Origin of the sequence: Umezawaea tangerina, from assembly GCF_003002815.1 — a bacterium.
Taxonomy (GTDB): Bacteria; Actinomycetota; Actinomycetes; order Mycobacteriales; family Pseudonocardiaceae; genus Umezawaea; species Umezawaea tangerina.
Genome location: NZ_PVTF01000023.1, coordinates 56,546 through 112,983 on the forward strand (window position 1 = coordinate 56,546; position 56,438 = coordinate 112,983).

Consider the following 56,438-nt stretch of genomic DNA (forward strand, 5'->3'; position numbering starts at 1 on the left):
GTGAACTCCTCCAACGCCCTCTGCAGCGCCTCGGCCGAGTTGAGGTCGAGGTTGTCGGTGGGTTCGTCGAGCAGCAGCAGGGTCGATCCCGACAGCTCCAGCAGGAGGACCTGGAACCGCGCCTGCTGCCCGCCCGACAGCGACTCGAACTTCTGGTCGCCGCTCGGTCCGAGGCCGTAGCGGGTGAGGATCGCCATGGCGGCGCCGCGGTCCTTGCCGGTGCGGGTGCCCTCGCCGTGCCAGAGGATGTCGACCAGCGTGCGGCCGATCCACTCCGGGTGCTGGTGGGTCTGGGCGAACAGGCCCGGTACGACCCGTGAGCCGGTCTTGCACACGCCGGTGTGGGCCACCTCGCCGCCGCCGAGCAGCCGCAGGAAGTGGCTCTTGCCGGACCCGTTGGACCCGAGCACCGCGACCCGGTCCCCGAAGAAGATCTCCGTGTCGAACGGCTTCATCAGGCCGGTCAGCTCCAGCTTCTCGCACGTCACCGCGCGGACGGCCGTGCGACCGCCCCTCAGCCTGGGCGTCACCTTCTCGTCGGTGGGCAGCTCGGGCGGTGGGCCCGCGTCCTCGTACTTCTTGAGCTTGGCCGACATGACCCGGTACTTGGCGGCCATGACCTCGGAGATGGTGGCCTGGATCTGCAGGGTGCGCACGAGCTCCTTGAGGCGTTCGTGCTCCTCGTCCCAGCGGCGGTGCAGCTCCTTGAGCCGTTCGATGCGGGCGGTGCGGGCGGCGTGCCAGGTGCCGAACGAGCCGCTGTGCGTCCACGCGCTGTGCGCTTCGACGGTGACGACCTGGGTCGCCGCGATGGACAGCAGCTCGCGGTCGTGGCTGACCAGCAGCACGGCCTTGTCCGTCTCGGACAGCCGCTGCTCCAGCCAGCGCTTGCCGGGCACGTCGAGGTAGTTGTCCGGCTCGTCGAGCAGCAGCACCTGTTCGTGACCCCGAAGCAACGCCTCCAGCACCAACCGCTTCTGCTCGCCGCCGGACAGCGTGCGCACGTCGCGGAAGCGGGCGCGGTCGTAGGGGACGCCGAGCGCGGCGACGGTGACGGTGTCCCAGAGGACCTCGATGTCGTAGCCGCCGTGCTCGCCCCAGGTGGTGATGGCGTTGGCGTACCTCATCTGGGTCGGCTCGTCGTCGACGTCCATCAGCGCCAGCTCGGCGGCGTCCAGGTCGAGCGCGGCCTTGCGCAGGCCAGGTGGGGCGACGGCGAGCAGCAGGTCCCGGACGGTGCTGTCGTCGCGGACCGAACCGACGAACTGCGGCATCACCCCCAGGCCGCCCTGCACGCGAACGCTGCCGGTCGTCGGGGTCAGCTCACCCGAGAGGATCCGCAGCAACGTGGTCTTGCCGACCCCGTTCGCACCCACCAGCGCGACCACGGAACCGGTACCGACCTTGAACGACACATCGCGAAACAGCTCGCGCCCATCCGGCAGGCGGAAGGCGAGACCGTTCGCATCGAGGAACCCCACGGTGGGCCATCGTCGTCTGACATGTGCCGCGCGACCAAATCATTTGGTATCAGGCCGCGCGGTCGCGACTCCAACAGGAGAGGCGCATCACAGGGAAGGAGCTCGATGACCCGCATCGAGTCGGCTCGGTTGGTCGCGGCGCAGCTGGGCGTGCTGGCGACGCTCGGGGCGCTGCCCGATCTGCCGGACGGGCCCCGCCTCGACCGCTCGCCCACGCCGGTGCACGACGTCAACGGCGAGCTGCTGCTGTGGCGGATCGGCACGTGCGGTGGTCGCGGCTACGTCGACGTGGCCGCGCACCCGATGCTGGGCGCGCCGCTGGTGGCGGTCGCGCCGGAGGCGGTCTGGGAACCGGAGGCGCTGCTCGCCGAGGCGCGGGCCAGGGGCGTGGAGCACGACGAGCTGCAGTTCGTGGCCTACAGCTTCCCGAAGCTGGCCGTGCGGTACCTGCTCGACGGGGTCGAGGTGGCGCTGCTGGAGCTGCACACGTGGGAGCGGGTGCCGCCGGTGCGCGCGGACCTGTCCGAGCCGCCCGGCGAGTTCGAGCGGTGGTCGTTCCTGGACGAGCTGTCCCCGCAGGCCCGGCACACCCACGACGAGCGGTACCGGCAGCGCAGGGAGGCGCTGACGCACCTGGCGAACGTGCTGCACGTCGACGACCCGGTGGTGCGGAGGTTCGACCGCAAGATCGTGGAGCAGGTGCTCAAGCCCAGGGTGGACGCGCTGGAGCTGCAGTACTCGCACCGGTTCTCCGACCAGTCGAGCTGCCTCGGCCTGCTCGGGCAGGAGACCAACCGGTGGAGCTCGGCGGCGAGCGCGCAGATGGTGCTGGACTTCTACCGGTACCGCTACGACCAGGAGCGGCTGGCCGACGAGCTGGGGCTGGGCACCGAGGAGCACCCCAGCGGGCTGCCCGCGAGCCGCGACTTCGACGTGGTCAGGGCGTTGGAGAACCTCACCGGCAAGTCGCTGTCGGCGGCCATGTCGACCACGCCGACGTTCGCCGAGTACCGCTCCGAGATCCGCGCGAACCGACCGGTCATCAGCTTCGTCCCCGGTCACTGCCGCGTGGTCACCGGCTACACCCGCACCAGCTCGCTGCTGCTCATCGGCGCCAGCTTCGCCGCCCTCCGCGTCGCCGACCCGTGGCCGCCCAAGGCCGGGGTGGTGACCCGCTGGGAGAACGTGGACACGATCGTCTGCCGGAACACGGTGACGGCGCGGGTGACCCTGGTGCCGTAGCGGGCGGCTGGTCCGACGGGGTGGTGTTCGACCGCCGACCGTACGCGGAGGCGGGGTGGGGCGACTTCTCCCGTGACGGTCGAAGCCCGGACGGGCACCGGTTCCCGAGCACGGAGGAAGCAGTGATCGAGGCAAGCAGCCAGAACGACGCCAAGATCGGCGTCAAGGGGTTCTCGTCGGCGTTCACCCTGGTGGTGATGAGTGCGAAGGGTGCGACGGATTTCCTCACCTGGATCGTGCAGGACCCGACGGTCCTGGTCCACGTGGGTTCCGCCGACCTGGGGGACATCGCGGCGAGCACCGACTACATGGTCAAGGGCAGCGGGAACTGGGTGCGGACCGGCACCAGCCTCAAGGCGGCCCGCGCCGCCACGGGAGAGCCGGTGAACCGGGTCGGCGCGTCGATCGAGCTGAACAACCGCTCAGGGGTCCTGACGCGCGGCTACCTCGAGGTCGCCCGCGTGCTGGCCCACGAGCTCACCCTGCACGCGATGGCCGTGGAGGTCTTCCGGGAGAGGATCCTAGAGCGGGACGCCGAGGTCGAAGAGGAGTGGCGCGACCTCGTCTCGCCCGGTGGTCAGCTCAGCCAGCGGAACCAGCACGACGGCGCGGCGTTCGACCTCAACGCCCACTACGAGCCCCTGATCACCAGGATGTCCGGGAACCTCAAGGAGCAGGGGTACGCGGGCGACGCCGCGACCCTGCGCAAGTACTACGAGGAGGACGTCGTGCACCTGAAGGTGGAGTACGCCAAGCGCGATCTGGGTGCCGAGTACCTCAAGCACCACCTCCTGGAGGGCGTCGTGTTCTGACGCCCCCGGAGGCCCGGTGGTCTAGCGCCAGGTCGTCCCGCGCAGGAGCAGCGACACCGACACCATGCCGAAGCTGAGCAGGGCCGCGCCGATCACCCCCATGCACAGCAGGAACACGCCGAGAGCGCCGAAGAGCACGGCGAGGACCGTGGTGGGTTTGGGGTGGGACCGGCCCACTGCCAGCCGGTTGTCGAGGTGGGGGTCGTCGAGGCGGAACTGGTGCTCGATCTCGTCCAGCGAACGGCGCTCGGATTCACTCAGCATCGGGGGCTCCTCCACATGCTCCAGGCTTGGTGGGAGTACCCCGATCCGGGTCGGCTAATCCCGACTATCCGCGGGAAAGCGCGACGAGCCGCGAGACGGCCCGCAGGTACTTCTTCCGGTACCCGCCGCGCAGCATCTCCTCGGTGAACAGCTCCGAGAGCGGCAGCCCGGACACGGCGACCGGGACGTCGCGGTCGTAGAGCCGGTCCCCCAGCGCGACCAGGCGCAACGCGACGGACTGGTCGGCGGCCGGGTGCACGCCGCGCAGGTGCACGGCGGCGACCCCGTCGACCAGGCGGCCGTAGCGGGACGGGTGCAGCCTGGCCAGCCGGGCGCACAGCTCGTCGAAGTCGTCGAGGGTCGAGCCGGGGGTGGCGTCGGCGCTGGCGGTCAGCTCGGCGTCGGACATCGGCGCGGGAGCGTCGGGCAGGCCGCGGTGCCGGTAGTCGGGGCCGTCGACCCGGACGACCTCGAACCGGGCCGCCATCGCCTGGATCTCGCGCAGGAAGTCCTGGGCGGCGAACCGGCCCTCGCCGAGCTTGTCGGGCAGCGTGTTGGAGGTCGCCGCGACGAACACGCCCGCCTCGGTCAGCTCCTTGATGATCCGCCCGACCAGGGTCGTGTCGCCGGGGTCGTCCAGCTCGAACTCGTCGATCGCGAGCAGCCGGTGGTCCGACAGCCGCCGCACGGCCTCGCCGAACCCGAGCGCGCCGACCAGGTTCGTCAGCTCGACGAACGTGCCGTACGCCTTCGGGCCGGGCACGGTGTGCCAGATCGAGGCGAGCAGGTGGGTCTTGCCGACGCCGAACCCGCCGTCGAGGTAGAGGCCGCGCTTGCCCTCGGGGGCGGACTTGCGGAACAGCGACGTGAGCCAGCCGCCGTCGGAGCCCGCGCCGACCCGCTTGGCGAACGCGGCGCACGCCGTGACGGCCGCGGCCTGGCTGGGCTCGTCCGGGTTGGGGACGTAGGTGTCGAACCGGACACCGTCGAACCGGGGCGGCGGGACCAGGGAGCTCACCAGTTCGTCCGCCTCGATCCGGGGATCTCGGTCGGCCAGGCGCGGGGCGGACATGGGTGGAGGGTATCGGCGTGCTGGGATGGCCGTGTGCAGATGTTGTGGCCACCACAGGCCGGGGAGATCGGCGACGCGGAGCTGGAGCGGGTCTACGACTACCCGCCCGCCCTGGACCGCCCGTGGGTGCAGGTCAACTTCGTGTCCAGCGTCGACGGGGCGGTGTCGGTCGACGGCAAGTCCGGCGCGCTCGGCAACGCGGCCGACAAGAAGGTGTTCGCGCTCGGCCGCGACCTCGCCGACGTGGTGCTGGTCGGCGCGGGCACGGCCGAGGCCGAGGGCTACCGCGGCATCAGGGCGGGCGAGGTGCGCGCGGAACGCCGGGCCCGGCTGGGGCTGGCCCCCGTGCCGCCGATCGCCGTGGTGACCGCCCGCGCGTCCGTTCCGCCGACCTCTCCCCTGCTGACCGACACGTCCGTGCCACCGATCGTGCTGACCACGTCGTCCGCGCAGGCCGAACGCCGGAACGCGCTGGTCGAGGCCGGTGCGGACGTGGTGGTCGTCGGCGAGGACGAGGTGGACCTGGTCGCGGCGCTGCGGGAGCTGGAGCGGCGCGGGCTGCGCCGGGTGGACTGCGAGGGCGGGCCGACGCTGTTCGGGGCGCTGATCGCCGCGGACCTGGTGGACGAGCTGTGCGTCACGGTCGCGCCCGCGCTGGTGGGCGGTGACGCGGGCCGGATCGCGCACGGGGCGACGCCCGAGGTGCCGCGCGGGATGGAGCTCACCTCGGTGCTGCACTCGGAGTCGGCGCTGCTGCTGCGCTACCAACGCGTGCGCTGACCTGCCGCAAGAGGCAGGATGGCCCCGTGCCGCTACCCCTGACCTCACCGCTGCAGCCGATGCTCGCGACCGCGGTCGACGCGATCCCGTCCGGCAAGGACCTGCTGTTCGAGCCGAAGTGGGACGGGTTCCGCTGCCTGGTGTTCCGCGACGGCGACGAGGTGGTGCTCCAGTCGCGCAGCGGGAAGCCGTTGAACCGGTACTTCCCCGAGGTGGTCGCCGCGATGCTCCGGACGCTGCCCGACCGGGTGGTGCTCGACGGCGAGCTGGTGGTCGCGAAGGACGACAGGCTGGACTTCGACGCGCTGTCGGAGCGCATCCACCCGGCCGCCAGCCGGATCGCGCTGCTGTCCGAGCAGATCCCCGCGGCCTACGTGGCGTTCGACCTGCTCGCGCTCGGCGACGAGGTGCTGCTGGAGAAGCCGTGCACCGAACGCCGGGACGCGCTGGTGGCGCTGGTGAAGCCGGGTGACGGGCTCTACCTGACGCCCGCGACCACCGACGCGGGGCTGGCGGCGCAGTGGTTCGAGCTGTTCGAGGGCGCCGGGCTGGACGGCGTGATCGGCAAGCCCGCGGGCTCGGAGTACACGCCGGGCAAGCGGTCGATGATCAAGGTCAAGCACGCCCGCTCGGCGGACTGCGTGGTCGCGGGGCTGCGCTGGCACAAGGACACCGACCCCGGCACGGCCGTCGGGTCGCTGCTGCTGGGCCTGCACGACGACCAGGGCGTGCTGCACCACGTCGGCGTGGTCGGGTCGTTCAAGGCCGACCGCCGCCGGGAGCTGGCCGACGAGCTGCGCGAGCTGATCACCGAAGCCGGGGACCACCCGTGGCTCGGCCCGGACGCCGAGGACGGCCGCAGGCTGCCCGGCGCGATCAACCGGTGGCGCGGCGAGCACGCGTCGTGGGTCCCGCTGCGGCCCGAGCGCGTGCTGGAGATCTCCTACACCCAGACCGAGGGCGGGCACCCGGCCCGGCTGCGGCACAACGGCCAGTTCACCCGGTGGCGGCCGGACCGCGAGGCGGACTCGTGCCGCTACGACCAGCTCGACCAGCCCGCGCGCTACGACGTGGAGTCGGTGCTGCGCGGCGAGGTCAAACCGGCTTAGCGGTCCGGGTGGCGCCCGCGGAGGCGAGCACCACGCAGCACACCGCGACCCACTGCACGGGCCGCAGGGCCTCGCCGAGCACGACCAGGCCGACGAGCGCGGCCATCGCGGGCTCCAGGCTCATCAGGATGCCGAACACCCGCGGCGGGATGCGGCGCAGCGCCTCCAGCTCCAACGAGTGCGGCACCACCGTGGACAGCAGCGCCACGCCGAGGCCGGAGAGCAGCACCAGCGGGTCGAGCAGCACCTGGCTGACGTCGCCGACGCCGAACGGGAGCACCACCAGCGCGGCGAACACCATCGCCAGCGCGAGCCCCCGCCCGTCCGGGGACTGGCTGCCCAACGAGGCCGCGAGCAGGATGTAGGTCCCCCAGCACACGCCCGCGAGCAGCGCGAACACCACACCGGTCCACACCAGGCCGCCGTCGGCGCGGGTCAGCAGCAGCACGCCGCCCGCCGCCAGCAGCGCCCACAGGCCGTCGACCCACCGCCGCGACCCGACCACGGCGACGGCCAGCGGGCCGAGGAACTCGATGGTCACCGCCGCGCCCAGCGGGATCCGTTCGATCGCCTGGTAGAAGAGCAGGTTCATCGCCCCGAGCACCGCGCCGTAGCCGACGACGGTGAGCAGCATCCGCCTGCCGATCCGCACCGAGGGCCGCCACAGGACCACCAGCACCACGGCCGCGAACGCGAGCCGCAACGCCACCGTGCCCGACGTGCCCGCGATGGCGAACAGCTGCTTCGCCAGCGCCGCGCCGACCTGGATGCTGACGATCCCCAGCAGCACCAGCGCGGGCGGAGGGACCGCGCCGAGCACGCGGGCGGCGGTCGGGAGACCACCCACCCCGTCGAACGGACGCTCCGACGCCGGTCCCGCCTGTGCCATCGCCACCAGGCCATCCTGCCCGTCCGAAGAGGATCGGCGCACCCCGATACCCACAGGTCGGGCGCGCTCCGCTCACCGAAGTCTCACCTGGACCGTGCGACCCTTTCGCCCTGTCCGGTCGCATTTTCCGCCGAGAGCGAGGAACACCCGTGCCGCGTCGGCACCACGCCGCCCTGCTGCTGCCGCTGGTCATGATCACCGCGTTGGGCGCGTGCAGCGCCGGACCGTCGATCCGCCCGGTGATCGCCGTGCGCGGCGACAGCGGGACACCCACCGAGGCCGCCCCGTCGGGCCAGCAGCCCGTGCCGGACCTCGAGGACGGCAAGGACAGCGGCCTGAACTGGCAGGAGTGCACGGACTCCACGCTGCTCCGGCTCGGCCCGACCGCGCCGCAGGGCGGCTCGTTCCAGTGCGCGCGCATGTCGTCCACCCTGGACGCGCCGAGCAGGCCCGGCCGCGGCAGCCTCAGCGTCTCGGTGCTCAAGGCGGGCACCGGCAAGAGCCCGCTGGTCGTCGTCAGCGACGCCGACGGCGAGCCCGGCACCCTCAAGGCCGCCCGGCTCGCGTCGTCGCTGCCGCCGGAGGTGCTCAGCAGGTTCAGCCTCATCGGCGTCGACCGCCGCGGCACCGGCAAGTCCGACGGCGTCACCTGCGTCCCCGAGTCGGCCCGGCTCGACATCGTCGAGTTCGACCCGGCGAGCACCGACAACACCGAGCTGCGCGGCGCGATCACCACGGCCAGCCAGGAGTGCGTGCTCGACCTGGAGAACCGGCTGACCGCGATGGACTCGTGGCGCGCGGCCGCCGACCTGGAGAAGCTGCGCGAGGCGCTCGGCGTCGGCAGGCTCAACGCGGTCGGCGTCGGCGACGGCTCCAGGGTCCTCAGCCTCTACGCGAGCCGGTTCCCGAACCGCATCGGCCGGATGGTGTTCGACGGCGCCCCCGACCCCACGCTGGACGCGATCGGCGCCGCGGAGGCCAGGGCCGTCGCCGCCGAGGCCACGTTCGACGCGTTCGCCAAGGACTGCGCCGTGCGCGGCTGCGCGTTGGGCGCGAACGCGAAGCAGGAGTTCACCGCGCTGCTCGACCAGCTCCGTACCACCCCGCTGCGGGTCCTGGGCATCGCCCTGACCCCCGGCACCGCGTCGCAGGCCGTCCTGGTCGGCCTGGCCGACCGCGCCCGCTGGCCCGCGCTGGCCGACGCCATCTCCGCCGCCAAGGCGGGTGACGGCAACGGCCTCGTCGGGTTGGTCGAACCGCTGGTCGCCGACGTCGACGAGAACCCGCCGCGCCTGGACGCCGCCCTCGTGACCGGCTGCAACGACACGTCGACCCGCATCCCGCCGGACCGCGTGACGGTGCTGACCACCGACTGGCGCGAGAAGCACCCCCTGTTCGGCGCCCTGTACGCGCAGCGCCTGCTCCTGTGCGCGTCCTTCCCGGTCCCGTCCCCGCTCAAGGTGCCCGCCCTCAACGGCGCCCCGCCGATCCTGGTCGTCAGCACCGCCACGGACCCCGTCACCCCGCAGCAGGGCACCGAACGCGCGGCCGGTCAGCTGCCCGCGGGGGTCGTGGTCGGGTGGCAGGGCGGCGGACACGGCGCGCTCGGGCTCTCGCAGTGCGCCACCACCGCCGCGAAGGACTTCCTGCTCGACGCCAAGGTCCCCGCCAACGGCACCGTCTGCCCGCCGTGACGGTGGTCGGGCGGGTCTCGCGGCGCCGTCAGCAGCAGTGGTCGCCGCGCCAGGCCTCGCGGCCCTCCCGCACCGCGACGGCGGCGATCGCCAAGGCGACGACCGGGTCCGCCCACCACCAGCCGAGCAGCGAGTTCAGCAGCAGGCCGACGAGGAGCACACCGGACAGGTACGTGCACAGCATCGTCTGCTTCGAGTCCGCGACCGCGCTGGCCGACCCCAGCTCACGCCCGGCGCGGCGTTGCGCGGTGGACAGGAACGGCATGACCAGCAGCGAGACGGCGGCCAGCGCGACACCGACCGGCGAGTGCCCGGCGGCCTCCACGCCCGCCAACGAGCGGATGGCCTCGACGCCGACGTAGGCGGCCAGGGCGAAGAACGAGATCGCGATGACCTTGAGCGCGGCCCGTTCCCTTGACTTCGGATCCTGTCCGGAGAACTGCCACGCCACGGCGCAAGCCGACGCGACCTCGATCACCGAGTCCAGGCCGAACCCGACCAGGGCGGTGGACGAGGCGGCGGTGCCCGCCGAGATCGCGATGACCGCCTCGACGACGTTGTAGGAGATGGTCGCGGCGACGAGGAGCCGCACCCGGCGCGTCAGGGCGGCGCGGCGTCCCGGCTCGACGAGCGGGGGCCGTGGGGCGCAGCACCCGTCGTGCTCCTGCGGCACCGCGACCAGCCGCAGGTCCAAGCGGCCGTCCTCGTTCACCGCTCGGCTCCGCGCGCTGCCGCGGCCGGTTCCTGGTCGTCCGCGCACGGTCGCGCGGTGTCCACGGCCAGCACGACCTGCACCAGCTCGCCCAACGCTCGCGCCAGGTGCGCGTCGGCCAGGTCGTAGCGGACCTGGCGCCCCTCGTAGGTCGCCACGACCAGACCGCACCCGCGCAGGCAGGACAGGTGGTTGGACACGTTGGAGCGGGTCAGGTCGAGCCGGGTCGCGAGCTGACCGGGGTAGCGCACCCCGTCCAGCAGCGCGACCAGGATCCGGCAGCGGGTCGGGTCGGCCAGCGCCCGGCCGAGACGGGCCAGCGCCGACTCCCGCGTCTCACAGGTCAGCATCCACGAAACAGTACAGTCAACGCTGACGTATCACCACGGCTCAGCGGCCGGCGTTCGAGGAGCCGGTGGGGAACTCCTGGGTGCCCAGGACGTGCAGCAGGGCGAGGCGTTCGCGGGACTCGGCGTCGGCCGGGGTGAGCACGACGAGCTGCTGGCCCTGGTCGGGGGTGACCAGGGTTTCGCAGTCCATGACCAGGCGGCCCACCCGCGGGTGGAGGAAGGTCTTGCGGTCGGCGCGGCGGACGGCCACCTGGTGCTCGGCCCAGTACTCGCGGAACTCGGCGCTCGCCGCCGCCAGCCGCTCGACCAGATCGGCGACCACGGGGTCACCGGGACGCCTGCCGACGACCGCGCGCAGGTCGGCCACGATGTGGCGGGTGTGCCGCTCGCGCTCCTCCGGCGGGCCGATCGAGCGGGAGTCGGGGTCGGCGAACCAGCGGTAGGCGACGTACCGCTGGTACCCGGAGAACGCGGTGTGGTCACCCGCCAACAGCGTGGACGCCCGGTTCTGGGCGAGGACCTCACCCAGGTCGGACACGACCATGGCGGGGTTGTCACCGAGCAGGTCGAGCATGCGCAGCAGTCCGGCACGGGCCAGCTGCGCCACGCCCTCGGACGGCGGCGGCCGGTGTCCGGCCAGGTGGAACAGGTGGGCGCGCTCGTCGTCGGACAGGCGCAGCGCCCTGGCCAGCGCGCCCAGCAGCTGCGTGGACGGCTGGCTGCTGCGGCCCTGCTCCAGGCGGACGACGTAGTCGACCGACATCCCGGCGAGGGTGGCCACCTCCTCGCGGCGCAGGCCCGCGGTGCGGCGACGGGGCCCCGCGGCGATGCCGACCTCGGCCGGGCGGATCGCCTCGCGGCGCCTGCGCAGGAAGTCGGCGAGCTGCTCGCGTTGCATGACCCCATGCTCCCCCGACGGCGGCGACCCCATCCAGGGAGCGGCGCTCCCGGGGGAAACGCTCCACTCCCGCATCCCCCGACCGGGTCGCATGGTGGTGGGGACACCGATGAAGGGGAACTGATGCGCACACGAAACCTCGGCAGCACCGGACCGGCCGTCTCGGCGCTGGGGCTGGGCTCGATGGGCATGTCGAGCGGCGCCTACGGCCTGTCCGACCGGGCCGAGAGCATCGCCACCGTGCACGCCGCGCTCGACGCGGGCGTCACGCTGGTCGACACCGCCGACTTCTACGCCATGGGCCACAACGAGCTGCTGCTCGGCGAGGCGCTGCGCGGCCGGGACCGCGACAGCTACCAGCTCAGCGTCAAGTTCGGCCAGCAGCGCGGGCCCGGCCGCGAGGCCGCCGGGCAGGACAGCAGGCCCGCGGCGGTGAAGAACTTCCTGGCCTACTCGCTCACCCGGCTGGGCACCGACCACGTCGACGTCTACCGCCCGTCCCGGCTGGACCCGGCGGTCCCGATCGAGGACACGATCGGCGCCATCAAGGAGATGGTCGACGCGGGCCACGTCCGCCACATCGGCCTGTCCGAGGTCGACGCCACGACGATCCGCCGCGCCCACGCCGTGCACCCGATCAGCGACCTGCAGATCGAGTACTCGGTCCTCACCCGTTCGGTCGAGGCCGACGTCCTGCCCGTGCTCCGCGAGCTCGGCATCGGCCTCACCGCCTACGGCGTCCTGGGCCGCGGCCTCATCTCCGGCCACTGGACCCCCGACCGCGCGGGCGCCCCCGGTGACCAGCGCGGGTTCACCCCGCGCTTCTCGGCCGAGAACGTCACCCACAACCTCGCCCTCACCGACGCGCTGCGCCGGGTCGCCGAGGCCAAGGGCTGCACCGTCGCCCAGCTGGCCATCGCCTGGGTGGCCGCCCAGGGCGAGGACGTCGTGCCGCTGGTCGGCGCCCGCACCCGCGTCCGCCTGGCCGAGGCGCTGCCCGCCATCGACCTGGTGCTCACCGAGGACGACCTCGCCGAGATCGAGAAGGCCGTCCCCGCGGGCTCGGCGCGCGGCGACCGCTACCCGGCCAACCACATGGCGAGCCTCGGCGTGGGCAACTGAACCTGGCACGTCCAGGAATTCCCAATCGGGAAAATCCCGATTCCGTCCACGGGTCCGGCAATTCCAGCCGACGAAGAACCCCGAAATAGCCGAGTTGCGCTCATATTCCGCGCGACCGGTCGGGAACGGCCATTTCCGAACCCCCGATGGACAAGGCGACGGCCCCGGTCCGCGAGGACCGGGGCCGTCACCACCGTCATGTCAACAGCTCGAGCAACACCCGCAACCTGGGCCGGTGCATCCACCACAGCAGTTGCAGCCCCCGAGCTGGGCCTGTTCCACCGTCGTGATCTCTACCGCCATCATGGCCTCCCCGTGATCGAGCGGACCTCCAGCACCGAAGGTATTTCGACCTCACCGTCCGCCCTACCGCTAGCCAGGGGAAGTCCCTTCACTCGATCGCGAACGGTGAATCATCAATACGTCGCAATACGTGTTCACCTGCTTCGGACTTGTCAGCCGGACAGCTCATCCAACGCGCGCTGGGCCACTTCCAGCTCGGCCCGCAGCTGCTCCACCCTCGCGAGGTGGGTTTCGCGGGCCGCGGTGAGCACGGCGTCGACCGCGGCGGCGACCTCCGGGTGGAGGAGCTTGGCGGCCTGGGCGACGGCGCTCGGGGTGAGGGCCGCCTGCCTGAGCGTGCGCTTGACGCCGACGAGGACCTCCGCCGCCCACTCGCCCTCGATGGTCGACGTGAGCGTGATGGTGACCTCGGCGGGCTTCGCGCCCTTGCGCGCGGCCGGAGCGGGCTTGGCCGGAGCGGGCTTCGGCTTCTCCACCACCGGCGGCGGCGCGGGCGTGTAGACGTGCTCGATCTCCGCCGGCTTCTCCGGCTCGGCCTCCTTGACCGGCGGCTTGGCCGCCGGCGCCTTCTTGCGCGGAGGCTTCTCGGTGGTCAGCTCGGCCGGGGAGAACGAGATCTCGTCCCGGTCCCCCGTCGGGCGGACCTGGATGAAGTCGCCCTCCTCGGGTTCGGTGAACGAGATCACCTTCGCCGAGCGCCCGGTTTCGACCCCGACCGCGGCCGAGGTGAACCAGACAGCGGGCTGGCGCCCCTCGGCGAGCTCCGCGCGCAGGTGGTCGAGATCCTGCGGTGACAACGAGCCCTGTGCCATCTGCCCCTCCAAGAACGATCTTGATTTTCCCAACCGGGTGCAGACTGCCTTATGGCACCGACAGTTTTGCCATCGGCATCCGCGACAGCTGCCGGTCGTGCACCCGACCCAGCGCCAACTGTGCGCTGAGGGCACCCAGTAGGGCAAGGAGCATGTCCCACTGGCTGTCCCACACATCCCCTTGCGTGCCAAGGAAGTCCTCCGCCGAGTCGCCACCGATGACGGCCCCGGCCCACTCCAGCAGCTCGTAGGCGGCGCTGATCCCGAGGCAGGTCGCGGTGACCAGGGCGAACAACCAGCGGCCCTGGCGCAGCGGCGTCCGGCGCAGCAGCAGCTCGCGCACGACGATCGCGGGCACGAACCCCTGGACCACGTGGGCGAACCGGTCGTACGGGTTGCGCTGGAGCTCGAACAGGTCGCGCACCCGGAACCCGACGGGGACCTCGGCGTAGGTGTAGTGGCCGCCGACGGCGAGCACGACGGCGTGGCCGACGACCAGCCACCGGGCGAGCCGGGTCAGCGGGAACCGGCGGTGGGTCAGCACCAGGATCGGCAGCGCGACGAGGATCGGCGCCACCTCCAGCAGCCACGTGCCGTAGCTCTTGGGCCCGATGGCGGACACCGCCACGGCCGCCACGACGAGCGACACCTGGACGATCGGTTCGCGTTCCATGCACGGATACTGCCCGCCGGCGGCCGTCCGGACCACCATCCACACAGGACACCGGCGGACGGCTGGGCCGTCCGCCGGCGCGCTCCCCGCGGTCAGGCCGGGTTGCCGTCCGTGCCGCACTTGCGGCCGGGGTTGATGCAGTTGGTCATCCGGCGCTGGAGCTCGTTCGCGTCCCAGGCGTTCATGAAGTCGCCGTGGAACGTGAAGCCGGGGGCGGTCGTCGTGTTGACCCCGTTGACCGTCCCGCCGAGCGAGAGGCCACCGCCGTTCACCGGGTAGGTGATCAGCAGTTCGAGCCGGGGCAGCACGACCGGGTGGGTGCCGGGGCAGCTGCCCGCCCAGAACACCACGTGGTCGCGGTGGTTGGCGGAGTCCAGGTTCCGGCCGTCCCAGCAGGTCGGGAAGTCCAGGTAGGTCTCCAGCTTCGTGCCCGAGGGGCAGTTCATGAAGTCCGGGCTCGACGGGCTCTGCGTCGTGCAGGACCAGCGCGCGGACGGGTTCTCGGCGGGGCTGACCGCCTTGCTGTTGCCCACCACGTACCGCAGTCCCTGCGGTGGCGCCTTGGCCTGCGCCATGTCGTGGATGCCCTGGTAGTAGACCGTCACGCTCTCCGGCGCGACCGGTTGGCCGTTCTTGTACAGCGTCGGCACCCAGTACGCCGACAGGTCGGCGACCGGGTTGCAGTTCGTCGTCGCCGCCTTCAGCGACGTGGTCGTCGAGCTCGCGTTCGTCGACCGGTTGCCGAAGAACTCGTGGACGTGCGAGACGCCGGTCTGACCGGGGAACACGATGGGGTCGTTCCCCGCCCGGTGGCTGCTGGAGCAGGCGACCCGGAACTCCGAGACGCCCTGGACTCCGACCTGGTCCGCGATGGCCCTGGCCTGCTGCTGGTCGACGGCACCGGGGTGGCTGCCGTGCTGCGGCCCCGCTCCCGCGGGCTGGTAGGACACGACCACGCCGATCACGAGCACCGCGATCGTCGTGGCCGTGGCCCCGATGACTCCTCGTAGCCTCCTGCGCATGTCAGCTTCCTCCTCAAGGGGTGAAGCGGCGGCGGATCACTGCCCGAACGAGAACCAGTTGACGTTGACGAAGTCGGCCGGTTGCCCGCTCGTGAAGGTCAGGTAGACGTCCTGCTTGCCGGTCAGCGGCGACATGTTCGCGGGCACCGTGCGCCAGCTCTGCCACCCGCCGGTGTTGGCCAGGGCGAAGGAACCGAGCACGGTCCCGGTCGGGCTGCCCGTGCGCACCTCGACCAGGCCGCTCACGCCGTCGGCCGCGCCGCTGGCGACCCGCGCGCTGAACTGCCGCCCGGTGGCGGAGCCGAAGTCGACCCCCCGGAACAGCGCCCAGTCGCCGTTGCGGAGCCCGGCGATGTTCTGCCCCGCGCCGGTGTCGGTCGTGGTCTCGGTGACCACGCCGTCCTGCCCGTCGAACGACTCCGCCTGGATGGCAGCGAACGCGTTGCGACTGCCCGTCGGCGGCGGCGTGGTCGTGGTGGTCGTCGTCGTGGTCGTGGTCGGCGGGTTGCTGCTGCCGGTGCCGGAGTCGACGCCCGAGCCCGCCGGACCGCGCCACCCGGTCGAGGCCGCCGGGACGGACAGCGTCTGGCCGTCGGAGAACGCCACCGTCGCCGCGGTCGCGCCGGGGTTGTAGGCCACGTACGTCCTCGCGCCGTTCTTGTTCAGCACGGCGTAGGTCGGGACGTTCGCGGTGACCGAGTGGTCGGGCGTGCCGTAGGTGTTGAGCGAGGTGATCCAGTGGTAGGCGTGCGGCCGGGAGTCACCGGACTCCGGCTCCAGCCCACCGCCGTAGTTCGCCAGCGCCTGCGCCGGGTCGGCGATGGCCAGGAACTCGGTGATGACGTCCTTCCACTCCACCTCGGTGCCGCCGTTGTTGGCGCGCATCTCGTTGATGTTCTGGACGATGTCGGCCTTCCAGGCCCCGTGGTAGAGCGAGCCGCCGGTGATCGGCAGCATGTTGATGCCGTGGATCTCCTCCGGGTTCGCGGTCCACCACGTGCTGTAGGCGCCGCCGTTGCCCCACACGATGCCGACCGTGCTGTGTGGGAATGCTGGCGGGAACACGGAACCCTGTGCCTGATTGCCGGCTCCGCCGTCGACGTTGAACCAGTACTGGCCAATGGCGGACTGCTGCGTCGTGTAGAGGTAGATCCCCGCGTCGCGCAGGGCGTTGTCGCCGGTCGCCTGGCCGAACAGCACCGCGGCGGTCGCGAACATCATCGACTCCGAGGACGACTCCTCGTTGTTGCCCGCCGCGAAGCCCTGGTGGCCGGACGCCCAGTTCTGGCCCGCGTAGGCGTCGAACGTGCGCAGGAACGGGAACCGGCTCTCGGAGCGGTCGTAGTTGTTGGCGTCCTTGACGAGCAGCTTGACCATGCCGCCGTAGCGGGCGTCCGCGGCCCACGCCGGGTCGTGCTGCGCGACGACGGCCGCGGCCAGGACGTAGTAGCCGTAGTGGAAGTGGTGGTCGTTGAGCTCGCTGTCGGAGCCGAACGACGCCGGGTAGCCGATCAGCGTGTCCCAGGTCGAGTCGTAGGCGAAGTGCCTGCCCGACTCCCCCGGCGTGGCGGTGAGCCAGTCGCTGAGCCGGTCGCGCAGCAGCGCGATCAACCGGTCGCGGCCCGCGGTGTAGCCGATCTGGTTGGCGATCCTGGCCAGGTTCGACAGCCGGTTCAGGGCCTTGCCGGTCCAGTAGGTGTCCGACGCGCCCTTCCACGGGTCCGCCGCGTTCAGCTCGGCGTCGATCTCGGTGCGCAGCCGGGCGGTGTCGGCCTGGCCGGACAGCGGCAGCGCGGGCAGCACACCGCTGAACGCCTGCCTGGTCGTGAACGAGCCGCCCTCGCGAAGCCGCATCTCACCGCGCGGCGAGGTGTAGCGGTGGGCGGTGACCGCGTCGGCGGAGTTCAGCCACTGGTGGCGGTAGAGGGCCTGGAGCGTGCCGGTCTGCGTGCCCTGCCGGGCGACCGTGGTCGCGGCGTAGGTCGCCGACGACTGCGCGGTGGCCGAGTCGTAGGACCACGTGACCTTCGTGTCGGTGACGAAGGAGAACGCGTACTTCTGGAACAGGGGCAGCGCGTCGCGCGACGGCAGCAGCGCCACCGAGAAGAACGCCGCGGCCGAGGTCGCCTCGGACCCCGAGACCGTCCACGCGCTCGGCGAGAACGCGGCGTAGTCGTGGCCGTTGACCGTCACCCCGAGGACGCCGGGAGTCGTGCTGCTCCACACGGTCGCGGTCGCGTTGAAGCCGACGCGGGCGGTGCCGCCGGTCGCCTCCGCGAACACGTACGGCAGGCCGTGGCCGATGGTGGCGCGCAGGGTGCGCCCGCCTCCGGTCCACAGTGGACTGACGGTCCAGTCCGACCAGCCGTCGACCGCGACACCGGACGAGCTCAGGCCGGAGACGCCGACGAACAGGTCGTCGCGGTGCATCATCTCGTAGGCGGTGCCGTTGGAGACGACCGCGGCCGTGTTCGGGTACCCGACCCCGAGGCCCTGCGCCGCGGCGTGGAACGACATCGGGTGGGCGTAGAGGTTCTCGCCGTACGGGTTGCCCGCGTACCGCTGCCAGACCAGGGAGGACCACCACTCGTTCGTCGGCACCGGCTGACCGGCCATCCGCGAGGTGACCTTCGGCGTGACGGGCGCCCCGTCGGAGTTCGACGGACCCACCGTTCCCGCCGGTCTCCCGGTGGCGTAGCTCCCGGCGCCGACCGCGACCGCGTTGGCGGCGGGAGGCAGGACGACGGCTATCGCGGTGGCCGCGACCAGCGCCGCGGCGAACGCGGCCAGGCGTGGACGGGTAGAACGCACGGGGGACCTCCAGTGGAGTGACAGGGACTCACACTGTGAGAGCGCTCTCACATTAAAGACACGGTAAACCCCGCGTGACGGCGTGTCCACGCTTTGTTTCCGCCGCGCGTCTTGCTTGGAAACTCAGTCCGCGTCTTCCCCGACATCGCGCAACCGGTACTCGCACCCGTACTCCACCGCGTACTGCAGGTCGTAGTGGTGCACGATCTTCGGCCCGCCGTGCAGGTGGACGTGCGTCAACGTCGGCTTCGGCTCCGCCTGCGGCTCCGCGAGCGAGTCCACCCGCCCGTCCAGAGGCCCACCGACGAACCGGACCACATAGGCATGAGTCATCGCGACCTCCCACTCCCTCGCCTCGACCGTCCAGCCCATCGTACGAGGGCGGACGGGCATTCAGGGGAATCCGGCGGTACTTCCAGCCGGTTGGCTCAGGGGGTTCGGGGGTGGAAGCACAGGTCAGCAAGGCTGTCACCCGAACGTGCCGCCGGTGCGCGGCCAAGTGGATCTTTGTCGTATGATCGCGTCGAAAATCGACGAAAGTGGTCACCGGGGCGTCCGCTGGAAGTGCGAGGTCCGCCCCACGGCTGACGATCGGCGGAATGGCCGCAAACCATTCCCCGCACGTGGAGCACCATCCACTCCCTCGGGTCGCACCTTTGGCCGCGGATCTCCTTGGAGGGTCCATGCGCACCACTCACGACCGCGGCTTCTTCGGCGGCGAGAGCGGCGACAAATAGCCCCCACCAGGGTTTTGTCCGCGAGTGATCACGGACCCCGTTGCGCGCACGACCTGCGCGAACGGGGTCCGTTCACGTTCTGGTCCGAGCAGTCCGCGGATTTCGGACCGCACAACTGCGCATTCGCGATGACCGCCCCGCGTAATGCGGTCCCGTTCATACGCGGGGTGAATTGACCCTCCCCTCATCCGCTGTTTTAGTTCGATCAACCGCGGACCGAGTGCCGCGCGCACCCCAGCGGAAGGGGGCGGGCGATGCTGACGAGCTTCATCACGTACCTGGAGGACTACCTGGACAGGGCCGGACTCCAGGGTCTGGCCAGGGGCGCTCTCGGCATCCTCGCGTTCGCGAGCGTCCTGAGCGCGCTGTTCGGCACCAGCGCGTTCAAGGCCGCGGGGATCGTCATCTGGATCCTGGGCACGCTCGGCCTGCTGGCGGTGCAGATCGGCTCGAACACCGGACTGCGGCGCGACAACGCCGACTACCGCAAGCTGCTGTCCGACCAGTGCAACAGGACCTACGAGGAGTCCGACCACCTGTGGCGGATCGACCGGTGGGAGGAGGCCGTCACCATCCGGGCGAACGGCGACGCCAAGGGGACCATCGCGGTGCGGGCGATGGTGGAGACGGACGACCTGCCGTTCTTCCGGTTGCGCGTCGGCCCGAACTGGGACCAGCCGGAGAAGGACCGGCGTCGGGTGCACGTGACCGTGAGCAGCATCAAGCGCAACGGCATCGGTGGCACGCGCTGGCCGTTGACGACGCACTGGCTGTCGGACGGCCGGTTCGAGGTGCTGGTGCACTTCGGCGCCACCGTGCCCGAGAAGGGCGAGGAGCTGACGCTGAACGTCGTCTACGACTGGCCCGGTAAGGGCTTTCCGCTGATGAGGCAGCGCAAGCCGGACGAGTTCGTCATGGCCATGGGGCGACCGCTGGCCTACTTCAGCTACGAGGTCACCCTGCCTCCCTCGACCAAGGTGGACTGCGACCCCGTCGGCCTGGGCGAGTCGGACAGGTTCACGCTCGACCCCGCGACCGAGGCGGTCCCGGTCGTCCGGCTGGTCGTCGAGGACATCGCGGCCGACCGGCGGATCGGGGTCAAGCTCGACCTGAAGTAGGTGGAGCCCCCTCGGGAGGAGGCTCCACCGCTTCACAGGCGGGGGAACACGGGTGCGATCGGGGCGGTGCCGTCGCATTGCGCCTGGATGCGGGCGGCCGCGGCGGGGAGGAACGGGGTGAGGTGGGTGGCGAGGGAGTGGCAGGTGGTGAGCAGTTCGCCGAGGACGGCGGGGAGGGTGGGGTCGTTCCGCTTGGCGAGTGCCCAGGGTTTGGTGGACTGGATGTAGCGGTTGGCCTCGGTGGCGATGCGGGTGACCGCCTCGACGGCGCGGCGGAAGTCGAAGTCGGCCAGGGCGTGGTCGATCGTGGCGGCGGCCTCGGCGCGGGCCGCGCGGAGGGTGGTGGCGCGGGGGTCGTCGCCGTGGGCGGGGCCGTACCTGGTGAGCATGGTGAGGGTGCGGTTGACCAGGTTGCCGATGTTGTTGGCCAGGTCCTCGTTGGCGCGGGCGACCAGGCGTTCGGGGGTGTAGTCGGTGTCGCCCGCGCGGGCGACCTCGCGGAGCAGCCACCAGCGGACGGCGTCGGTGCCGTGGGTGGCGATGACGGCGGCGGGGTCCTCGGCGTTGCCGAGGGACTTGCTGATCTTCTCGCCGCCCGCCGTCAGGTACTCGTGCACGAAGATCGTCGTCGGCTGCGCCAGCCCGGCGGACAGCAGCATCGCGGGCCAGTACACGGCGTGGAAGCGGACGATCCCCTTGCCGATCACGTGCACCCGCTCGTCGGCGCCGTCCCACCAGTGCCGGAACCCCTCGTCGTCGGTGCCGTAGCCCGGCGCGGTGAGGTAGTTGGCGAGCGCGTCGAACCAGACGTAGACGACCTGCCCCGGATCGCCGGGCACCGGGACGCCCCACCCGCGGGCGCGGGCGACGCCGCGGCTGACGCTGAAGTCCTCCAGTCCTGATCGGACGAACGCCAGCACCTCCTTCTTGCGGGACAGGGGTTCCACCCGGACCACGTCGTCGGCGACGAGCCTCTCCACCTGGTGCTGGTACCGGCTCAACCGGAAGAACCAGTTCTCCTCGGTCACCTCCTCCGGCACGGTCCCGTGCTCCGGGCACCGCCCGTCGACCAGTTCGCCGGGCGGGTAGAACAGCTCGCACCCCACGCAGTACAGCCCGGTGTACTCGCGCCGGTAGAAGTCGTCGGCGCACGCCGCCCACAGCTCCGCCACCCCCGGCGCGTGCCGCGGGTCGGAACCCGTCCGGATGAAGTCGTCGAACCCCGTCCCCAACGCGGCCCCCAACTCGCGGAACCGCTCCGCGACCCGTGCCACGTACACCGCGGGCGTCACCCTCGCGGCCTCGGCGCTGTGCACGTTCTTCAGCGCGTTGTCGTCGGTCCCGGTCTGCGCCCGCACCTCGTCCCCGCGCTGCCGCCGATGTCGGGCCAGCACGTCGACCTGCACCAGCTCCAACGCGTGCCCGATGTGGGGCCTGCCGTTGACGTACGGGATGGAGGTCGTCACGTTGTAGCGGCTCATCACTGCCTCTCCGCCCCTGACGACAGGCTCGCACGAGGTGGCCCCAGGGGCCTCCTCGTCTGCGGGTCAGGACGTGCGGAGGAAGCCGGACGACGTCATCCGGCCGCACATGCTCGTGGCGGTGTTCCTCAACACGCCCCCGATGCTACGCGGACCCGCCCGCGCTGCGGACCCCCTTCACCGCGAAGTACGGTCCCTCATGGCCGCTTACCGAGTAGTCCTGCCCGTGGGGTGCACCGAGGTCACGCTGGTCCGGCCCGAGGACGGGGCGGAGACGGTGGTGAGGTTCGATCGGGCGACGGCGAGCGGGCCGTTGTTGCGGGAGGACGTGACGCGGCGGTTGCGGGACTACCTGGCGCGCGACCCGGCCTCGACGGCGCCGGCGTTGGTGGACCTGATGGTGCGCGACCTCGGGTTCCAGGTGGCGCCGTTGGCGGCGCGGTCGCCGATCCGGTTGACCGTCCTGGATCGACGGGCCGTCACGTTGTGGGTGGGTGGGTCGACGTTGACGAGCACCAGCAAGCAGCAGACGCCGTTCGCGCTGACGTTGCCGGGCGCCGTGCAGAAGGACGACGTGCGGGTCGTGTTCCGGCTCAACAGCCCCGGCACCGACGCGCCAGCGGTGGCGCGGGCGTTCCGGGACTGGGCGGCGCGGTAGCTACTCGGCGGGCTTCTTCGCCTTCGACGGCTGCACGCGCATCGGTTCGCCGGGCATCTTCGGGTAGTCGGGCGGGTAGGGCATCTCGCCGCGGTCGTCCTTGGCGTACCACTCGAGCAGGGTCTCCAGGCCGAAGGCCTGCGAGTCGAGGGCGGCGTGCGGATCGCCGTGTTCGGCCAGGTAGGCCGGGACGGTGAGGACGTCGAAGTCGTCGGGGTCCACTGTGGACAGCTGGTCCCAGGTGACGGGGGTGGAGACGGTGGCGCGCGGGGTGCCGCGGACCGACCAGGCGGAGGCGATGGTGCGGTCCCTGGCGGCCTGGTTGAAGTCGATGAAGACCTTCTGGCCGCGCTCCTCCTTCCACCACGACGTGGTCGCCAGGGCGGGCATCCGGTTCTCCACCTCGCGGGCGAGGGCGATGACGGCGTGGCGGACGTCGACGAAGTCCCACTCCGGGCGGATGCGGACGGCGACGTGGACGCCGCGGCCGCCGGAGGTCTTGGGGTAGCCGGTCATGCCCAGTTCGGACAGGACCTCGTTCAGCACGGCGGCGACCTTCACGGCGTCGCGGAAGTCCGTGCCGGGCTGGGGGTCGAGGTCGACGCGGAGCTCGTCGGGGTTGTCGACCAGCGGCCTGCGGACGGGCCAGGGGTGGAAGTCGAACGTGCCGAGGTTGGCCGCCCAGGCGATGACGGCGGGCTCGGTCGGGCAGACCTCGTCGGCGGGGCGGCCGGAGGGGAACCTGATGCGCGCGGACTCGAGCCACTCGGGCGCGTTCTTCGGCACGCGCTTCTGGTAGAACGCCTCGCCGGTCACGCCGTCCACGAACCGCTTCAACGTGGTCGGGCGGTCGCGCAGCACGCCCAGTAGCGGCTCGGCCACGGCGAGGTAGTACTCGACCACCTGGCGCTTGGTGATGCCGCGCTCGGGGAAGTACACCTTGTCCGGATTCGACACCCGCACGGTCCGCACACCGTGCGGACCGGGGACCTCCAGCTCCAAAGCCTGCGCCATCCCGGCAGGGTAAAGGACAATGGCGGCATGTGCCGAAGCATCAAGACGCTCCGCCCGCCCTTCGAGGACGAGGTGACCGAAGGCGACATGCGCGCCGCCGCCCTGCAGTACGTGCGGAAGGTGTCCGGTTTCCGGTCGCCCGCCGCGCACAACGCCGAGGCGTTCGAACGAGCCGTGGACCAGATCACCGCCGCCACCGTGGAGCTACTCGCGCACCTCGAGGTCAGGGGACACGCGAAGTAGCTCCAGCCCCTCCACGAAGGCCCGCAGCGCCAGCTCGAAGCTGTCCCGGTCCAGCTCCTCGGCGACCGTGGACAGCAGGTGCGCCTTGTCCAGGTGCGGGTACCGGCCCTGGTAGACCGAGGCGTCGGTGGAGAACCCGCTGGAGAACGTGCTCAGCGCTGCGCCGAACACCAGGTACATCAGCGACGCGGCGATCATCGTGGCGTGCCGCCTCGGCCACCCCGCGTCCACGAGGGCGCCGTGCATGACGTCGAGGCGCCGCAGCGACGCGTCGCGACCGGCGGGCCCGTAGGCGAGGAACGGCACGATGTTCGGGTGCTGCGACAGCGCGGCCCGGTAGGAGCGCGCGCTGACGACGAGGCCGCGCCGCCAGTTCCCGTCCTCGAAACCGGACACGTCGACCTCCTCCAGCACCTCGGCGGCGATCTCGTGCAGCAGGTCGTCCTTGGTCGCCACGTGCCCGTAGAGCGACGGCGCGCGCACGCCCAGTTCGGTGGCGAGCTTGCGCATGGAGAGCCCGTCCAGGCCGTCGCGGTCGATGATGCCGAGCGCGACCTCCCGGATGCGGTCCCCGCTGAGGATGGGGATGCTCGGTCGAGGCATGACGACCCCTTGCACTGGGTTCTCCGACGCGCCTACGTTATACCTAACGCCGTTCGGTTTAGGAGGTCGTGGCGTGGATCTGAGCCTGTCCGACGAGCACCGCCAGCTCCGTGAACTGGCCCGGCGCTTCACCGACGAGCGGATCGTCCCCTTCGCCCTGCAGTGGGACCGGGACGAGGCGATCGACCGCGCGCTCGTGCCGAAGCTGGGCGAGGTCGGCTTTCTCGGGCTGGGCATCGACGAGGAGTACGGCGGCTCGGGTGGCGACAACCTCGCCTACTGCCTCGTGCTCGAGGAGATCGCGCGCGGCGACTCGGCCGTGCGCGGCATCATCTCCGTCTCGCTCGGCCTGGTCGGCAAGACGATCTCCAAGCACGGCACCGAGGAGCAGCGTCGGCGGTGGCTGCCCGGGCTGTGCTCGGGCGAGCTGGTCGGCTGCTTCGGGCTCACCGAGCCGGAGACCGGCTCCGACGCCGGGTCGCTCGCCACCAGGGCCGAGCGCGACGGCGACGACTGGCTGCTCACCGGCCGGAAGGTGTTCATCACCAACGGGACGTGGGCGGACGTCGTCCTGCTGTTCGCCCGCACCGGCGGGCCGGGACCGAGGGGCATCTCCGCGTTCCTGGTGCCGACGGACTCCGCGGGGTTCGCCGCCACCGAGATCCACGGCAAGCTCGGCATGCGCGGCCAGGCCACCGCGGAGCTCGCCCTCGACGGCGTCCGGGTGCCCGACAGCGCCCGGATCGGCGACGAGGGCACCGGTTTCAAGATCGCCATGGCGGCGCTCGACCGCGGCCGGATGTCGGTGGCGGCGGGCTGCGTCGGCGCCGCCCGCGGCGCGTTGGAGGCCAGCCTGCGCTACGCCAAGGAGCGCGAGCAGTTCGGCAAGCCCATCGCCTCCTACCAGCTCGTCCAGGAGCTGCTGGCCGACATGGCCGTCGAGGCGGACGCGGCCAGGCTGCTCACCTGGCGGGTCGCCGACCTCGCCGACCGCGGGCTGCCGTTCGGCACCGAGGCGTCGATGGCGAAGCTCTACGCCAGCGAGGCGGCCGTGCGGGCCGCGAACAGCGCCATCCAGGTTTTCGGCGGGTACGGCTACATCGACGAGTACCCGGTCGGGAAGTACTTGCGCGACACCCGCGTGACGACCCTCTACGAGGGCACCAGCCAGATCCAGAAACTGCTCATCGGCCGGGCGCTGACCGGCGTCAACGCATTCTGAAACGGGGAACACCATGGACTTCGCGCTCGACGAGGAGCAGAAGGAGATCAGGGACTGGGTGCGCACGTTCGTGCGCAAGGAGATCATCCCGCTGGAGCCGGAGGTGCTCCGCCGGGAACGGGCCAACCAGCCGGGTCTGACCTCCGAAGAGCTGGACGCGTTGCAGCAGAAGGCGAAGAAGGCCGGGTTCTGGGGCGTGCAGACGCCCACGGAGTACGGCGGCATGGGCATGGGCGCGGTGATGACGGCGCTCATCGAGGCCGAGCTGGGCCGGTCGTTCGTGCAGTTCCGCTTCGGCGGCAACGCGGACAACATCCTCTACCACGGCAACGCCGAGCAGAAGGAGCGCTACTTGCTCCCGACGATCTCCGGCGAGCGCAAGTCGTGCTTCGCGATCACCGAGCCCGGTGCCGGGTCGGACGCCAAGGCGATCCGCACGTCCGCGCGCAAGGACGGCGCGGAGTGGGTGGTCAACGGCGAGAAGACGTTCATCACCGGCGGCAACGAGGCCGACTTCGTGATGGTGTTCGCCGTGACGGACAAGGAGAAGGGCGCCAACGGCGGCGTCACCTGCTTCCTCGTGGACCGCGACATGGGCTGGAAGTCCGAGCCCATCCCGACCATGGGCCAGTGGGGTCCGGCGGCGCTGGTGTTCGAGGACGTCCGGGTGCCCGAGGAGAACGTCCTCGGCGAGGTCGGGCAGGGCTTCGCCATGGCGATGCAGTGGATCGGCGCCGGCCGCTACCTGCTGCCCGCGCGGGCCATCGGCTCGGTGGAGCGCCTGGTGGACATGGCGATCGAGCAGGCCAACAGCCGCGTCACGTTCGGCCAGCCCATCGCCGAGTACCAGGCCATCCAGTGGATGATCGCCGACTCCGCGGTCGAGATCGAGGCGCTGCGCTGGCTCGTGCTGCACGCCGCGTGGCTGGTCGACCAGGGCGCGGACTCGCGGCAGGCGCAGTCGATGGCGAAGCTCTACGGCGGTGTGAAGGCGAACGAGATCGTCGACCGCGTGCTGCAGATCCACGGCGGCATGGGCTACACCCGCGAGCTGCCGATCGAGCGCTGGTACCGCGAGCTGCGGCTGCTGCGCATCTACGAGGGCACCGACGAGATCCAGCGCCGCACGATCGCCCGCAACCTGCTCAAGGGCCACGCCAAGGTCAGCGGATCCCTGGGGTGAGCACCACCGTCGTCCGGTCCTGGACCGCCGACGACGTCGAGCGCTACGCGGCCGCGGTGGGCGGGACCGGCATGCAGCCGGGGTTCGCCATCGCGGTCGCGCAGTTCGGCGGGCCGCAGTTCGGGCTGGAGGCGGACCTCACGCGGGTCCTGCACGCCGAGCAGTCGCTCACGTTGCCCGGCGAGCTGCCCGTGGCGGGCACGGTGGAGGTGACCAGGACGGTCACCGACGTGTTCGACAAGGGCTCCGGCTCGCTGGTCGTGCGCGAGTGGCACGCCGAGGGCGACGCCCGGTTCAGCACCCGCGCGTCGCTGTTCGTGCGCGGCGCGGGCGGCTTCGGCGGCCCGCGCGGCACGACCGTCCGCCACCCCGTCCCGACCCGCGCGCCGGACGTGGAGCTGGGTTTCCGCACGTCGGAGGACCAGGCCGAGCTGTACCGGCTGACCGGCGACGACAACCCGCTGCACTGGGACCCGGCGTTCGCGCGGCGCGGCGGGTTCCCCCGCCCGATCCTGCACGGACTGGCCACCTACGGGATCACCGCGCGCCTGCTGGCCGAGTCGCTGTCCGTGGTCGCCGTCGGCGGCCGGTTCACCCACCCGGTGTACCCCGGTGACGAGCTGCAGGTCAGCGCCTGGGTGGAGGACGGGGAGGTCCGGTTCCGGACGACCGCCAACCACACGACGGTGATCGACGACGGTAGGGCTATCCCCCGTTCCTAGGTGGTAGCCCGCCCCATCGATCATGGGTGGCCGTTCGCGCACTCTGTAGTCATGCGATCACGACGCGACGTCTTCCAGCTCAGCACCGCGACCGACGCCACCGCGTTGACCCGGCTGCGGATCCCCACCGCCGCTGGCACGTTCGACGCGGTCGCCGCCGGTCCCCTCGACGGCCGCAAGGTCCTGCTGCTGCACGGGGTGCCCGAGTGCGGCATCGAGTGGCGCCACCAGCTGCGCGCCCTCGCCGCCGACGGCTACCGCGCCGTGGCGCCCAACCAGCGCGGCTACTCGCCGGGCGTACGGCCCAAGCGGGTCGACGACTACCGGGTCGAGAACGCCGTGGACGACGTCGCCGCCATCGCCGACCAGCTCGGCTGGCGCCGGTTCGACCTGGTCGGGCACGACTGGGGAGCCGTGGTCGGCTGGGAGGCGGCGGCCCGGCTGCCGCTGCGGGTCCGGACCCTGACCGCCGTGTCCGCGCCGCACCCCGGCGCGTTCGCCGAAGCGCTGCGCAACGACCCCGACCAGCAGCGCCGGGCGGCCCTGCTCGACTACCTGCGGCAGCCCGAGGTGCCCGAACGCGAGATGCTGGCCAACGGCGCGGCCCGGCTGCGCCAGGGCTGGCCCGCGGTGATCCCGAGGCAGCGGGTCGAGCAGTACGTGCGGCAGCTGTCGGAACCGGGAGCGCTCACGGCGGCGCTCAACTGGTACCGGGCGAACACGTTCACCGGCGACTACCAGCCCGTGTCGGTGCCGACGATGTACCTGTGGGGGTCCGAGGACGACGCCGTGGGGCCGGAGGCGGCACAGGCGACCAGCGAGTGGGTGACGGGCGCGTACCGGTTCGAGGTGCTGGACCAGGTGGGGCACTTCGTGCCGGAGGAGGCGGCGGAGAGGACGACGTCGTTGCTGTTGGAGCACTTGGGGAAGTTCTGAGGAGGGCGGGGTTGTCGGACCCCGTGGGTAGGGTGGGATTCGGGGGTCCTGGGGCCATCATGGTGTGAGGTGACGTGGCACGGCCGACAGCTCGGGTGCTGACGTTGCTCGAGTTGTTGCAGTCCGGTGGCACCCGCACCTCCGCCGAGCTGGCCGAGCGGCTGGACGTGGACGGGCGCACGGTGCGCCGCTACGTGGAGCACCTGCGCGACCTCGGCATTCCGGTGGACACCGTGCGCGGCCGTTACGGCGGTTACCGGCTGGCGCGCCACTACCGGATGCCTCCGTTGATGCTCACCGACGAGGAAGCGCTGGCGGTCGTCTGGGGGCTTCTGCTGACGGGCCGGTCGGGGTCCGGTCCGGCCTCGATCGGTGACGTGGAGGCCGCCACCTCGAAGGTGCGCCGGGTACTGCCCCCGGCCCTGGCGCGGCAGATCGACGCGGTGGTCGACACCGTGGACTTCACCGGCGGTCGGACCGGCGAGGCGGAGCGCACCGGCGGCCGCGAGGAGGCGAGCGCGAGGGTGCTCCTCGGACTGGCGAAGGCGGCAGCGGACCGGCGTCCGATCGCCTTCGACTACGTCCCGCGGCACGGACGTGCCCGGTCGCGCACCGTTCACCCGCACGGCATCGTCGCCGTGAACGGACTGCTCTACCTCACCGGCCACGACGTCGGGCGCCAGGCGGAGCGGACGTTCCGCCTGGACCGCATCGCCGGCCTGCGCCTGCTGGAGGGCACGTTCGAGGTGCCGGACGACCTGGACCCGGTGCAGCGCGTCGTGGGCCCGCTCGCGGCGGGTCCTGGACGACATGAGGTGTCAGTGCTCGTCGACGCTGACGCGACGCACGTGCGGGCGTTGTTCCCGGAGACGCTGGCGTCGGTCGAACCGGTGGCCGACGTCGCGGGGAACGGTCACCGGCTGAGGGTTTTCGTCCGTGCGGAACGCCTGGAATGGGTCGCGGGAAGACTGGCCGCTCTCGACCGACCGTTCGTCATCGAGCGGCCGCAAGCCCTGCACGGGGCAATCGCCGCGCTGGGGCGGAAGCTGATCGCCGCGGCGGTCGTCGATCCCGGCGGCGACTCGGGCTAGGACCGCGTGGCGCCCGCGCGGACTCCGACGGCACGAGGAGCGCCCGATCGTGAAGCAGGCGCCTCCAGCGGTTCCCGTTCACGTCGGGACTCCTCGTTCGAGGTCCGTCAGGTCGCGTCGTACCCGTGCTCGCCCCGCGTCCGCGGTCAGTCCGCCTTGGTGGTGGGCGCCAGCATCCTGGGGGTCCGGTTCTGCTGCAGCAGCAGCGCCTGCGGCGTGACCGGCGTGTAGAGGTTGATGAGCGACCCCTCGGGGTCGCGGATCAGAACGGACATGTTGCCCCAGGGCATCAACGTCGGCGCCTGCACGACGTCGAGGTCATCGCCGAGCTCGGCCTTCATGAGGGCGAGCAGGGATTCGACGTCCTCCACGAGGAACTCGACGATGGCGGTGCGGTTGGCGGCCGCTCGCAGTGGGTTGCCCGTGATGAAGGCGACCCGCTCCGGCGTGCTGAGCGCGAACGTCGCGGACGGCGTCACCAGCTCGACGAAGTCGTCGGTCAGGTACTGCGGGGTGGCGCCGGTGAGGACCTCGTAGAAGCGGACGAGCCGCGGCAGGTCGTCGGTGATCACGCGGACGGAGGCCAGTTGGACGGTGTTCGTTGTCATGATCGCGACGCTAACCGGGATACTGGACATAATCTGTCCGGTATTGGGAGGTCTTTTTGGTGGAGACACGGCCGGGTTGCGTTGTGGTGTGGCCGATTTGACTTGGGGCCCCTTTTTTGGGCTTCGTCGGGCGAAAAAGGGCAGGTGGTAGAGCCTGCCCGCCGACTCATTGTAAGCCCAAAAACCCCAAGTCAAATCGGCCACGTTGCGTGCTTTCGTTGCGTGCCAGCGGGTTTGCTCAGGTCAGGGATAAAGGCTCGGGCTTGGTGGGTCTGGTGGGGCTGGTTGGGCTTGGTGTTGTGCTTGGCTTGATTGGTTACTGGCGGTCGAAGATCAGGTCGAAGTCCTTGCGCCAGGTTCTGCCCTGGTCGTCCGAGGCTTCCCAGCGGCCGGTGATGCGGGTGGGGGTGAGGTCGGCGGTGAAGCGCTGGTGCATGTCGGGGTCTTCGCGGAGCAGGGTCCAGCGGGAGTCGGTGAAGGTCATGGCGAAGACGCGGCAGACGCCGCGTTCGTCGTGGTAGAGGGCGGTGTAGGTGTCCTGGGCGTCGTTGCGGCCGAGGACCAGGACCATTTCGCTGGTGGCTCCTCCGACGTCGCCCTCCATGGTCCAGCGGAAGTCGACGAAGGCGTCGCTGAGCCATTCGGCCGTGGCGGAGCCCGGTACCTCCAGGTCGGCGGGTTCCAGGAACCAGGCGTTGCGCAACGTTGTGCGCCACGAGCCCGTGAGAACGTCCAGGCGGGTCATCGCCTCGCTGCGCATCGGGTCCTCCTCGGAATCGGAACAGTGGGGTGGAGGGTAGTTCCGTCCTACGCGCTGTCCAGGCTGGTCAGCATCTGCGCGCGCACCCTGGAGAGGTGGCGGCGCATGGCGCGGTTGGCCTGGTGGGTGTCGCCGGCGGCGATGGCCGCCACCAGGGCGTCGTGGTCGTCCAGGGAGGCCTGCTGGTGCGGCGGGTCGTCCTTGAGGCCCGCGCGGAGCAGGACGACTCGTTGTTGCACCAGGCGGACCTGTTCGGCGATGCGGGGGCTTCGGGCGGCGTCGAGCAGGGCCTGGTGGAAGGCGAGGTCGAGGCGGTAGGGGAAGCGGGCGCCGGTGCGGTGGGTGTTGCGGGACTCGGCGCAGACCTCGCGCAACCGTTCGACGTCCCCGTCGGTGCGGCGGCTGGCCGCGAGCTCGGCGGCGGCGCATTCGAGGGCGGAGCGGAGCTCGAAGAGGGCGCGGACCTCGTCGGCGTCGGCCTTGGGGACGTGGGCGCCCTTGTTGGGCACGAGCACCAGCAGGCCTTCGCTGGAGAGGTGGCGGATGGCCTCGCGGAGGGGGCCTCGGCTGATGCCGAGGCGGTGGGCGAGCTCGACCTCGTTGACGCGTTCGCCCGGCGGGATCTCGCCGGTGAGCACGAGCTCGCGCAGGACGTCGACGGTCTGGCCCGCCAGGCTCAGGTGGAGCGGGGGTGTCACGTGCGTCTCCCGGGGCTGGTCTGCGACGAGTACCTCATGTTAACTGTCGACAGTTGGCAGTACTTGAGGAGGCGGTGTGGTGCACGAGGTGGTGGCCGAGGTGTGGCGGGGCGAGTTCCTGGAGTCCGTGCACCACGGCACGGTCGTGGCACTGGGCGCCGACGGGCGGGCGGTGCTGAGCGTGGGGCGGCCGGAGCTGGTGGCGTTCCCCCGCTCGTCGAACAAGCCGGTGCAGGGGCTGGCGATGGTCCGCCACGGGCTCGACCTCGACGGTGAGCTGCTGGCGCTGGCCTGCGCCAGCCACTCCGGTGAGGACTTCCACGTCGAGGGCGTGCGGCGGATCCTGGCGAAGGCGGGGCTGGGCTTCGACGCGCTGCAGTGCACGCCGGACCTGCCGATCGGGGAGGCTGCGCTGGCCGCGCACCTCAAGGCGGGCCGGGGGCGGGCACCCGAGTACATGAACTGCTCCGGCAAGCACGCCGCGATGCTGCTGACCTGCGTGCGCAACGGCTGGTCGACCGACGACTACCTGGCGTTCGAGCACCCGCTCCAGGTGGCGATCCGGGCCACCCTGGAGGAGCTGGCGGGCGAACGGGTCGGGGCGGTCGGCGTGGACGGCTGCGGGGCGCCGCTGTTCGGGATCAGCCTGAACGGGCTGGCCAGGGCGTTCGGCAGGATGGCCGGCGCGCGGGCCGGGACGGAGGAGCACCGGGTCGCGGCGGCGATGAACGCCCACCCGGAGCACGTCGGCGGCACGGGCCGCGACGTCACGGCGCTGATGCGCGCGCTGCCGGGGGCGATGGCCAAGGACGGCGCCGAGGGCGTGTACGCGATCGGGCTGCCGGACGGGTCGGCGGTGGCGTTGAAGATCGCCGACGGGTCCAGCCGGGCGCGGGCCGTGGTGATGGTGGCGGCGCTGCGGGCGCTGGGCGTGGACGTGGGGTCGCTGACCACGTTGGCGACGGTCCCGGTCCTGGGGCACGGGCGCGAGGTCGGCGCGGTGCGGCCGGCTTTGGCCCTGGCGGGCTGAGGAACCTCTATTCTCGGGTGATGGCCACCTTTCCAGGCGCGGGAAGACCGGAGGACGGACCGGAGAAGCGGTTCGCCGACGACCTCATCGGGCTTGATCCGGCGGACCCCGAGGCCAAGGCCTTCGCGGAGCACCTGGACCGGATGGAGCGGGAACGCCCCGGTTACACCGTCGAGGGGTACCTCGCGGGGGTCGCGGACTTCGCCGACTCGGCGAACCGCGCGAGCGGTGAGCAACGTCTCGTGGCGGTGCTGGTGGTGGGGCTGATCCTGCTCGGTGTGCTGATCAGCGTGTGGTTCGGGCTCGGCGAGATCATCTCCGTGCTGTTCGGCTGAGCCGTAAGACACCCGCAACCCACCCCGGCCCGGAAACCGCATTAGCGTGGAGGCATGGAACCTGTTGTCGGCGCCACGCCGAAGGACGTCCGTTCGGAGCAGGAGTGGCGGGAGAGCCTGACCCCGAGCGAGTACCGGGTGCTCCGCCAGGGCGGCACCGAGCCCGCCTGGGTCGGCGAGTACACGGACACCAAGACCGTCGGTGTCTACGAGTGCCGCGCGTGCGGCACGGAGCTGTTCCGCAGCGAGACCAAGTTCGACTCGCACTGCGGGTGGCCGTCGTTCTTCTCCCCGCTGGCCGCGGACCGCGTGATCCTGCGCGAGGACCGCGCCATGGGCATGGTCCGCACGGAGGTGCTTTGCGCGCATTGCCACAGCCACCTCGGGCACGTGTTCGAGGGCGAGGGTTACGAGACCCCGACCGACCAGCGCTACTGCATCAACAGCATCAGCCTGCGTTTGGTCGACGACTCCGCGCGGTGACGTGCCCATTCCCGAATAGCGCCGCAACGCGGTCGCACGAGTGCGGAAAGCAACAGGCGACACAGCGCTCGCGGTGCAGCAGACTGGACTTGTCGCACCGGATGGCGCCAGTCCGCGGCGCCACCCGGACTCGTCTCTGACCTGGGAGGAAGCATGCTTTCGCGCAAGGGCACCGACGGTGAGGGGTCCAGTGGGGTCGACGGGTCGTCGTCCTCCTAAGAACCGCCTAATACCAGCCTAAGTCTTGCTCAAGCCCCTTGCCGCTGTGTGTTCCGCAGCACAGTATTGCCTTTCGATTGGCGGATTCGTTCCGCCAAGAGCGGTAGGGGGTGGACCGTGGACCAGCCGTGGGGGCTCTCGGGCCCGGAATTCCTGAGGATCTACTGGATCGCGTTGGGCGTCGCCCTGCTGTTCGCGGTCTTCGTCCGGATGCGCATGCGGGCCAGTCGGGGTGACGGGCCCGCACGCGATCTCGGCATCGACGAGCTGGCGTACCTGTCCGGCGGGCCGCGCCGGGTCGTCGAGGCCTCGCTGGCCCGGCTGATCGAGGCCGAGGCCCTGCGCTCGACGCGCCGCGGCACCGTCAGCCTGATCGGCAAGCCCACCGCGGTGAACCCGGTGGACAAGGCCGTGCTGGCGGACGCCGCCCGCTACAGCAAGCGCACGCTGAACCTCCTGATGGCCACCGTCGCGCAGACCGACGCGGTGAAGTCGATCGCGACCCGCCTCGGTGAGCAGGGACTGCTCGTGGACCCCGTCGTGGCCAAGCGGCAGGCGCGGGTGGGTGTCGTGCCGATGCTGGTGCTGTTCCTGATCGGGGTCGTCCGCTGGGTCAACGGGATCGCGATCGGCGCTCCCGTCGGCTGGCTGACGCTCCAGCTGGTGGTCACCGCGCTGCTGGCGGTGCTGATGACCAGGGCGGGCCGGATCCGGCGCACGGCCAGGGGTGACCGCGCGCTGGACGGCGCCCGCACCGGTGGCACCGGGGCCGGGGTGACCGGCCCGGCCGTGGCCGTGGGCGGGGCGGTCGGCCTGGTCGCGCTCGGCGGCCTGTCGGCGCACCCTGACCTGACGCTGCGGACCGCGCTGATGACCCAGGCCTACGGGTCGGGTTCGTCCGGCGGCGGCGGCTCGACGTACGTGGGGAGCTCGTGCTCGAGCTCCAGCGGCAACTCCTGCTCCAGCTCCAGCGGCAGCAGCTGCGGCAGCGGGGGTGGCGGTTGCGGGGGTGGCGGCGGCTGCGGTGGGGGCGGCGGCTGACCGCAGGGGGGCGCCAAGGCCATCACCGGACGTCGTGACGTCCTCGTGATGGCCTTGGCCGCGTGACGCGGAACGAACAGGCCCGCCGCGGAGTCGGATGGCCATCGGCTTGGGTGAAAGGCGGCGGTCATGACTTCCGGGACGACGATATCGGGCAGACCAGGGATCTCGGCCGAGGAGTTCGGCTACCTGGCGGGCGGTCCTGGCCGCGCCGCGGAGGTGGCGGTCGTCCGGCTCCTGGAGGGCGGGCTGCTGCGGATCTCCCGCGAGGGCGTGGTGAGCGCGGTGGCCTCGGGCGCCGCGGGCGCGGGCACGCCGCTGGAGGCGTACGCGCTGGGCGCGGCCCGCACCGGCCGGATGCTGGGCGACCTGGTCAAGTCCACGGCCACCAGCGAGGCGGCCTCGGCGCTGCGGCAGCACCTGGTCGACCGGGGCCTGGTCGTGTCCGACGCCCGCCGCAAGACGTGGTCGACGGTCCGGGTGCTCTGCTTCGTCGCGTTCTTCGCCGCCATCGCCCTCACGATCGTGTTCCGGGTGCACTTCGGGGTCGCGATCGGCGTGGCCGTGGTGGCGCTGCTGCTGCGCTGGTTCGCGGGCCGGATGCGGCGCCCGGTGCGCCGGGCGGGCAGGCGCGAGGTCGGCCGGGTCAAGGTGGCCGCGGGCGACCGGGTGGGCATGGTCGCGCAGATGGGCCTGCTGGGCCGGGTCGGCCAGTTCCCGCGGATGTACTACGTGTGGGAGATGCTGGGCATCGTGCCGAGCGCCGGTGCCACGCTGCGCAGGCGCAAGCCCGTCCGCAACAGCGGCGACACCGGCACGATGTACGGGAGCAGCTGCAACAGCTGCTCCAGCTGCTCCAGCGGGTGCGGTGCCGACAACAGCGGGTGCGGCAGCGGCAGCAGCTGCGGGTCGAGCGGCGACAGCGGGTCGTCGTGCAGCAGCGGCTCGTCCTGCGGGTCGTCGTGCGGTGGAGGGGGCGGGGACTGATGGGCGTGCTGGACAAGCTCGGCGTCGGCATCGGCTGGCGCCCGGAGATCGACCTGACCGTGGAACGGCTGCCCGGCGTCGACTTCGTCGAGGTGGTGGCCGAGAACCTGCACGTGGAGCACCTGCCGGAGTCGATCCTGCTGCTGCGCGAACGGGGTGTCCCGGTGCTGCCGCACGCGGTGTCGCTGTCGCTGGGCAGCGCGGACCCCGTCGAGCCGGACCGCGTCGAGCACCTGGGCGCGGTCGCCGAGGCGCTGGGGGCGCCGCTGGTGAGCGACCACGTCTGCTTCGTCCGCGCGGGCGGGCTCGACTCGGGCCACCTGATGCCGGTGCCGCGCACCCGCGACGCGCTGGACGTGCTGGTGGCCAACGTGAAGACGGCGCAGGCGAACCTGCCGGTGCCGCTGGCGCTGGAGAACATCGCCGCCCTGCTGGAGTGGCCCGACGGCGAGCTGACCGAGGGCCAGTTCCTCGCCGAGCTGGTCGAGCGCACCGACTGCCACCTGCTGATCGACGTGGCGAACCTGCACGCGAACGCGCTCAACCTGGGCACGGACCCGAACCGGTTCCTCGACGAGATCCCGTTGGAGCGGCTGGCCTACGTGCACGTGGCGGGCGGCGTCGAGCACAACGGCGTCTACCACGACACGCACGCCCACGCGGTGCGGCCGGAGGTGCTGGAGCTGCTGGGCGAGCTGCGGTCGCGGGTGGACCCGCCGGGCGTGCTGCTGGAGCGCGACGACAACTACCCGTCGGACACCGAGCTGGCGGGCGAGCTGGCCGCGATCCGCGGGGTGCTGGCGAGGCACGCGTGAACGGGGACCAGCGCGAGCGGCTCGCACGGGCGCAGGCGGAGCTGCTCGGCGCGCTGCTCGCGGGCGGCCCCTCCCCCGCCGGGTTCGACCAGCGGCTGCTGGCGGTCGAGGCGAACTCCTTGCTGGCCAAGAGGCGCGGCATCGTGGCGATGCTGAACCCCGAGGTCGCCGACGTGCTGGCCGACCGCTTCCGGCCGCTGTTCGACGAGTACGCCCGCGCGCACCCGCGCAGGACGGGCAGCCGGGCGCGGGAGGACGCGGTGGACTTCGCGGCGTGGGCGCGGGAACGCGGCGAGCTCCCCACCGAGAAACCGAATCGCTGGTGGCGGAGGAAGGCAACCTGAAGCGGTCCACCCCCGTCTGGTGGTCATGAGGATCGTCGGGGTGCTGGGTTGCCTGCTGGTGCTGGGTGCGTGCGGGTCTGAGCCCGAGGTCGGCTGCACGATGATCGGGACACCGGTGGGGATCGGGCTGGACGTGGCGATGCCCGAGGTGCGGACCGCGACCATGCAGGTCTGCTGGGACGACAAGTGCGTCGACCCCGTCGTGGAGCTGCACCCGTCGTCCTCGGCGGGCCCGCAGACGTGCACCGGCACCGCCCCGACGGACTCGTGCGGGGTGTCGGTCGTGCCGACCGGCGGCCGCAACGGCTTCGCGGACGTCCCCGACCTGCCCACCGCGCCGGTGCGGGTCACCCTGCGGCTGTCGGACGCGAACGGCGTGGTGCTCGTCGACGAGGTGCTGACCGCGACGCCGAAACCCGCCTACCCCAACGGTGTCGAGTGCGGCGGGCAGGGCCCGCAGACCGGCCTGGTGGTGTCCGCCGCGGGGGTCGTGACCGAGCGGACCTGACCCGCGCAAGTCAGGGGTTCGGATCGTGGAACTTGGGCCATTGGGAGCAGCCGCGGTCGTGACGGGGTCGCTAGGTTCGGGGCGCTGGGGGGATTTCGTCACTTTCGGTACACCGCTGCCGCCGTCTGCCAGACGCCTTCCAGCAGCGCATCCGGGTGGGTGCGCGTCCCTGGAGGGGAGAGTTCGCCGTTGCGATCGACACGACGGCACGGCAAGCGGCTTGGCGCTTGCGTGCTCGCACTGGGACTGGTGGTCGGGGCCACGCAGGTGGCGACGGCCGCGCCGGGCGGACCCCGGCACTTCGACACCCGTGACGTCGGTTCCGTCACGCTGATCACCGGGGACCGGGTGGTCGCGGACGCGGGGACGGGCACGATCGTCCCCGGTCCGGGCCGCGAGAAGGTGGTCTTCTCCACCTACGCCGCGAACGGCCACCGGTACGTGCTGCCGAGCGACGCGGCGCCGCTGCTGGCCTCGGGCAAGCTGGACCGCAGGCTGTTCGACGTCACCGAGCTCATCGCGTCGCGCTACGACGACGCGCACCGCGACAGCCTGTCGCTGCTGGTCACCCGCGCGCCGGGCCGCGGCGCCGCGGCCGTCACCGGGCTGGTCCGGACCGCCGACATCCCGACGGTGGGCTCGTTCGCGGCGACCACGGCGAAGGCCACCGCGACGACGACCTGGCAAGCGCTTGCCGGCTCACCGGACGACTACCGCAAGATCTGGCTCGACGGCCTGCGGCAACCGACCCTGGACCGCAGCGTGCCGCAGATCGGCGCGCCGGTGGCGTGGCAGGCCGGGTACACCGGTACCGGTGTGAAGGTCGCCGTGCTCGACACCGGCGTCGACGCCACGCACCCCGACCTGGCGGGCCAGGAGCTGGTGGAGCGCAACTTCACCGAGGACCCGGACAACACCGACACGGTCGGCCACGGCACGCACGTCGCGGCGACCATCGCCAGCGACGGGCCCAAGTACCGCGGCGTGGCACCCGACGCGAAGATCCTCGACGGCAAGGTCTGCGTGACCTACGGCTGCGCGGAGTCGTGGATCCTCAACGGGATGGTGTGGGCCGCCGAGCAGGGCGCGGACGTGGCGAACCTGAGTCTGGGCGGCGGGGACACCCCGGACGTCGACCCGCTCGAAGAGGCCGTGAACACGCTTTCCGCCCAGTACGGCACGCTGTTCGTGATCGCCGCGGGCAACTCCGGCGCCGCCGAGACCGTCGGCTCCCCCGGCAGCGCGGACGCCGCGCTGACCGTCGGCGCGGTGGACCGCGACGACAACCTCGCGGTGTTCTCCAGCCGCGGTCCGCGCACCGGCGACGGCGCGGTCAAGCCGGACATCACCGCGCCCGGCGTGGACATCGTGGCGGCGAAGTCCTCCACGGGCGTCATCGGCACCCCGGCGGGCGACGGGTACGTGTCGCTGTCGGGCACCTCGATGGCGACCCCGCACGTCGCGGGCTCGGCGGCGCTGATCAAGCAGCAACACCCCGACTGGACGGGCGCGCGGGTCAAGGCGGCGCTGGTCGCCTCCGCCAAGCCGAACCCCGCGCTGACCGCGTACGAGCAGGGCGCCGGGCGGGTGGACCTGACCAGGGCCATCACCCAGACGGTGACCAGCGACCCGGTGAGCGTCGGGCTGGGGCTCCAGCTGTGGCCGCACGACGACGACGTGCCGGTCACGAAGGAGACCACCTACCGCAACTCCGGGACCGAGGCCGTGACGCTGGACCTGGCGCTCGACGTCAAGGGCCCGGACGGCAAGCCCGCGCCCGAGGGCGTCTTCACGGTCGACCCCAAGACGGTCACCGTCCCCGCGGGCGGCGCGGCGAAGGTCTCCGTCACCGGTGACACCAGGATCGGCACGCTGGACGGCGGCTACAGCGGCTCGATCGTCGCCACCTCCGGCACGACGACGGCGCGCACCCCGGTCGGCCTCGTGCGCGAGGTCGAGAGCTACCAGGTCACGCTGAACTACACCGGCGACGACGGCGCGCCCTCCTCCACCTACTCGACGTTCCTGCTCGGCTTCGACAACGGCGGCCTCTACTTCCCCTACGACGAGGACGGCAGCGTCGAGCTCCGGCTCCCCAAGGGGCACTACTACGCCTCGACGACCATCGAGACCGGGGACCGGACCGCGGTGCTGCCCTACCCCGCCTTCACCGTGTCGCGGGCGGCCACCGTCGAGCTCGACGCGCGGCTGGCGAAGCCGGTCTCCGTGACCGTGCCGGACCCGACGGCGACGCCGGACTACGCCGAGATCCTCGAGGCGCGCGTGCAGGGCGAGAGCAGCCTGCTCACCGGCACGGGCTTCCCCGGCGGCTTCGACGGCAAGGTCTCGCTCGGCAACGTCGGACCGGCGGTGGGCGCGGAGGAGTTCTACGCGCTGGTCGGCACGCACTGGACCGGGACGCCGATGGGCACCACGCCCGTCACCTACCGGACCGGCAAGCTGTTCACCGGCAAGGCGCCCACCGGGTACTCCCGCGTCCTGGCCAAGCGGGACTTCGCCGAGGTCAAGACCAGGATCGGGCCGAGCGCCGCGGACCGGGACACCCTGTTCGCGTTCGGCGCGGTCACCCCCCTCGGCGGCTCCAGCGGGTGGTTCAAGCCCGTCGCCGCGCCCGGCGAGGTGGTCGACCGGCTCGCGGGCGAGGGCGTCGAGTGGCGGCCGTCCTTCCGGGCGTACAACCCCGGCGACCCGAACTCGGCGTTCGACAGCGTCCTGAACGGCAACCCCCGCGGCTACCGGGCCGGGAAGCGCTACTCCGAGACGGTCAACGCGGCCGTGTTCGGGCCCGCCCAGCAGGCGACCGGGTACCACCTCGCCAGGGCGGAGGACACGGTCTACGTCGACGTGGCGCTGTTCGGCGACGGCGCGGGCAACCCCGGCTACTCGGCGTTCGACTCCGCCCGCACCACGCTGTTCCGCGAGGGCACGAAGGTCGGTGAGACCGCCTTCGACGCTTACGGGCAGTTCCCCGTGCCCGCCGCCGCGGCCTCCTACCGGCTGGAGACCGAGGCGACCCGCGCCAAGGGCGTCTCGGACGTGACGACGAAGGTGGGCGGTGCCTGGACGTTCCGCTCCGGGCACGCGGGCGCCGAGGCGCTCGAACCCCTGCCGCTGACGCTGGTCCGGTTCCAGCCCGAGCTCGACGCGGCGAACTCGGCTTCCGCCGGGCGGGTGCTGCGGGTCCCGCTGGTGGTCCAGCAGAACCCCGGCGCCGACAACGGCCGGATCGGGCGGGTCGTGGTCGACGTGTCGTTCGACGACGGCAAGACCTGGCGGCGCGTGCCCGTCGTCGGTGACTCGGCGCTGGTGCCCGGCGGTCCCGCGGGCGGCTTCGCGTCGTTGCGCGCCAAGACGACCGACAGCAAGGGCAACACGGCCGAGAACACGGTGATCCGGGCGTACAAGATCGCCGGGAGGTAGTCCGCGGCCGGGCCCGTGGCACATCGTCGCCACGGGCCCGGTCAGGGCCGTGGACCGGCCCGCACGAGCCCGGCGCCGGCGTCCGACCAACGGACGCCGGTGTCCGAGCCGGGAATTCGCGGGTTGCACCGGAGCGGACCCGTGACACACATTCGCCCTCCCGCCACGGGAGGGTCGCACGACTCTTCGAGATCGATATGTTCGGAGCGCCCGGGACTTTCGTCACGATCGGTGCACCGCCCCCCACCGATCGGCCGACGCCCCCTGGGCTGTGCACCCCTGCACGCGCTCCACCGAATCGGGAGGTGGCTGTTGCGATCAACTCGACGACACGGCGCTCTACTGGGAGTCGCCGCGCTCGCGTTCGGACTCGTGGTCGGGTCCACGGGCGTGTCGGAGGCGGAAGGGTCTCCGCCGGGCTTCAGCGCGCCGGGAGGCGCCGGTTCCGTCACGCTCATCACCGGTGACCGCGTCGTGCTCGACGGCGCGGGGGCGGGCTCGATCGTCCCCGGCTCCGGCCGGAACGGCGTCGTCTTCTCCACGTCCACGGAGGACGGTCACCTGTTCGTCGTGCCCGCCGACGCCCGGCGCGACCTCGCCTCGGGCAGGCTGGACCGGCGGCTGTTCGACGTCACCGAGCTCATCGCCTCGCGCTACGACGACGCGCACCGCGACTCGGTGCCGCTGATCATCACGACCGGCAAGGACCTGCGGGCGGCAGGCGCCCTCACGGGCACGACGGTCACCGGCGACCTGCCCACCGTGCGGTCGTTCGCGGCCAGCACGGCCAAGGCGCAGGCGACCGGGACCTGGCGCTCACTGCTGGAGGACAGCGCTTACACGAAGATCCGGCTGGACGGCCTGCGGCAGCTCAGCCTCGACCGCAGCGTGCCGCAGATCGGCGCGCCGGAGGCCTGGAAGGCCGGGTACACCGGCACCGGAGTGAAGGTCGCCGTGCTCGACACCGGCGTCGACGCCACGCACCCGGACCTCGTGGGCCAGGAGCTGGTGGAGAAGAACTTCACCCCGGACCCCGACAACACCGACACGGTCGGCCACGGCACGCACGTGGCGTCGACCATCGCCAGCGACGGCGCCAAGTACCGCGGTGTCGCGCCGGACGCGAAGATCATGGACGGCAAGGTCTGCGTCAACGGCGGCTGCGCGGAGTCCTGGATCCTCGGCGGGATGACGTGGGCGGCGCAGGAGGGCGCCGACGTCGTGAACCTCAGCCTGGGCGGCGGCGACACCCCGGACATCGACCCGCTCGAAGAGGCCGTGAACACGCTTTCCGCCCAGTACGGCACGCTGTTCGTCATCGCGGCGGGCAACGACGGCGGACCGGAGACGGTCGGCTCCCCCGGCAGCGCGGACGCCGCCCTGACCGTCGGCGCGGTGGACCGCAACGACAACATCGCCCCGTTCTCCAGCCGCGGCCCCAGGGTCGGCGACGGCGCCATCAAGCCCGACATCACCGCACCCGGCGTCGACATCGTGGCGGCGAAGTCCTCCACGGGCGTCATCGGCACCCCGGCGGGCGACGGCTACGTGTCGCTGTCCGGCACCTCGATGGCCACCCCGCACGTCGCGGGCTCGGCGGCCCTGATCAAGCAGCAGCACCCCGACTGGACCGGGTCGCGGATCAAGGCGGCACTGGTCGCCTCCGCCAAGCCCAACCCCGCGCTGACCGCGTACGACCAAGGCGCCGGGCGGGTCGACGTGGCCAAGGCGATCACCCAGACGGTGACCGCCGAGCCCGCGAACGTCAACCTCGGTCTGCAGCAGTGGCCGCACTCCGACGACGTGCCGGTCACCAAGGAGGTCGTCTACCGCAACTCCGGCACCGAGTCGGTGTCGCTCGACGTGGCCGTGGACGTCAAGGGCCCGGACGGCAAGCCCGCACCCGCGGGGCTGCTCACCGCGAGCCCGGCGAAGGTGACCGTGCCCGCGGGCGGCGAGGCGAAGGTGACCGTCGTCGGCGACACCCGCGTCGACGCGCCCGACGGCGCCTACACCGGCGCGCTGGTCGCCACCTCGGGCACGGGCGCGGTGCGCAGCCCGCTCGGGATCGTCCGCGAGGTCGAGAGCTACCAGGTGACCGTGAACCAGGTCGACCAGGACGGCAAGCCCGCGGCGGACGCGTACACGGTCCTCGTGTCGCTGGACGCCACGAAGGCGTACTACTTCAACAGCGGCAGCGGCACGACCGTCCGCGTGCCGAAGGGCCGCTACTTCGGGACGAGCAGCGTCATCACCGGGGACAGGTACGCCGTCCTGACCCACCCGGAGCTGACCGTCACCGGGGACACCGCCGTCGACGTCGACGCGCGGCTGGCCAAGCCGGTCAAGGTGTCCGTCCCGGAGCCGGGCGCCGAGGGCATCCTCGCCGAGTTCAGCGTCACCAGGTGGACCGGTACCAGGAGCTTCGGCTACGGCACGGTCTTCTTCGGCGGCTTCGGCGACTCGATGTACTCCGCCCAGATCGGCCCGGACGTCGCCGCGGACGCGCTGGCCTCGCGGGTCGGCTCCCAGTGGCGGGGCACGCCGCAGGGCGACCTGCCGATCAGCTACCGGTACACCACGTCGTGGGCGGGGAAGGTGCCCACCGGGCACGTCCGCGAGCTCGGCAAGGGCGACCTCGCCGAGGTCAGGACGACGATCGGGCCCAGCCCCGAGGGCAGGACGCACCTGCTGGGGCTCACCGCGGTGGACTCGCGCGGCGGTGGCGGGTGGTCGTGGCTCGCGCCGATGAGCCCGACCGGCACCGGGGTCGACTACATCGCCGGTGACGGCGTCAAGTGGAGCTCGATGCACCTGCAGGACGCCGGGAACACCAGCGAGGCGGAGCAGATCTCGTCGCCGAAGGCGTACCGGGCGGGCAAGCAGTACGAGAACAAGCTCGGCTTCGCGGTCTTCGGCCCCGGCATCGGCGGCTACGACCAGGCGCTGGCCAGGTCGGCCGACACCATCCGGGTCTCGGTGCCGCTCTTCGGCGACAGCACGGGCGGCTCGGGCTACTCGGCGGTGGACGCGGCCAGGACCACCCTGTTCCGCGACGGCGTGAAGGTCGGCGAGACCGCCTACGACGCGTACGGCCAGTTCGCCGTGCCCGCCGCGGCGGCCTCGTACCGGCTGGAGACCGAGGCGACCCGCGCCAAGGGCGTCTCGGACGTGAGCACCAAGGTCAGCGCCGTGTGGAAGTTCCGCTCGGGGCACGTGGACGCGCTGACGAACCTGCCGCTGTCGGTCGTCCGGTTCCAGCCCGCGCTGGACGCGACGAACTCCGCGCCCGCCGGGCGGCTCCTGCGGGTGCCGCTCGTCGTGCAGCAGAACCCCGGTGCCGCCAACGGCCGGGTCGGGCGGGTCTCGGTCGACGTGTCGTTCGACGACGGCAAGACCTGGCGGCACGTCCCCGTCGTCGGCGACTCGGCGCTCGTGCTCAACGCGCCGGGGTCCGACTACGCCTCGTTGCGCGCCAAGACCACCGACAGCAGGGGCAACTCGGTGGAGAACACGGTGATCAGGGCCTACAAGATCGCCAAGAAGTAGCGGTGGAGGAAGGCCCGTGGCGCACCCGCGCCACGGGCCCTCCCGCGCTCAGGGCAGGTTGGTGACGAGCTCGGCGGCCGGGATCCGGGTGCCGGTGTAGAACGGGATCTCCTCGCGCACGTGCAGCCGCGCCTCGGTGCCGCGCAGGTGCCGCATGAGGTCGACGATGCGGTGCAGCTCGTCCGCCTCGAACGCCAGCATCCACTCGTAGTCGCCGAGCGCGAACGAGGACACCGTGTTCGCCCGGACGTCCGGGTAGTCCCGCGCCTCCTTGCCGTGGTCGGCCAGCATCTTGCGCCGGTCCTCCTCGGGCAGCAGGTACCACTCGTAGGAGCGCACGAACGGGTACACGCAGATGTACTTGCGCGCCTCCTCGCCCGCCAGGAACGCGGGGATGTGGCTGCGGTTGAACTCGGCGGGGCGGTGCAGCGCGACCTGGCTCCACACCGGCACGGACACCCGGCCCACGGCGGTGCGGCGGAAACCCTGGTAGGCGGCTTGCAGCTGCTCGATCTCCTCGGCGTGCCACCAGATCATGTAGTCCGCGTCGGCCCGCAGGCCCGCCACGTCGTACACGCCGCGCACCACGACGCCCTTGCCCTCCAAGGAGTCGAGGTAGTTCTGCGCCTCGGTGGCGGACGGGCCGCGGTCCTCGGGGAGGCGACCGGGTTCGACGCGGAACACCGACCACATGGTGTAGCGGATGGTGTCGTTCAGCTCGGAGAAGTTGAGGCGGGCCATGGCACCCATCCTCTCACCGTCGGAGGCGGCCGAGGACGTGGGCGGCGACACGTGCGGCCGCCGAGTCCGCCGTCGCGATGCACGCGGGCACGCCGACGCCGTGCAGCGACGCCCCCGCCACCGCGACGCCGGGCAGCTCGGCCACGGCCTGCTCGATGCCCGACACCAGGTCCAGGTGGCCGACGCCGTACTGCGGCAGACCGCCGCCCCAGCGCGTGACGGCCGTGTCGATCGGCGCGGCGGTGATGCCGGTCAGCTCGGCGAGGTCCGCGCGCACGACCTTGACCAGGTCGGCGTCCGAGCGCTGGAGCAGCGCGGTCTGGCCGAAGCGGCCGACCGAGCCGCGGACCAGCAGCGGGCCGTCGTCCAGGTGCGCCCACTTGCGGCTGGAGAACGTGAAGGCCTTGGCGGTGAACGGGGTGCTGTCGGCGTACCGCTCCCCCTCGGCCAGCAGCACGCCGGAGCGCTCCGGCAGCGGGGTGCCCGGCGGGAACGCCATGGCGACCACGGCCATCGAGGCGACGTCGATCTCCGCGTACCGCTTCGCGGCGGCCGGGGCCACGTCGCCGAGCAGCTTGCGCGAGGACGGCGCGGGCACGGCCAGCACGATGCCGTCGACGTCGAGGTACTCCGGCGCGGACGCCGAGCCGATCTCCAGCCGCCAGCCGACGTCGCGCCAGATCAGCGCGCGCACCGGCAGGCCGAGGCGGATCTCGGCGGCGGACGCCTCGGCGAGGCGGTCGGTCAGCGCGGACAGGCCGCCGGAGAGCGTGCCGAACACCGGGGCGCGCTTGGCGCGGGCCTGCGGCGGGACGGGCGTGGTCGTCGCGGCGGCCGCGAGCAGCGACCCGACGCCGGAGTCCAGGGCGGCGGCCAGCTGCGGCATGGTGGCGCGCAGGCCGAGGGACTTGGGGCTGCCCGCGTACACGCCGCCGAGCAGCGGTCCGACCAGGCGGGCGCCGACCTCGGGGCCGAACCGCTCGTGCAGCAGCGTGCCGACGGCGACGTCCTTGCCGTCGAGGCGGATCGGCGGCAGCGACGGCTCGGCCTGCACGCGGTGAAAGCCCTCGGTGGTCAGCACCGGGCGCACGGCCTCGGCCGACGCGGGCACGCCCATGAAGGTGTGCGGCGGGATGGCCCGCACCGCGCCGCCCGCGCGGATGCTCGCGGCGGCGGCGGTCGGGTGCACCACGGACCCCGCGAGGCCCAGTTCGAGGATCAGCTCCGCCGCCTCCGGCCTGCGCACCAGGAAGGCCTCGGTACCGACGTCGTAGGCGTGGCCCGCCAGCTCGACCGTGCGCAGCTTCCCGCCCAGCCGGTCGGCCTGCTCGATGACGGTGATCAGGGCCGTCGGGCCCAGCAGGCAGCGCAGGCGGTGCGCCGCGGCCAGACCGGAGACACCGCCCCCGACGACCGCGACGTGGAGTGGCCTCATCTCGCGGCGTGCACCAGCTCGACGGCCTTGGTGATCATCTCCGGGTCGGTGTCCGGCAGCACGCCGTGACCGAGGTTGAAGATGTGCCCCGCGGCGGCCTTGCCCTCGCCGACGATCCGGCCGATCTCGCGCTCCAGCGCGGGCACGCCCGCGAACAGCAGCGCCGGGTCCAGGTTGCCCTGCACGACCGGCACCGGCAGCTCCGGGGCGGCCTCGCGCAGCCTGCGCACGGCCACGTCCAGCGGGATGCGCCAGTCGACGCCGACGACGTCCGCGCCCGCCTCGCGCATCGCGGGCAGCAGCTCGCCGGTACCCACGCCGAAGTGGATGCGCGGCACGCCCGAGATCGACGACAGCACGCGGGTCGAGTGCGGCAGCACGAACTCGCGGTAGTCGCGCTCGGACAGCGCGCCCGCCCACGAGTCGAACAGCTGCACGGCGGACACGCCCGCCGCGACCTGCGCCTGCAGGAACGCCGCCGTGAGGTCCGCGATCCGGCCCAGCAGCAGGTGCCACAGCTCCGGGTCGCCGTGCATGAGCGCCTTGGTGCGCTCGTGGTTGCGGCTCGGGCCGCCCTCCACGAGGTAGGACGCCAGCGTGAACGGCGCGCCCGCGAACCCGATCAGCGGGACGCCGCCGAGCTCCTTGAGCAGCAGGCCGATCGCGTCCAGCACCGGCTGCACCTGCTCGGTGCGCAGCTCCGGCAGCGCGGCCACGTCCTCGGCCGTGCGCACCGGGTTCGCGACGACGGGACCGGTGCCCGGCACGATGTCCAGGTCGACGCCCGCGGCCTTCAGCGGCACCACGATGTCGCTGAACAGGATCGCCGCGTCCACGTCGTGCCTGCGCACCGGCTGCATGGTGATCTCGCGGACCATCTCCGGGTCCATGCACGCGTCGAGCATCGCGGTGCCCGCCCGCAGCTTGCGGTACTCCGGCAGCGAACGGCCCGCCTGGCGCATGAACCAGACCGGGGTCCGGGAAGGGGTTCCACCGCGTGCGGCGACCAGCAGCGGAGCCTCGGAGAGTTGGGAGTTCGTCATCGCCTCCCATCGTCCCACGCGACGGGAAAGCGCTTCGGCGCGGTGCCTCCGCTCGGCGTGCCGCCGTCCGGAGGGGGCGCATTTGGGCATACAGTCGGCGACGTGACCGGAATCGCGGCGGAGCCCGAGTTGTTCCGGCGGGCGGTGGCGACGCTCAAGTCGGTGCGAACCCGACCAGAGCTGGAAATCACCGAAGTGCGCCCGCCGCAAAGACTCGCACCTTGGGCGTACGCAATGACGGCCGAGGTGACCGGCCCGTCCGACGAGCTGTCCACCGGCAGGCTGGTCCTCCTGCACGACCCCGAAGGCGTCGACGCCTGGGACGGCGTCTTCCGGCTCGTGGCCTACGTGCGGGTCGAGCTGGACCCGGAGCTGGCGGCTGATCCGCTGCTGCCGGAGGTCGGCTGGTCCTGGCTCGCCGAGTCGCTGGAGGTCTCGGGCGCGCACTTCACGGCGCTGGGCGGGACCGTCACGCAGACCTCGTCGGCCCGCTTCGGCGACATCTCCGGCCCCGCGCGGACCGACGACCTGGAGCTGCGGGCGTCGTGGACGGCCGAGGACGCCGAGCTCGCCGCCCACGGCACCGCGTTCTACGACCTGATGGCCACCGCCGTGGGCCTGCCGCCGGTCGGCGTCTCGCTCTTCGGGCAGCGTTCCGGCCACTAGTCCCCGTTTCCGGCGCATTGGCGACAACACGCCGGAAACGACCGCTTCACCACCCTCTTGTGGTAGCGAATTGCACAGTATTAATGCACGTGCAGGTGCACCGGCGGAATTCCGGTCAACCAGCGTCGCGCAAGACGCGCAGAATGTTGCTTCCCGCCAACTTCGCGAGGTCTTCCTCGCTCCACTTGCGGTCGAGCAGTTCCGCGAACAGATCCGGATAGGTGGACACGTCCTCCAGGCCTTCGGGGAGCGCCCTCACCCCGTCGTAGTCGCCGCCCAGCCCGATGTGGTCGATCCCGGCCACCTCGCGGGCGTGCTCCACGTGGGCCACGACGTCCTGGATGGTGACCTTCGGCGGGGGCCCGCCCGCGGTCCACGTGCGCGCGAACCGGCCGCGGACCTCCAGGTCGTTGTGGCTCTCCCCCGCCGCGTCCATGGCGCCCTTGAGGGCGACGTCCCACTCGACGTAGCGCTGCGACACGAAGTTCGGGACGAACGTGACCATGCAGACCCCGCCGTTGTCGGCGAGCAGGCCCAGCACGTCGTCCGGCACGTTGCGGGGGTGGTCGGCGACGGCCCGACAGGACGAGTGGCTGAAGATCACCGGCTTGGCCGAGGTGGCCAGCGCGTCGCGCATGGTCGACGGCGCCACGTGGGACAGGTCGACCAGCATCCCGATCCGGTTCATCTCCCGCACGACCTCGCGCCCGAAGCCGGTCAGGCCGCCGTGCGCGGGCTCGTCGGTGGCCGAGTCCGCCCACGGGGTGTTCTCGTTGTGCGTGAGCGTCATGTAGCGCACCCCGAGCCTCCTGAGGGCCCGCAGGACGCCCAGCGAGGAGTTGATGCTGTGCCCGCCCTCGGCGCCCAGCAGCGACGCGATGCGGCCTCCCGCGAACGCCTCCTCGGCCTGCTCGGCCGTCGTGGCGATCGCCAGGTCGTCCGGGTACCGGGCGGCGAGCTCGTGGACGAGCTCGACCTGCTCCAGCACGGCGGTCACCGCCGCGTCACCGGCGAGCTTGCACGGGACCCAGACGGACCAGAACTGAAGACCCACCCGGCCCTCGCGCAGCCGCACCAGGTCGGTGTGGAGTGTGGGTTGCCGGACGGAGAGGTCCACCTTGGCCGCCGTGGCGTAGACGTCGTCCGTTGACTTTTCACTTTTGTCGTCGGTTTCGAAGAACTCGCGGAGGGCCCAGGGGAGGTCGTTGTGCCCGTCGGCGAGCTGGTTCCGCTCGAGAAGTACCTGCGCACGATCCCGGCTTGCGCTGCTCGCCACTGGGAACTCCTAGATGTCGTTGTGAGTGAGACTCGCGTTACGGCCCCATCCAGTTGTCAGCCGATCGTGTGACAGAAGGGGTCACCAGTCACAACTCGATAGGGATAGATACCCGATTGATCGTCCCGTAGACCCTCTCGGGCGGCTACGCTGCCCCAGACGACACCACTTTCGGTCGATCAGTGGCGCGGCTGATTGGCCGAAAGTCCCGGTGCCGGTCGGGGGGGCACGACCGACTCCAGGGAGGTAGTGACGTGGCTGCCGTCGGCTTAGGTCAGGCCGTTCGTACCACGCCAGCCGGCTCGTTGCCGGCGAACATGGTCCCGCACCCGCGGGAAGAGTTGTTCTCAGTGCTGGTGGTCGACGACCACCCACTGCTGAGGGAGGCGATATCGGCTCGGCTCACCCAAATGGGAGCCGGGACAGTGCATGAGGCCGCATCGGTTGCAGAGGCTCGGGCGCGGGCTCTGGCAACCGGACCTTGCGACCTCGCGATCCTCGACTTGGGCCTGCCGGATGGCACCGGCATCGACCTGGTCACGGAACTCCGTGCCCAGGGCTGGCCGCGAATCGTGGTCCTCGCATCCTCCGACGACCCCTATGCGGTCAGGTCGGCTTTCCAGGCGGGCGCTCAGGCGTACCTCCTGAAGTCGGCTTCGCCCATGGTGGTCACCGACGGGGTGCGCAGGGTTCTCGACGGCGGGGTCTACGCGGATCCGAGCGTGGCTCCGGTGCTCGCAGCGGGCACCAGGGTTCCGGGCACCGACAACACGCCGCGGGAGCTTTCCGCACGTGAGGTCGAGGTCCTCCAGCTGGTCGCCGATGGCCAGAGCAACAAGGAGATCGGCGAAGCGCTCAGCCTTTCCGCACTCACGGTGAAGTCCCACCTGAGTCGGATCGGGCGCAAGCTGGGCACCGGTGACCGGGCTCAGATGGTCGCGCTGGCCATGCGTGCCGGCGTGATCCGCTGAGCTGGTCGAAGCACTGAACCGGCCTGATACACCCGCGAGCGGGGCGTTCGTCATAGGGTCATCCGTCGTGGACGTACCCGCCGACGAGCCAACCGAACCAACCGGAGCAGAACCGGTACCGCTGACGGAACCCGCAGAGGGGGTTCCGCCAGTGGTGTCCGACCTGTCAGCGCTCCGGCGAGCAGCTTCGGCTCTCGCCGGGGCGAAGGGTCCGGTCGCGGTGGACACCGAGCGAGCCTCGGGCTACCGCTACTCGCAACGTGCCTACCTGGTGCAACTGCGCCGGGAAGGCGCCGGAACCGTGCTGGTCGACCCGATCGCCCTGGGCGGTCGGCTCGACCCGCTGGTCGAGGCGCTGGATGGAACCGAGTGGGTGCTGCACGCGGCGTCGCAAGACCTGCCGTGCCTCGCCGAGCTCGGCCTCCATCCGAGCGTCCTGTTCGACACCGAGCTGGCGGGCAGGCTGGCCGGTTTCGAACGGGTCGCTCTGGGCACACTTGTCGAGCGCTTGCTCGGCTACAGGCTGGAGAAGGGGCACGGCGCGGCCGACTGGTCGCGCCGCCCCCTTCCCGCCGACTGGCTGAACTACGCCGCGCTCGACGTGGAGCTCCTGGTCGAGCTGCGCGACGTGCTCGAGCAGGAGCTCAAGCACCAGGGCAAGCTCGAATGGGCGCACGAGGAGTTCGAGGCGGCGCGCAATGCTCCGCTGAGCCGTCCTCGTGCCGAACCGTGGCGCCGCACCTCCGGTATCCACCGCATCCGCAACCCCCGGCAGCTGGCCGCGGTGCGCGCGTTGTGGGAGACCAGGGACTCGGTGGCACGGGAACGCGACATCGCGCCCGGCCGAGTGCTGCCCGATGCCGCTCTCGTCGACGCCGCCGTCCGCAACCCCGCGGACGAAGCGGCGCTTCTTGCGCTGCCCGTGTTCCGCGGGCGGGCGCAACGGCGCATGGTGGGCACGTGGCTGGGCGCCTTGCAGCGCGCCGCCGCGCTGCCGCGCACCGAGCTGCCGGAGCCTTCTCCCCACCACGACGGTCCTCCCCCGGCGAACCGCTGGTCCGACAAGGACCCCGCGGCGGCCGTGCGGCTGGCCGCGGTGCGGGCGGCGCTGACCGCCATCGCCGAGGCCAACACGCTCCCGGTGGAGAACCTGCTGCTGCCGGACCTGGTGCGCCGCACCTGCTGGCAACCGCCCGAGGACCTCACCCCGGCAGGGGTGGAGCGGGCGCTGCTGGACGGCGGCGCCCGGCGGTGGCAGATCGACCTGACGGTCGACGCGCTCACGGCGGCCCTCCAGCCGCCTCCGCCACCCCCTACCGAGTGACCCCGCTACCCCTACCCCTGATCTGACCGGACCAACGCCCAGGTCAGGGGTAGTGGAAGCGGTTGCATGCCGTTTGACTTGGCGGTAGTCGGCCACCACGGCACTGCGAGGTCGGAATGCGGCACAAGATCGTCCGATGGCGTACCCCGCTGATGCCGGTGGTGCTGGCCCCGCTCGCCCTGGTCGCGGTCACCGGTCTCGGTGTCGTCGCCCACGGCCGGGTGCCGGTCCGCGTCGAGTCGGGGCCGTTCACGATCCCGCCCGTCCTCGGGCACGCCCGGCCGCTCGTGATCCGCGGCGACCGCCCGCAGCGACCGCCCGCGTCCACTTCCGGAGCCAGGGCACGCGGTGCCCGTTCGTCCCGTGCGGCCTGAGCGCCGGCCCTCACTCCTCGGCGAGGAGTCCGGCCGAGGCCTCGCGCTGGGCGAGCCTGCGCAGCGCCTTGAGCGCCGCGTCCCCCAGCACCGTGGCGACGACCATGTCCTCGACCACCTCGTCGGGCTTGGAGTTGAGCACCAGGTAGTCGAGGTCCCGCCGGGCGATGGCCACGTTCGCCTCGGCGTACCCGTCGAGCAGGTCGGCGAACCGGTGGTGGCCCAGCCTGTTGGCCGTCGCCACGACGCCCACGAGCGCGAGCACCGACGGGTCGCGTGCCATGTGCGCCCAGCCGCGGCGGGCCAGGAAGGCGGCCACCTCGGCGTCCGCGTCGCGGTCGTCGACGGGCGGGGTGACCGGTGCGATGCTGCGCTGCACGACGCCGAGCACGTGGTGGGTGACCTCAGCGGAGGCGTCGAGGGTGGCGACGATCTCGCCGACCACCGCGATCGACAGCCCGCCCACCTCGACGAGCGCGCGCACGAGCTTGAGCCTGCGCAGGTGCTCCTCGCCGTAGACGGCCTGGTTGCGGCCGGTCGGCTCGCCGGAGGGCAGCAGGCCCTCGCGCAGGTAGTACTTGATCGTCGGCACGGGGACCCCGCTGGTCGAGCTCAGCTCCGCGATGCGCACGGACACCCCTCCCTCCTGGTGGCCACCGAATGGATAGTCTACCTTTCCATTATTGGAGAGTGTCACTATCCGAATGGAGCCGACCATGACCCGCGCAGTTCCCGGCACGACCACCACCCCGGCGGTGGCGGCATGAGCGAAACGCTGTTCTCGATCACGTTCCTGCCCGCGGCGCCGTTCTGGCTGCTGATGATCCTGGCGCCGAAGTGGCGGGTGACCGAGCGGGCCGTCGCGTCGCCGCTGATCGTCGTGCCGCCCGCGCTGATCTACCTCGTGCTGCTGGTGCCGGACTTCACGACGGTCCTGCCGCTGGTCTCACGACCCGAGCTGGCACCGCTGGCCGAGTACCTGGGCACGCCCGCGGGCACGGCGATCGCCTGGGCGCACTTCATCGCCTTCGACCTGTTCGTCGGCCGGTGGATGTACCGGCAGAGCCGTGAGCTGGACATCCACCCCCTGCTGATGGCGCCGATCCTGGTGGTCACGATCATGGTGGCCCCCGTCGGACTCCTGCTGTTCCTGCCCGTTCGAGCACTGCGGACGCGCAAGGAGGAGCCCGCACCTGCGGTGTGACGCAGTCGACAGTGCCACCACGGTGGTTACTGACGAGTAACGAGGTCTAAAGTCAGTGTTACCGACCGGTAGCGGCTCGCCTCGCGACGCCGCCGACCGGGCGGACTTCCCAACATCGGTTCAACGTGGAGGAGACGCCGTGGCCGCACCAGCAGCGCCGGCACCGAGCGGACACGACGTGGCTCGTGGCGTTCGGAACGTGGTCTTCGTCGAAGGCGTCCGCACGCCGTTCGGCAAGGCCGGACCCAAGGGGATCTTCGCGGAGACCCGCGCCGACGACTTGGTGGTCAAGGTGATCCGCGAACTGCTCCGCCGCCACCCCGAGCTGCCGCCGGAGCGCGTCGACGAGGTGGCCATCGCCGCCACGACGCAGATCGGCGACCAGGGCCTGACCCTGGGCCGCACCGCCGCGCTGCTGGCGGGGCTGCCGAAGTCGGTGCCCGGCTACTCCGTGGACCGCATGTGCGCGGGCGCCATGACGGCCGTGACGACCGCCGCGGGCGGCATCGCGTTCGGCGCCTACGACGTGGTGATCGCGGGCGGTGTCGAGCACATGGGCCGCCACCCGATGGGCGAGGGCGTCGACCCGAACCCGCGCTTCATCTCCGACCGGATCGTGGACACCTCGGCGCTGGTCATGGGACAGACCGCGGAGAACCTGCACGACCGGTACCCGGAGATCACCAAGGACCGCACCGACGCGTACGCGGTGGCCTCGCAGGCCAAGTACGCCGAGGCCGTGGCGGCGGGCAAGATCGGCCCCGAGCTCGTCCCGGTGGCCACCCGCTCCGCGGACAAGGGCTGGGGACTGGCGACGGCCGACGAGCCGCCGCGCCCCGGCACGTCCCTGGAGGACCTCGGCAAGCTCAAGACCCCGTTCCGCCCGCACGGCCGGATCACCGCGGGCAACGCGGCCGGTCTCAACGACGGCGCGACCGGCTGCATCCTGGCCGAGGAGGAGACCGCGCGCGAGCTCGGCCTGCCCATCGGCATGCGGCTGGTCGGCTACTCGTTCCTGGGTGTCGAGCCCGAGGTCATGGGCATCGGCCCGGTGCCCGCGACGGAGAAGGCGCTCAAGCGCGCCGGGCTCACCATCGACGACATCGGCCTGTTCGAGATCAACGAGGCCTTCGCCGTGCAGGTGCTGGCCTTCCTCGACCACTTCGACATCAAGCAGGACGACCCCAGGGTCAACCAGTGGGGCGGCGCGATCGCCACCGGCCACCCGCTGGCCTCCTCGGGCGTGCGGCTCATGACGCAGCTGTCCCGGCAGTTCGCCGAGCGCCCCGACGTGCGCTACGGCATCACCACCATGTGCATCGGCATCGGCATGGGTGGCACCGTGATCTGGGAGAACCCCCTCTGGACGGGAGAGACGAAGTGAGCACGCTGTCCCCTGAAGAGGCGAAGGCGAAGTACGCCAAGGAGGTCGTGACCACCGCGACCACCCGCCTGGTCGACGTGCCCGGTGTCGACGGCCGGGTCGCCGTGATCACCATCGACAACGGCCTCGACCACACCCGCCCGTCGACGTTCGGCCCGCAGGGCCTGCTGAGCCTGAGCGCGGCCTACGACGAGGCCGCCGCGGCCGGTCCGGCGGCGATCGTGGTGACCGGCAAGCCGTTCATCTTCGCGGTGGGCGCCGACCTCGGCGCGGTCGAGGGCGACCAGCGCGACGAGGCCATGATGATCGGCGAGCTGGGGCACGGCACGTTCCGCAAGTTCACCGACTCGACCATCCCGACCTTCGCGTTCGTCAACGGCGCGGCGCTCGGCGGCGGCCTGGAGCTGGCGCTGTCGTGCCAGTACCGGACGCTGTCGGCCAGCGCGGGCGCGATCGCGCTGCCCGAGCTGTTCCTGGGCATGTTCCCCGGCTGGGGCGGCACGCAGCTGCTGCCGAACCTGGTCGGCGCGGACGCCGCGGTCACCGTGATCTTCGAGAACGCGTTGAACCAGAACAAGATGCTCAAGCCCGCCCAGGTGCTGGAGATGGGCATCGCGGACGTGATGTTCGAGTCCCCGGACTTCCTCGAGCAGTCGTTCGCGTGGCTGGCGAAGGTCGTCGCGGGCGAGATCACCCCGCCGCGCAAGGAGATCGACCGCGGCGAGGCGTGGGACGCCGCCGTGGCGCGGGCCAAGGCCATCGTGCACGGCAAGACCAAGGGGGCCTCCCCCGGCGCCGGGTACGCACTGGAGCTGCTGGAGCTGGCCCGCGAGAACGACCTCGACCGCGGCTTCGCGGCCGAGAACGAGGCCATGGCCAACGTGCTGATGAGCGACACGCTCCGGGCGAGCCTCTACTCGTTCGGCCTGGTGCAGAAGCGGGTCAAGAAGCCCGCGGGCGCGCCGGACAAGTCGCTGGCGCGGCCGGTCACCAAGGTCGGTGTCGTCGGCGCCGGTCTGATGGCGTCCCAGATGGCGCTGCTGTTCGCCCGCCGCCTGCACGTGCCGGTCGTGCTGACCGACATCGACCAGGCGCGCGTGGACAAAGGGGTCGGGTACGTGCACTCGGAGGTGGACAAGCTCCTGGGCAAGAAGCGCGTCTCGCCCGACGAGGCCAACCGGCTCAAGGCGCTCGTCACCGGCTCGCTGGACAAGGCGTCGTTCGCCGACGCCGACTTCGTCATCGAGGCCGTGTTCGAGGACCTCGCGGTGAAGCAGCAGGTGTTCGCCGAGGTCGAGGAACACGTGTCCCCGCAGGCGATCCTGGCCACCAACACCTCGTCGCTGTCCATCACGGACATGGCGTCGAAGCTCGCGCACCCGGAGCGGGTCGTCGGCTTCCACTTCTTCAACCCGGTCGCGGTCATGCCGCTGGTGGAGATCGTGCGCGCCGAGCAGACCGACGACGAGGCGCTGGCCACCGCGTTCTCGGTCGGCAAGCAGCTCAAGAAGTCCTGCGTGCTGGTGAAGGACGCGCCGTCGTTCGTGGTGAACCGCCTCCTCACCCGCTTCATGGGCGAGGTCGTGAAGTCCATCGACGAGGGCACGCCGTTCGAGGTCGCCGACAAGGCCACCGAGTCGCTCGGCCTGCCGATGTCGCCGCTGATCCTGCTCCAGCTCGTGGGGTCGGCGGTGGCGCTGCACGTGTCCGAGACGATGCACAACGCGTTCCCGGACCGCTTCAGCGTCAGCCCGAACATGGCGAAGTTCGTCGCCGCGGGCAAGACCGCGGTGTGGCAGTGGGACGCGCAGGGCAACCAGACCGTCGACCCCGAGGTCGCCGCGCTCTGGGAGTTCGGCGACATGCCGCTGACCGCCGACCAGGTCAAGGCGCGCGCGCTGGAGGGCATGGCCGAGGAGATCCGGCTCATGCTCGACGAGGGTGTCGTGGCCGAGGCCAAGGACATCGACCTCTGCATGATCCTGGGCGCGGGCTGGCCGTTCTGGCTGGGCGGCATCACCCCGTACCTGGACCGCGAGGGCATCTCGGAGAAGGTGACCGGGCAGCGCTTCCTCGCCCCCGGTGTGGCCTCCCTGCCCGCCTAGGTCGTCGCACGCGACAGCGCCCGGTCCCCGTTCACCAGGGGGC

Annotated in this window: 54 protein-coding genes (1 of these 54 cut by a window edge); 31 read left to right on the forward strand and 23 right to left on the reverse strand. The window is 71.7% G+C overall.

Translation table 11 applies throughout. The features are described 5' to 3' along the window. On the reverse strand, positions 1–1,481 hold the 5' portion of the coding sequence (locus CLV43_RS44670; RefSeq protein WP_106196631.1) for an ABC-F family ATP-binding cassette domain-containing protein. Its footprint begins 139 nt before the window's first position; the window shows 1,481 of its 1,620 coding nt (coding positions 1–1,481); its start codon is at positions 1,479–1,481; its stop codon lies beyond the left edge, outside the window. Positions 1,482–1,586: 105 nt separating this feature from the next. Between CLV43_RS44670 and CLV43_RS44675 the strand changes: the two genes are divergently transcribed. Both CLV43_RS44675 and CLV43_RS44680 read left to right on the forward strand, forming a co-directional pair. Continuing rightward, complete coding sequence (locus CLV43_RS44675) at positions 1,587–2,723, forward strand: C39 family peptidase (RefSeq protein WP_106196632.1); 1,137 nt, start codon at positions 1,587–1,589, stop codon at positions 2,721–2,723. 122 nt (positions 2,724–2,845) lie between these two features. Continuing rightward, entirely contained in the window at positions 2,846–3,535 is a 690-nt protein-coding gene (locus tag CLV43_RS44680) for a hypothetical protein (RefSeq protein ID WP_146175155.1), read from the forward strand. 21 nt (positions 3,536–3,556) lie between these two features. On the opposite strand, the gene CLV43_RS44685 is transcribed toward CLV43_RS44680, so the two are convergent. Continuing rightward, the gene (locus tag CLV43_RS44685) at positions 3,557–3,799 is read right to left on the reverse strand and encodes a DUF3040 domain-containing protein (RefSeq protein WP_106196634.1); all 243 of its coding nucleotides are present in this window, start codon (positions 3,797–3,799) and stop codon (positions 3,557–3,559) included. Between the two features lie 64 nt (positions 3,800–3,863). Continuing rightward, positions 3,864–4,871, reverse strand: coding sequence for a cell division protein ZapE (gene zapE / locus CLV43_RS44690; RefSeq protein WP_106196635.1), 1,008 nt, complete (start codon positions 4,869–4,871; stop codon positions 3,864–3,866). Positions 4,872–4,910: 39 nt separating this feature from the next. Between zapE and CLV43_RS44695 the strand changes: the two genes are divergently transcribed. Both CLV43_RS44695 and CLV43_RS44700 read left to right on the forward strand, forming a co-directional pair. Further along, a complete protein-coding gene (locus CLV43_RS44695; RefSeq protein WP_106196702.1) occupies positions 4,911–5,651 on the forward strand; it encodes a pyrimidine reductase family protein in 741 nt (246 codons plus the stop codon). Positions 5,652–5,677: 26 nt separating this feature from the next. Further along, complete coding sequence (locus CLV43_RS44700; protein WP_106196636.1) at positions 5,678–6,760, forward strand: ATP-dependent DNA ligase; 1,083 nt, start codon at positions 5,678–5,680, stop codon at positions 6,758–6,760. Here the strand turns inward: CLV43_RS44700 and CLV43_RS44705 are convergent. After that, on the reverse strand, positions 6,747–7,649 hold the full coding sequence (locus tag CLV43_RS44705; RefSeq protein WP_106196703.1) for an EamA family transporter: 903 nt from the start codon (positions 7,647–7,649) through the stop codon (positions 6,747–6,749). The genes CLV43_RS44700 and CLV43_RS44705 overlap by 14 nt on opposite strands. Positions 7,650–7,798: 149 nt before the next feature. On the opposite strand from CLV43_RS44705, the gene CLV43_RS44710 reads away from it, so the two are divergent. Beyond that, positions 7,799–9,343: an alpha/beta hydrolase gene (locus CLV43_RS44710; protein WP_106196637.1), complete on the forward strand. Its 1,545-nt coding sequence runs from the start codon at positions 7,799–7,801 to the stop codon at positions 9,341–9,343. 28 nt (positions 9,344–9,371) lie between these two features. Here CLV43_RS44710 and CLV43_RS44715 read toward each other — a convergent pair whose 3' ends face one another. From CLV43_RS44715 to CLV43_RS44725, 3 genes are read right to left on the reverse strand one after another with little or no spacing between them, the layout of a single operon-like run. Then, positions 9,372–10,025 carry a cation efflux transmembrane domain-containing protein gene (locus tag CLV43_RS44715; RefSeq protein WP_211304869.1) on the reverse strand — a complete coding sequence of 218 codons (654 nt, stop codon included), beginning with the start codon at positions 10,023–10,025 and terminating at the stop codon, positions 9,372–9,374. Between the two features lie 26 nt (positions 10,026–10,051). Beyond that, on the reverse strand, positions 10,052–10,405 hold the full coding sequence (cmtR, locus tag CLV43_RS44720) for a Cd(II)/Pb(II)-sensing metalloregulatory transcriptional regulator CmtR (RefSeq protein ID WP_106196638.1): 354 nt from the start codon (positions 10,403–10,405) through the stop codon (positions 10,052–10,054). A 40-nt stretch (positions 10,406–10,445) separates the two neighbouring features. Next, entirely contained in the window at positions 10,446–11,303 is an 858-nt protein-coding gene (locus CLV43_RS44725) for a helix-turn-helix transcriptional regulator (RefSeq protein WP_106196639.1), read from the reverse strand. 123 nt (positions 11,304–11,426) lie between these two features. Here CLV43_RS44725 and CLV43_RS44730 point away from each other — a divergent pair, with 123 nt between their 5' ends. Beyond that, a complete protein-coding gene (locus CLV43_RS44730) occupies positions 11,427–12,425 on the forward strand; it encodes an aldo/keto reductase (protein WP_106196640.1) in 999 nt (332 codons plus the stop codon). Between the two features lie 455 nt (positions 12,426–12,880). On the opposite strand, the gene CLV43_RS44735 is transcribed toward CLV43_RS44730, so the two are convergent. From CLV43_RS44735 to CLV43_RS44755, 5 genes are all read right to left on the reverse strand, one after another. Next, positions 12,881–13,540, reverse strand: a complete 660-nt coding sequence (locus tag CLV43_RS44735) for a DUF6319 family protein (RefSeq protein WP_106196641.1) — start codon at positions 13,538–13,540, stop codon at positions 12,881–12,883. A gap of 49 nt (positions 13,541–13,589) precedes the next feature. After that, positions 13,590–14,213, reverse strand: coding sequence for a DUF2238 domain-containing protein (locus CLV43_RS44740; RefSeq protein WP_106196705.1), 624 nt, complete (start codon positions 14,211–14,213; stop codon positions 13,590–13,592). 92 nt (positions 14,214–14,305) lie between these two features. Continuing rightward, complete coding sequence (locus tag CLV43_RS44745; RefSeq protein ID WP_106196642.1) at positions 14,306–15,235, reverse strand: DUF1996 domain-containing protein; 930 nt, start codon at positions 15,233–15,235, stop codon at positions 14,306–14,308. Positions 15,236–15,271: 36 nt separating this feature from the next. Beyond that, complete coding sequence (locus CLV43_RS49885; protein WP_106196643.1) at positions 15,272–18,046, reverse strand: glycosyl hydrolase; 2,775 nt, start codon at positions 18,044–18,046, stop codon at positions 15,272–15,274. Between the two features lie 123 nt (positions 18,047–18,169). After that, entirely contained in the window at positions 18,170–18,379 is a 210-nt protein-coding gene (locus tag CLV43_RS44755; RefSeq protein ID WP_106196706.1) for a hypothetical protein, read from the reverse strand. A gap of 658 nt (positions 18,380–19,037) precedes the next feature. On the opposite strand from CLV43_RS44755, the gene CLV43_RS47490 reads away from it, so the two are divergent. Further along, a complete protein-coding gene (locus tag CLV43_RS47490; RefSeq protein WP_146175156.1) occupies positions 19,038–19,901 on the forward strand; it encodes a hypothetical protein in 864 nt (287 codons plus the stop codon). 32 nt (positions 19,902–19,933) lie between these two features. On the opposite strand, the gene metG is transcribed toward CLV43_RS47490, so the two are convergent. After that, complete coding sequence (metG, locus tag CLV43_RS44765; RefSeq protein WP_106196644.1) at positions 19,934–21,382, reverse strand: methionine--tRNA ligase; 1,449 nt, start codon at positions 21,380–21,382, stop codon at positions 19,934–19,936. A gap of 199 nt (positions 21,383–21,581) precedes the next feature. On the opposite strand from metG, the gene CLV43_RS44770 reads away from it, so the two are divergent. After that, entirely contained in the window at positions 21,582–22,040 is a 459-nt protein-coding gene (locus CLV43_RS44770) for a hypothetical protein (protein ID WP_146175157.1), read from the forward strand. Here the strand turns inward: CLV43_RS44770 and ligD are convergent, their stop codons facing one another. Continuing rightward, complete coding sequence (gene ligD / locus CLV43_RS44775; protein ID WP_106196646.1) at positions 22,041–23,054, reverse strand: non-homologous end-joining DNA ligase; 1,014 nt, start codon at positions 23,052–23,054, stop codon at positions 22,041–22,043. 27 nt (positions 23,055–23,081) lie between these two features. Between ligD and CLV43_RS44780 the strand changes: the two genes are divergently transcribed. After that, on the forward strand, positions 23,082–23,297 hold the full coding sequence (locus CLV43_RS44780; protein WP_106196647.1) for a DUF2277 domain-containing protein: 216 nt from the start codon (positions 23,082–23,084) through the stop codon (positions 23,295–23,297). On the opposite strand, the gene CLV43_RS44785 is transcribed toward CLV43_RS44780, so the two are convergent. After that, entirely contained in the window at positions 23,259–23,900 is a 642-nt protein-coding gene (locus tag CLV43_RS44785; protein WP_106196648.1) for a TetR/AcrR family transcriptional regulator, read from the reverse strand. The two genes, CLV43_RS44780 and CLV43_RS44785, sit on opposite strands and share 39 nt — an antisense overlap. 73 nt (positions 23,901–23,973) lie before the next feature. Here CLV43_RS44785 and CLV43_RS44790 point away from each other — a divergent pair, with 73 nt between their 5' ends. The 5 genes from CLV43_RS44790 (at position 23,974) to CLV43_RS44810 (ending at position 29,054) form a co-directional block, all read left to right on the forward strand. Next, positions 23,974–25,122: an acyl-CoA dehydrogenase family protein gene (locus tag CLV43_RS44790; RefSeq protein WP_245887497.1), complete on the forward strand. Its 1,149-nt coding sequence runs from the start codon at positions 23,974–23,976 to the stop codon at positions 25,120–25,122. Positions 25,123–25,135: 13 nt separating this feature from the next. Continuing rightward, positions 25,136–26,305, forward strand: a complete 1,170-nt coding sequence (locus CLV43_RS44795; RefSeq protein WP_106196650.1) for an acyl-CoA dehydrogenase family protein — start codon at positions 25,136–25,138, stop codon at positions 26,303–26,305. Further along, positions 26,302–27,027: a MaoC/PaaZ C-terminal domain-containing protein gene (locus CLV43_RS44800; RefSeq protein WP_211304862.1), complete on the forward strand. Its 726-nt coding sequence runs from the start codon at positions 26,302–26,304 to the stop codon at positions 27,025–27,027. Before CLV43_RS44795 ends, CLV43_RS44800 begins: the two co-directional genes overlap by 4 nt. Before the next feature lie 51 nt (positions 27,028–27,078). After that, on the forward strand, positions 27,079–27,963 hold the full coding sequence (locus tag CLV43_RS44805) for an alpha/beta fold hydrolase (protein WP_106196651.1): 885 nt from the start codon (positions 27,079–27,081) through the stop codon (positions 27,961–27,963). A gap of 74 nt (positions 27,964–28,037) precedes the next feature. Continuing rightward, entirely contained in the window at positions 28,038–29,054 is a 1,017-nt protein-coding gene (locus tag CLV43_RS44810; RefSeq protein ID WP_106196652.1) for a helix-turn-helix transcriptional regulator, read from the forward strand. A gap of 146 nt (positions 29,055–29,200) precedes the next feature. Here the strand turns inward: CLV43_RS44810 and CLV43_RS44815 are convergent, their stop codons facing one another. The 3 genes from CLV43_RS44815 to CLV43_RS44825 all read right to left on the reverse strand — a co-directional run bounded on the left by CLV43_RS44815 (position 29,201) and on the right by CLV43_RS44825 (position 31,120). Beyond that, complete coding sequence (locus tag CLV43_RS44815) at positions 29,201–29,662, reverse strand: VOC family protein (protein WP_211304863.1); 462 nt, start codon at positions 29,660–29,662, stop codon at positions 29,201–29,203. A 316-nt stretch (positions 29,663–29,978) separates the two neighbouring features. Beyond that, positions 29,979–30,422, reverse strand: coding sequence for a hypothetical protein (locus CLV43_RS44820; protein ID WP_106196653.1), 444 nt, complete (start codon positions 30,420–30,422; stop codon positions 29,979–29,981). Positions 30,423–30,469: 47 nt separating this feature from the next. Beyond that, entirely contained in the window at positions 30,470–31,120 is a 651-nt protein-coding gene (locus CLV43_RS44825) for a GntR family transcriptional regulator (protein WP_106196654.1), read from the reverse strand. A gap of 76 nt (positions 31,121–31,196) precedes the next feature. Between CLV43_RS44825 and CLV43_RS44830 the strand changes: the two genes are divergently transcribed. The 10 genes from CLV43_RS44830 (at position 31,197) to CLV43_RS44875 (ending at position 43,872) form a co-directional block, all read left to right on the forward strand. Then, a complete protein-coding gene (locus CLV43_RS44830; protein ID WP_106196655.1) occupies positions 31,197–32,150 on the forward strand; it encodes an asparaginase in 954 nt (317 codons plus the stop codon). A 20-nt stretch (positions 32,151–32,170) separates the two neighbouring features. Then, positions 32,171–32,485: a hypothetical protein gene (locus CLV43_RS44835; RefSeq protein ID WP_106196656.1), complete on the forward strand. Its 315-nt coding sequence runs from the start codon at positions 32,171–32,173 to the stop codon at positions 32,483–32,485. Between the two features lie 54 nt (positions 32,486–32,539). Beyond that, positions 32,540–32,968 carry a peptide-methionine (R)-S-oxide reductase MsrB gene (gene msrB / locus CLV43_RS44840; protein ID WP_106196657.1) on the forward strand — a complete coding sequence of 143 codons (429 nt, stop codon included), beginning with the start codon at positions 32,540–32,542 and terminating at the stop codon, positions 32,966–32,968. 336 nt (positions 32,969–33,304) lie between these two features. Then, entirely contained in the window at positions 33,305–34,228 is a 924-nt protein-coding gene (locus CLV43_RS44845; RefSeq protein ID WP_170156293.1) for a TIGR04222 domain-containing membrane protein, read from the forward strand. Positions 34,229–34,357: 129 nt separating this feature from the next. Continuing rightward, positions 34,358–35,215, forward strand: a complete 858-nt coding sequence (locus CLV43_RS44850; RefSeq protein WP_106196659.1) for a TIGR04222 domain-containing membrane protein — start codon at positions 34,358–34,360, stop codon at positions 35,213–35,215. Beyond that, positions 35,215–36,030 (forward strand): MbnB/TglH/ChrH family RiPP precursor modification enzyme, encoded by an 816-nt coding sequence (locus CLV43_RS44855; protein WP_106196709.1) that lies wholly within the window; start codon positions 35,215–35,217, stop codon positions 36,028–36,030. The genes CLV43_RS44850 and CLV43_RS44855 overlap by 1 nt, the downstream gene beginning before the upstream one ends. After that, on the forward strand, positions 36,027–36,374 hold the full coding sequence (locus CLV43_RS44860; protein WP_106196660.1) for an SCO6045 C-terminal-like domain-containing protein: 348 nt from the start codon (positions 36,027–36,029) through the stop codon (positions 36,372–36,374). The genes CLV43_RS44855 and CLV43_RS44860 overlap by 4 nt, the downstream gene beginning before the upstream one ends. A 25-nt stretch (positions 36,375–36,399) precedes the next feature. Then, positions 36,400–36,882, forward strand: a complete 483-nt coding sequence (locus CLV43_RS44865; RefSeq protein ID WP_211304864.1) for a hypothetical protein — start codon at positions 36,400–36,402, stop codon at positions 36,880–36,882. A gap of 231 nt (positions 36,883–37,113) precedes the next feature. Next, positions 37,114–40,323, forward strand: coding sequence for a S8 family serine peptidase (locus CLV43_RS44870; RefSeq protein WP_245887498.1), 3,210 nt, complete (start codon positions 37,114–37,116; stop codon positions 40,321–40,323). Between the two features lie 390 nt (positions 40,324–40,713). Continuing rightward, positions 40,714–43,872, forward strand: coding sequence for a S8 family serine peptidase (locus CLV43_RS44875; protein ID WP_245887499.1), 3,159 nt, complete (start codon positions 40,714–40,716; stop codon positions 43,870–43,872). Between the two features lie 48 nt (positions 43,873–43,920). Here CLV43_RS44875 and hemQ read toward each other — a convergent pair whose 3' ends face one another. From hemQ to hemE, 3 genes are read right to left on the reverse strand one after another with little or no spacing between them, the layout of a single operon-like run. Further along, positions 43,921–44,613 carry a hydrogen peroxide-dependent heme synthase gene (gene hemQ, locus CLV43_RS44880; RefSeq protein WP_106196712.1) on the reverse strand — a complete coding sequence of 231 codons (693 nt, stop codon included), beginning with the start codon at positions 44,611–44,613 and terminating at the stop codon, positions 43,921–43,923. Between the two features lie 13 nt (positions 44,614–44,626). Continuing rightward, positions 44,627–46,048 carry a protoporphyrinogen oxidase gene (hemG, locus tag CLV43_RS44885; protein ID WP_106196662.1) on the reverse strand — a complete coding sequence of 474 codons (1,422 nt, stop codon included), beginning with the start codon at positions 46,046–46,048 and terminating at the stop codon, positions 44,627–44,629. After that, entirely contained in the window at positions 46,045–47,091 is a 1,047-nt protein-coding gene (gene hemE / locus CLV43_RS44890; RefSeq protein WP_106196663.1) for a uroporphyrinogen decarboxylase, read from the reverse strand. The genes hemG and hemE overlap by 4 nt, the downstream gene beginning before the upstream one ends. 102 nt (positions 47,092–47,193) lie before the next feature. On the opposite strand from hemE, the gene CLV43_RS44895 reads away from it, so the two are divergent. Further along, a complete protein-coding gene (locus tag CLV43_RS44895; RefSeq protein WP_106196664.1) occupies positions 47,194–47,757 on the forward strand; it encodes a DUF3000 domain-containing protein in 564 nt (187 codons plus the stop codon). A gap of 115 nt (positions 47,758–47,872) precedes the next feature. Here CLV43_RS44895 and CLV43_RS44900 read toward each other — a convergent pair whose 3' ends face one another. After that, on the reverse strand, positions 47,873–49,033 hold the full coding sequence (locus CLV43_RS44900; protein ID WP_106196665.1) for a dipeptidase: 1,161 nt from the start codon (positions 49,031–49,033) through the stop codon (positions 47,873–47,875). A gap of 254 nt (positions 49,034–49,287) precedes the next feature. Between CLV43_RS44900 and CLV43_RS44905 the strand changes: the two genes are divergently transcribed. The 3 genes from CLV43_RS44905 to CLV43_RS44915 all read left to right on the forward strand — a co-directional run bounded on the left by CLV43_RS44905 (position 49,288) and on the right by CLV43_RS44915 (position 51,702). Then, a complete protein-coding gene (locus CLV43_RS44905; RefSeq protein WP_015099292.1) occupies positions 49,288–50,004 on the forward strand; it encodes a response regulator in 717 nt (238 codons plus the stop codon). A 67-nt stretch (positions 50,005–50,071) separates the two neighbouring features. Continuing rightward, positions 50,072–51,328, forward strand: a complete 1,257-nt coding sequence (locus CLV43_RS44910) for a ribonuclease D (RefSeq protein WP_106196666.1) — start codon at positions 50,072–50,074, stop codon at positions 51,326–51,328. 116 nt (positions 51,329–51,444) lie between these two features. Further along, complete coding sequence (locus CLV43_RS44915) at positions 51,445–51,702, forward strand: hypothetical protein (RefSeq protein ID WP_106196667.1); 258 nt, start codon at positions 51,445–51,447, stop codon at positions 51,700–51,702. Between the two features lie 10 nt (positions 51,703–51,712). Here CLV43_RS44915 and CLV43_RS44920 read toward each other — a convergent pair whose 3' ends face one another. Next, on the reverse strand, positions 51,713–52,339 hold the full coding sequence (locus tag CLV43_RS44920) for a MerR family transcriptional regulator (RefSeq protein WP_245887500.1): 627 nt from the start codon (positions 52,337–52,339) through the stop codon (positions 51,713–51,715). 126 nt (positions 52,340–52,465) lie between these two features. Between CLV43_RS44920 and CLV43_RS44925 the strand changes: the two genes are divergently transcribed. From CLV43_RS44925 to CLV43_RS44935, 3 genes are all read left to right on the forward strand, one after another. Then, positions 52,466–52,906 (forward strand): ABA4-like family protein, encoded by a 441-nt coding sequence (locus tag CLV43_RS44925; protein WP_106196668.1) that lies wholly within the window; start codon positions 52,466–52,468, stop codon positions 52,904–52,906. Positions 52,907–53,045: 139 nt separating this feature from the next. Next, positions 53,046–54,290, forward strand: coding sequence for a thiolase family protein (locus tag CLV43_RS44930; protein WP_211304865.1), 1,245 nt, complete (start codon positions 53,046–53,048; stop codon positions 54,288–54,290). Further along, positions 54,287–56,395 (forward strand): 3-hydroxyacyl-CoA dehydrogenase NAD-binding domain-containing protein, encoded by a 2,109-nt coding sequence (locus CLV43_RS44935; RefSeq protein ID WP_106196670.1) that lies wholly within the window; start codon positions 54,287–54,289, stop codon positions 56,393–56,395. The genes CLV43_RS44930 and CLV43_RS44935 overlap by 4 nt, the downstream gene beginning before the upstream one ends. Positions 56,396–56,438: the final 43 nt, after the last annotated feature.

Excerpts from the sequence above, each read along its gene's own strand:
- CLV43_RS44675 (WP_106196632.1), top strand. The coding sequence starts at position 1,587 with ATGACCCGCATCGAGTCGGCTCGGTTGGTCGCGGCGCAGCTGGGCGTG.
- CLV43_RS44685 (WP_106196634.1), bottom strand. The coding sequence starts at position 3,799 with ATGCTGAGTGAATCCGAGCGCCGTTCGCTGGACGAGATCGAGCACCAG.
- CLV43_RS44915 (WP_106196667.1), top strand. The coding sequence starts at position 51,445 with ATGCGGCACAAGATCGTCCGATGGCGTACCCCGCTGATGCCGGTGGTG.
- CLV43_RS44695 (WP_106196702.1), top strand. The coding sequence starts at position 4,911 with ATGTTGTGGCCACCACAGGCCGGGGAGATCGGCGACGCGGAGCTGGAG.
- CLV43_RS44850 (WP_106196659.1), top strand. The coding sequence starts at position 34,358 with ATGACTTCCGGGACGACGATATCGGGCAGACCAGGGATCTCGGCCGAG.
- CLV43_RS44855 (WP_106196709.1), top strand. The coding sequence starts at position 35,215 with ATGGGCGTGCTGGACAAGCTCGGCGTCGGCATCGGCTGGCGCCCGGAG.
- CLV43_RS44740 (WP_106196705.1), bottom strand. The coding sequence starts at position 14,213 with ATGGAACGCGAACCGATCGTCCAGGTGTCGCTCGTCGTGGCGGCCGTG.
- hemE (WP_106196663.1), bottom strand. The coding sequence starts at position 47,091 with ATGACGAACTCCCAACTCTCCGAGGCTCCGCTGCTGGTCGCCGCACGC.
- CLV43_RS44770 (WP_146175157.1), top strand. The coding sequence starts at position 21,582 with ATGGCCGCTTACCGAGTAGTCCTGCCCGTGGGGTGCACCGAGGTCACG.
- ligD (WP_106196646.1), bottom strand. The coding sequence starts at position 23,054 with ATGGCGCAGGCTTTGGAGCTGGAGGTCCCCGGTCCGCACGGTGTGCGG.
- msrB (WP_106196657.1), top strand. The coding sequence starts at position 32,540 with ATGGAACCTGTTGTCGGCGCCACGCCGAAGGACGTCCGTTCGGAGCAG.
- CLV43_RS44705 (WP_106196703.1), bottom strand. The coding sequence starts at position 7,649 with ATGGCACAGGCGGGACCGGCGTCGGAGCGTCCGTTCGACGGGGTGGGT.
- hemG (WP_106196662.1), bottom strand. The coding sequence starts at position 46,048 with ATGAGGCCACTCCACGTCGCGGTCGTCGGGGGCGGTGTCTCCGGTCTG.
- cmtR (WP_106196638.1), bottom strand. The coding sequence starts at position 10,405 with ATGCTGACCTGTGAGACGCGGGAGTCGGCGCTGGCCCGTCTCGGCCGG.
- CLV43_RS44925 (WP_106196668.1), top strand. The coding sequence starts at position 52,466 with ATGAGCGAAACGCTGTTCTCGATCACGTTCCTGCCCGCGGCGCCGTTC.
- CLV43_RS44795 (WP_106196650.1), top strand. The coding sequence starts at position 25,136 with ATGGACTTCGCGCTCGACGAGGAGCAGAAGGAGATCAGGGACTGGGTG.
- CLV43_RS47490 (WP_146175156.1), top strand. The coding sequence starts at position 19,038 with ATGCTGACGAGCTTCATCACGTACCTGGAGGACTACCTGGACAGGGCC.
- CLV43_RS44835 (WP_106196656.1), top strand. The coding sequence starts at position 32,171 with ATGGCCACCTTTCCAGGCGCGGGAAGACCGGAGGACGGACCGGAGAAG.
- CLV43_RS44785 (WP_106196648.1), bottom strand. The coding sequence starts at position 23,900 with ATGCCTCGACCGAGCATCCCCATCCTCAGCGGGGACCGCATCCGGGAG.
- CLV43_RS44820 (WP_106196653.1), bottom strand. The coding sequence starts at position 30,422 with ATGCGCAGCGAGGCGATGACCCGCCTGGACGTTCTCACGGGCTCGTGG.
- hemQ (WP_106196712.1), bottom strand. The coding sequence starts at position 44,613 with ATGGCCCGCCTCAACTTCTCCGAGCTGAACGACACCATCCGCTACACC.
- CLV43_RS44780 (WP_106196647.1), top strand. The coding sequence starts at position 23,082 with ATGTGCCGAAGCATCAAGACGCTCCGCCCGCCCTTCGAGGACGAGGTG.
- CLV43_RS44725 (WP_106196639.1), bottom strand. The coding sequence starts at position 11,303 with ATGCAACGCGAGCAGCTCGCCGACTTCCTGCGCAGGCGCCGCGAGGCG.
- CLV43_RS44735 (WP_106196641.1), bottom strand. The coding sequence starts at position 13,540 with ATGGCACAGGGCTCGTTGTCACCGCAGGATCTCGACCACCTGCGCGCG.
- CLV43_RS44815 (WP_211304863.1), bottom strand. The coding sequence starts at position 29,662 with ATGACAACGAACACCGTCCAACTGGCCTCCGTCCGCGTGATCACCGAC.
- CLV43_RS44745 (WP_106196642.1), bottom strand. The coding sequence starts at position 15,235 with ATGCGCAGGAGGCTACGAGGAGTCATCGGGGCCACGGCCACGACGATC.
- metG (WP_106196644.1), bottom strand. The coding sequence starts at position 21,382 with ATGAGCCGCTACAACGTGACGACCTCCATCCCGTACGTCAACGGCAGG.
- CLV43_RS44805 (WP_106196651.1), top strand. The coding sequence starts at position 27,079 with ATGCGATCACGACGCGACGTCTTCCAGCTCAGCACCGCGACCGACGCC.
- CLV43_RS44865 (WP_211304864.1), top strand. The coding sequence starts at position 36,400 with ATGAGGATCGTCGGGGTGCTGGGTTGCCTGCTGGTGCTGGGTGCGTGC.
- CLV43_RS44755 (WP_106196706.1), bottom strand. The coding sequence starts at position 18,379 with ATGACTCATGCCTATGTGGTCCGGTTCGTCGGTGGGCCTCTGGACGGG.
- zapE (WP_106196635.1), bottom strand. The coding sequence starts at position 4,871 with ATGTCCGCCCCGCGCCTGGCCGACCGAGATCCCCGGATCGAGGCGGAC.
- CLV43_RS44730 (WP_106196640.1), top strand. The coding sequence starts at position 11,427 with ATGCGCACACGAAACCTCGGCAGCACCGGACCGGCCGTCTCGGCGCTG.